The 55,874-nt window shown below is 32.7% G+C and carries 67 protein-coding genes and 10 pseudogenes (2 of these 77 only partly in view); 37 read left to right on the top strand and 40 right to left on the bottom strand.

Annotated elements, in window-relative coordinates; all coding sequences use genetic code 11:
• The 3 genes from AAHN00_RS03835 to AAHN00_RS03845 all read left to right on the top strand — a co-directional run.
• On the top strand, positions 1–223 hold the 3' end of the coding sequence (locus AAHN00_RS03835; protein ID WP_342272186.1) for a Sca4 family protein. The gene continues 1,928 nt to the left of window position 1, outside the view; the window shows 223 of its 2,151 coding nt (coding positions 1,929–2,151); its start codon lies beyond the left edge, outside the window; the stop codon is at positions 221–223.
• Between the two features lie 660 nt (positions 224–883).
• The gene (locus AAHN00_RS03840; RefSeq protein WP_342272187.1) at positions 884–1,186 is read left to right on the top strand and encodes a transposase; all 303 of its coding nucleotides are present in this window, start codon (positions 884–886) and stop codon (positions 1,184–1,186) included.
• Complete coding sequence (locus AAHN00_RS03845) at positions 1,153–1,350, top strand: hypothetical protein (RefSeq protein ID WP_342272188.1); 198 nt, start codon at positions 1,153–1,155, stop codon at positions 1,348–1,350. The genes AAHN00_RS03840 and AAHN00_RS03845 overlap by 34 nt, the downstream gene beginning before the upstream one ends.
• Here the strand turns inward: AAHN00_RS03845 and AAHN00_RS03850 are convergent.
• The 3 genes and pseudogenes from AAHN00_RS03850 to AAHN00_RS03860 all read right to left on the bottom strand — a co-directional run.
• A pseudogene (locus AAHN00_RS03850) lies at positions 1,331–1,501 on the bottom strand (IS6 family transposase); the annotation flags it as partial. The gene AAHN00_RS03845 and the pseudogene AAHN00_RS03850 overlap by 20 nt on opposite strands.
• A gap of 119 nt (positions 1,502–1,620) precedes the next feature.
• Positions 1,621–1,830 carry a hypothetical protein gene (locus tag AAHN00_RS03855; RefSeq protein WP_342272189.1) on the bottom strand — a complete coding sequence of 70 codons (210 nt, stop codon included), beginning with the start codon at positions 1,828–1,830 and terminating at the stop codon, positions 1,621–1,623.
• 103 nt (positions 1,831–1,933) lie between these two features.
• The gene (locus AAHN00_RS03860) at positions 1,934–2,524 is read right to left on the bottom strand and encodes an IS256 family transposase (RefSeq protein WP_410521411.1); all 591 of its coding nucleotides are present in this window, start codon (positions 2,522–2,524) and stop codon (positions 1,934–1,936) included.
• A gap of 41 nt (positions 2,525–2,565) precedes the next feature.
• On the opposite strand from AAHN00_RS03860, the gene AAHN00_RS03865 reads away from it, so the two are divergent.
• Both AAHN00_RS03865 and AAHN00_RS03870 read left to right on the top strand, forming a co-directional pair.
• Positions 2,566–3,273: an IS6 family transposase gene (locus tag AAHN00_RS03865; protein WP_342270905.1), complete on the top strand. Its 708-nt coding sequence runs from the start codon at positions 2,566–2,568 to the stop codon at positions 3,271–3,273.
• A gap of 36 nt (positions 3,274–3,309) precedes the next feature.
• The gene (locus AAHN00_RS03870) at positions 3,310–3,798 is read left to right on the top strand and encodes a transposase (RefSeq protein ID WP_342272190.1); all 489 of its coding nucleotides are present in this window, start codon (positions 3,310–3,312) and stop codon (positions 3,796–3,798) included.
• 523 nt (positions 3,799–4,321) lie between these two features.
• Here AAHN00_RS03870 and AAHN00_RS03875 read toward each other — a convergent pair.
• Both AAHN00_RS03875 and AAHN00_RS03880 read right to left on the bottom strand, forming a co-directional pair.
• A pseudogene (locus AAHN00_RS03875) lies at positions 4,322–4,735 on the bottom strand (IS6 family transposase); the annotation flags it as partial.
• A gap of 355 nt (positions 4,736–5,090) precedes the next feature.
• A pseudogene (locus AAHN00_RS03880) lies at positions 5,091–5,381 on the bottom strand (IS6 family transposase); the annotation flags it as partial.
• 244 nt (positions 5,382–5,625) lie between these two features.
• Between AAHN00_RS03880 and AAHN00_RS03885 the strand changes: the two are divergent.
• A complete protein-coding gene (locus AAHN00_RS03885) occupies positions 5,626–6,534 on the top strand; it encodes an Rpn family recombination-promoting nuclease/putative transposase (RefSeq protein WP_342272191.1) in 909 nt (302 codons plus the stop codon).
• Between the two features lie 367 nt (positions 6,535–6,901).
• Here AAHN00_RS03885 and AAHN00_RS03890 read toward each other — a convergent pair whose 3' ends face one another.
• Together AAHN00_RS03890 and AAHN00_RS03895 are read right to left on the bottom strand one after the other, a co-directional pair.
• On the bottom strand, positions 6,902–7,609 hold the full coding sequence (locus AAHN00_RS03890) for an IS6 family transposase (RefSeq protein ID WP_342270905.1): 708 nt from the start codon (positions 7,607–7,609) through the stop codon (positions 6,902–6,904).
• A 38-nt stretch (positions 7,610–7,647) separates the two neighbouring features.
• The gene (locus AAHN00_RS03895; protein WP_342272192.1) at positions 7,648–8,430 is read right to left on the bottom strand and encodes an IS3 family transposase; all 783 of its coding nucleotides are present in this window, start codon (positions 8,428–8,430) and stop codon (positions 7,648–7,650) included.
• Positions 8,431–8,879: 449 nt separating this feature from the next.
• On the opposite strand from AAHN00_RS03895, the gene AAHN00_RS03900 reads away from it, so the two are divergent.
• From AAHN00_RS03900 to AAHN00_RS03910, 3 genes are all read left to right on the top strand, one after another.
• Positions 8,880–9,962, top strand: coding sequence for an LptF/LptG family permease (locus tag AAHN00_RS03900; protein WP_342272193.1), 1,083 nt, complete (start codon positions 8,880–8,882; stop codon positions 9,960–9,962).
• The gene (locus tag AAHN00_RS03905; RefSeq protein ID WP_342272194.1) at positions 9,959–11,449 is read left to right on the top strand and encodes a UbiD family decarboxylase; all 1,491 of its coding nucleotides are present in this window, start codon (positions 9,959–9,961) and stop codon (positions 11,447–11,449) included. The genes AAHN00_RS03900 and AAHN00_RS03905 overlap by 4 nt, the downstream gene beginning before the upstream one ends.
• 233 nt (positions 11,450–11,682) lie before the next feature.
• Positions 11,683–12,810, top strand: coding sequence for a poly(3-hydroxyalkanoate) synthetase (locus tag AAHN00_RS03910; RefSeq protein ID WP_342272562.1), 1,128 nt, complete (start codon positions 11,683–11,685; stop codon positions 12,808–12,810).
• A gap of 99 nt (positions 12,811–12,909) precedes the next feature.
• On the opposite strand, the gene AAHN00_RS03915 is transcribed toward AAHN00_RS03910, so the two are convergent.
• The gene (locus AAHN00_RS03915) at positions 12,910–13,032 is read right to left on the bottom strand and encodes a hypothetical protein (RefSeq protein WP_342272195.1); all 123 of its coding nucleotides are present in this window, start codon (positions 13,030–13,032) and stop codon (positions 12,910–12,912) included.
• A 16-nt stretch (positions 13,033–13,048) separates the two neighbouring features.
• Here AAHN00_RS03915 and AAHN00_RS03920 point away from each other — a divergent pair, with 16 nt between their 5' ends.
• The gene (locus tag AAHN00_RS03920; protein ID WP_342272196.1) at positions 13,049–13,690 is read left to right on the top strand and encodes an alpha/beta hydrolase; all 642 of its coding nucleotides are present in this window, start codon (positions 13,049–13,051) and stop codon (positions 13,688–13,690) included.
• 288 nt (positions 13,691–13,978) lie between these two features.
• Here the strand turns inward: AAHN00_RS03920 and AAHN00_RS03925 are convergent, their stop codons facing one another.
• Positions 13,979–14,686 carry an IS6 family transposase gene (locus tag AAHN00_RS03925; RefSeq protein ID WP_342270905.1) on the bottom strand — a complete coding sequence of 236 codons (708 nt, stop codon included), beginning with the start codon at positions 14,684–14,686 and terminating at the stop codon, positions 13,979–13,981.
• Between the two features lie 344 nt (positions 14,687–15,030).
• Between AAHN00_RS03925 and AAHN00_RS03930 the strand changes: the two genes are divergently transcribed.
• The 4 genes from AAHN00_RS03930 (at position 15,031) to AAHN00_RS03945 (ending at position 18,354) form a co-directional block, all read left to right on the top strand.
• Positions 15,031–15,738, top strand: a complete 708-nt coding sequence (locus tag AAHN00_RS03930) for an IS6 family transposase (protein WP_342270905.1) — start codon at positions 15,031–15,033, stop codon at positions 15,736–15,738.
• 112 nt (positions 15,739–15,850) lie between these two features.
• Positions 15,851–16,390 carry an invasion associated locus B family protein gene (locus AAHN00_RS03935; RefSeq protein WP_342272197.1) on the top strand — a complete coding sequence of 180 codons (540 nt, stop codon included), beginning with the start codon at positions 15,851–15,853 and terminating at the stop codon, positions 16,388–16,390.
• Between the two features lie 248 nt (positions 16,391–16,638).
• On the top strand, positions 16,639–17,901 hold the full coding sequence (gene glyA, locus AAHN00_RS03940) for a serine hydroxymethyltransferase (RefSeq protein ID WP_342272198.1): 1,263 nt from the start codon (positions 16,639–16,641) through the stop codon (positions 17,899–17,901).
• Between the two features lie 111 nt (positions 17,902–18,012).
• A complete protein-coding gene (locus tag AAHN00_RS03945) occupies positions 18,013–18,354 on the top strand; it encodes a DNA methyltransferase (RefSeq protein WP_342272199.1) in 342 nt (113 codons plus the stop codon).
• A 41-nt stretch (positions 18,355–18,395) separates the two neighbouring features.
• Here the strand turns inward: AAHN00_RS03945 and AAHN00_RS03950 are convergent, their stop codons facing one another.
• From AAHN00_RS03950 to AAHN00_RS03970, 5 genes are all read right to left on the bottom strand, one after another.
• Positions 18,396–19,103: an IS6 family transposase gene (locus AAHN00_RS03950; RefSeq protein WP_342270905.1), complete on the bottom strand. Its 708-nt coding sequence runs from the start codon at positions 19,101–19,103 to the stop codon at positions 18,396–18,398.
• Positions 19,104–19,116: 13 nt separating this feature from the next.
• Complete coding sequence (locus tag AAHN00_RS03955; protein WP_342272200.1) at positions 19,117–19,893, bottom strand: IS256 family transposase; 777 nt, start codon at positions 19,891–19,893, stop codon at positions 19,117–19,119.
• Positions 19,894–20,058: 165 nt separating this feature from the next.
• The gene (gene secB / locus AAHN00_RS03960; RefSeq protein WP_341755936.1) at positions 20,059–20,508 is read right to left on the bottom strand and encodes a protein-export chaperone SecB; all 450 of its coding nucleotides are present in this window, start codon (positions 20,506–20,508) and stop codon (positions 20,059–20,061) included.
• Positions 20,509–20,536: 28 nt separating this feature from the next.
• Positions 20,537–21,103 carry a dCTP deaminase gene (gene dcd / locus AAHN00_RS03965; protein WP_341751713.1) on the bottom strand — a complete coding sequence of 189 codons (567 nt, stop codon included), beginning with the start codon at positions 21,101–21,103 and terminating at the stop codon, positions 20,537–20,539.
• Positions 21,104–21,186: 83 nt separating this feature from the next.
• On the bottom strand, positions 21,187–21,615 hold the full coding sequence (locus tag AAHN00_RS03970; protein ID WP_410521382.1) for an IS6 family transposase: 429 nt from the start codon (positions 21,613–21,615) through the stop codon (positions 21,187–21,189).
• 99 nt (positions 21,616–21,714) lie between these two features.
• Here AAHN00_RS03970 and AAHN00_RS03975 point away from each other — a divergent pair, with 99 nt between their 5' ends.
• Positions 21,715–21,888, top strand: a complete 174-nt coding sequence (locus tag AAHN00_RS03975; protein ID WP_342271197.1) for a hypothetical protein — start codon at positions 21,715–21,717, stop codon at positions 21,886–21,888.
• Here the strand turns inward: AAHN00_RS03975 and AAHN00_RS03980 are convergent.
• The 3 genes and pseudogenes from AAHN00_RS03980 to AAHN00_RS03990 all read right to left on the bottom strand — a co-directional run.
• A pseudogene (locus AAHN00_RS03980) lies at positions 21,868–22,155 on the bottom strand (IS6 family transposase); the annotation flags it as partial. The gene AAHN00_RS03975 and the pseudogene AAHN00_RS03980 sit on opposite strands and share 21 nt — an antisense overlap.
• Positions 22,156–22,193: 38 nt before the next feature.
• On the bottom strand, positions 22,194–23,411 hold the full coding sequence (locus tag AAHN00_RS03985) for an IS256 family transposase (RefSeq protein WP_342272201.1): 1,218 nt from the start codon (positions 23,409–23,411) through the stop codon (positions 22,194–22,196).
• Positions 23,412–23,508: 97 nt separating this feature from the next.
• Positions 23,509–23,736 (bottom strand): hypothetical protein, encoded by a 228-nt coding sequence (locus tag AAHN00_RS03990; RefSeq protein WP_342272202.1) that lies wholly within the window; start codon positions 23,734–23,736, stop codon positions 23,509–23,511.
• Between the two features lie 331 nt (positions 23,737–24,067).
• Between AAHN00_RS03990 and AAHN00_RS03995 the strand changes: the two genes are divergently transcribed.
• A complete protein-coding gene (locus tag AAHN00_RS03995; RefSeq protein WP_342270905.1) occupies positions 24,068–24,775 on the top strand; it encodes an IS6 family transposase in 708 nt (235 codons plus the stop codon).
• 59 nt (positions 24,776–24,834) lie between these two features.
• Here AAHN00_RS03995 and AAHN00_RS04000 read toward each other — a convergent pair.
• Positions 24,835–25,140 (bottom strand): annotated as a pseudogene (locus AAHN00_RS04000) (IS110 family transposase); the annotation flags it as partial.
• Positions 25,141–25,255: 115 nt separating this feature from the next.
• Complete coding sequence (locus AAHN00_RS04005) at positions 25,256–26,020, bottom strand: alpha/beta hydrolase (RefSeq protein WP_342272203.1); 765 nt, start codon at positions 26,018–26,020, stop codon at positions 25,256–25,258.
• 24 nt (positions 26,021–26,044) lie between these two features.
• On the opposite strand from AAHN00_RS04005, the gene AAHN00_RS04010 reads away from it, so the two are divergent.
• The 3 genes from AAHN00_RS04010 to acpS all read left to right on the top strand — a co-directional run bounded on the left by AAHN00_RS04010 (position 26,045) and on the right by acpS (position 28,298).
• The gene (locus AAHN00_RS04010) at positions 26,045–27,211 is read left to right on the top strand and encodes a glycosyltransferase family 4 protein (protein WP_342272204.1); all 1,167 of its coding nucleotides are present in this window, start codon (positions 26,045–26,047) and stop codon (positions 27,209–27,211) included.
• Positions 27,212–27,525: 314 nt separating this feature from the next.
• Positions 27,526–27,918, top strand: a complete 393-nt coding sequence (gene rpoZ, locus AAHN00_RS04015; RefSeq protein WP_342272205.1) for a DNA-directed RNA polymerase subunit omega — start codon at positions 27,526–27,528, stop codon at positions 27,916–27,918.
• Positions 27,915–28,298, top strand: coding sequence for a holo-ACP synthase (gene acpS, locus AAHN00_RS04020; protein WP_342272206.1), 384 nt, complete (start codon positions 27,915–27,917; stop codon positions 28,296–28,298). Before rpoZ ends, acpS begins: the two co-directional genes overlap by 4 nt.
• On the opposite strand, the gene sucD is transcribed toward acpS, so the two are convergent.
• From sucD to AAHN00_RS04060, 8 genes are all read right to left on the bottom strand, one after another.
• A complete protein-coding gene (gene sucD, locus AAHN00_RS04025; RefSeq protein WP_342272207.1) occupies positions 28,295–29,173 on the bottom strand; it encodes a succinate--CoA ligase subunit alpha in 879 nt (292 codons plus the stop codon). The genes acpS and sucD overlap by 4 nt on opposite strands.
• A 28-nt stretch (positions 29,174–29,201) precedes the next feature.
• Positions 29,202–30,362, bottom strand: coding sequence for an ADP-forming succinate--CoA ligase subunit beta (gene sucC / locus AAHN00_RS04030; protein WP_341751719.1), 1,161 nt, complete (start codon positions 30,360–30,362; stop codon positions 29,202–29,204).
• A gap of 225 nt (positions 30,363–30,587) precedes the next feature.
• Positions 30,588–30,809 carry a hypothetical protein gene (locus tag AAHN00_RS04035; protein WP_342272208.1) on the bottom strand — a complete coding sequence of 74 codons (222 nt, stop codon included), beginning with the start codon at positions 30,807–30,809 and terminating at the stop codon, positions 30,588–30,590.
• Between the two features lie 105 nt (positions 30,810–30,914).
• Positions 30,915–31,589 (bottom strand): DUF5394 family protein, encoded by a 675-nt coding sequence (locus AAHN00_RS04040; RefSeq protein ID WP_342272209.1) that lies wholly within the window; start codon positions 31,587–31,589, stop codon positions 30,915–30,917.
• 56 nt (positions 31,590–31,645) lie between these two features.
• The gene (locus AAHN00_RS04045) at positions 31,646–32,038 is read right to left on the bottom strand and encodes a transposase (RefSeq protein WP_342272563.1); all 393 of its coding nucleotides are present in this window, start codon (positions 32,036–32,038) and stop codon (positions 31,646–31,648) included.
• Between the two features lie 274 nt (positions 32,039–32,312).
• On the bottom strand, positions 32,313–32,558 hold the full coding sequence (locus tag AAHN00_RS04050) for a transposase (protein WP_342271037.1): 246 nt from the start codon (positions 32,556–32,558) through the stop codon (positions 32,313–32,315).
• The gene (locus AAHN00_RS04055) at positions 32,552–33,001 is read right to left on the bottom strand and encodes a helix-turn-helix domain-containing protein (RefSeq protein WP_342270962.1); all 450 of its coding nucleotides are present in this window, start codon (positions 32,999–33,001) and stop codon (positions 32,552–32,554) included. The genes AAHN00_RS04050 and AAHN00_RS04055 overlap by 7 nt, the downstream gene beginning before the upstream one ends.
• Positions 33,002–33,083: 82 nt before the next feature.
• Positions 33,084–33,344 (bottom strand): hypothetical protein, encoded by a 261-nt coding sequence (locus AAHN00_RS04060; protein WP_342272210.1) that lies wholly within the window; start codon positions 33,342–33,344, stop codon positions 33,084–33,086.
• 106 nt (positions 33,345–33,450) lie between these two features.
• On the opposite strand from AAHN00_RS04060, the gene AAHN00_RS04065 reads away from it, so the two are divergent.
• A complete protein-coding gene (locus tag AAHN00_RS04065) occupies positions 33,451–33,663 on the top strand; it encodes a hypothetical protein (RefSeq protein ID WP_342272211.1) in 213 nt (70 codons plus the stop codon).
• 111 nt (positions 33,664–33,774) lie between these two features.
• Here the strand turns inward: AAHN00_RS04065 and AAHN00_RS04070 are convergent, their stop codons facing one another.
• Positions 33,775–33,942, bottom strand: a complete 168-nt coding sequence (locus AAHN00_RS04070) for a hypothetical protein (RefSeq protein ID WP_342272212.1) — start codon at positions 33,940–33,942, stop codon at positions 33,775–33,777.
• A gap of 36 nt (positions 33,943–33,978) precedes the next feature.
• Here AAHN00_RS04070 and AAHN00_RS04075 point away from each other — a divergent pair, with 36 nt between their 5' ends.
• Positions 33,979–34,722 carry an IS110 family transposase gene (locus AAHN00_RS04075; RefSeq protein WP_342271581.1) on the top strand — a complete coding sequence of 248 codons (744 nt, stop codon included), beginning with the start codon at positions 33,979–33,981 and terminating at the stop codon, positions 34,720–34,722.
• A gap of 146 nt (positions 34,723–34,868) precedes the next feature.
• On the opposite strand, the gene AAHN00_RS04080 is transcribed toward AAHN00_RS04075, so the two are convergent.
• Both AAHN00_RS04080 and AAHN00_RS04085 read right to left on the bottom strand, forming a co-directional pair.
• Entirely contained in the window at positions 34,869–35,102 is a 234-nt protein-coding gene (locus tag AAHN00_RS04080) for a hypothetical protein (protein WP_342272213.1), read from the bottom strand.
• 275 nt (positions 35,103–35,377) lie between these two features.
• Positions 35,378–36,085: an IS6 family transposase gene (locus AAHN00_RS04085; protein WP_342270905.1), complete on the bottom strand. Its 708-nt coding sequence runs from the start codon at positions 36,083–36,085 to the stop codon at positions 35,378–35,380.
• On the opposite strand from AAHN00_RS04085, the gene AAHN00_RS04090 reads away from it, so the two are divergent.
• The 4 genes and pseudogenes from AAHN00_RS04090 to AAHN00_RS04105 all read left to right on the top strand — a co-directional run bounded on the left by AAHN00_RS04090 (position 36,048) and on the right by AAHN00_RS04105 (position 38,873).
• Complete coding sequence (locus AAHN00_RS04090) at positions 36,048–36,254, top strand: integrase core domain-containing protein (protein ID WP_342272214.1); 207 nt, start codon at positions 36,048–36,050, stop codon at positions 36,252–36,254. The two genes, AAHN00_RS04085 and AAHN00_RS04090, sit on opposite strands and share 38 nt — an antisense overlap.
• Before the next feature lie 63 nt (positions 36,255–36,317).
• Positions 36,318–36,500, top strand: a pseudogene (locus tag AAHN00_RS04095) (band-7 C-terminal domain-containing protein); the annotation flags it as partial.
• 161 nt (positions 36,501–36,661) lie between these two features.
• Positions 36,662–37,264, top strand: a complete 603-nt coding sequence (locus AAHN00_RS04100) for an ATP-dependent Clp protease proteolytic subunit (protein ID WP_341751728.1) — start codon at positions 36,662–36,664, stop codon at positions 37,262–37,264.
• Between the two features lie 1,057 nt (positions 37,265–38,321).
• A complete protein-coding gene (locus AAHN00_RS04105; protein ID WP_342272215.1) occupies positions 38,322–38,873 on the top strand; it encodes a helix-turn-helix transcriptional regulator in 552 nt (183 codons plus the stop codon).
• 27 nt (positions 38,874–38,900) lie between these two features.
• On the opposite strand, the gene phaZ is transcribed toward AAHN00_RS04105, so the two are convergent.
• Complete coding sequence (gene phaZ / locus AAHN00_RS04110) at positions 38,901–40,142, bottom strand: polyhydroxyalkanoate depolymerase (protein ID WP_410521429.1); 1,242 nt, start codon at positions 40,140–40,142, stop codon at positions 38,901–38,903.
• Between the two features lie 81 nt (positions 40,143–40,223).
• Between phaZ and AAHN00_RS04115 the strand changes: the two genes are divergently transcribed.
• Both AAHN00_RS04115 and der read left to right on the top strand, forming a co-directional pair.
• Positions 40,224–40,376: a hypothetical protein gene (locus AAHN00_RS04115; RefSeq protein ID WP_342272217.1), complete on the top strand. Its 153-nt coding sequence runs from the start codon at positions 40,224–40,226 to the stop codon at positions 40,374–40,376.
• A gap of 200 nt (positions 40,377–40,576) precedes the next feature.
• Positions 40,577–41,926 carry a ribosome biogenesis GTPase Der gene (der, locus tag AAHN00_RS04120; RefSeq protein WP_342272564.1) on the top strand — a complete coding sequence of 450 codons (1,350 nt, stop codon included), beginning with the start codon at positions 40,577–40,579 and terminating at the stop codon, positions 41,924–41,926.
• Between the two features lie 21 nt (positions 41,927–41,947).
• Here the strand turns inward: der and AAHN00_RS04125 are convergent, their stop codons facing one another.
• On the bottom strand, positions 41,948–42,751 hold the full coding sequence (locus tag AAHN00_RS04125) for an RMD1 family protein (RefSeq protein WP_342260287.1): 804 nt from the start codon (positions 42,749–42,751) through the stop codon (positions 41,948–41,950).
• 132 nt (positions 42,752–42,883) lie between these two features.
• Here AAHN00_RS04125 and AAHN00_RS04130 point away from each other — a divergent pair, with 132 nt between their 5' ends.
• Complete coding sequence (locus AAHN00_RS04130) at positions 42,884–43,813, top strand: folate-binding protein (protein WP_342272218.1); 930 nt, start codon at positions 42,884–42,886, stop codon at positions 43,811–43,813.
• A 76-nt stretch (positions 43,814–43,889) separates the two neighbouring features.
• On the opposite strand, the gene AAHN00_RS14995 is transcribed toward AAHN00_RS04130, so the two are convergent.
• A complete protein-coding gene (locus AAHN00_RS14995) occupies positions 43,890–44,630 on the bottom strand; it encodes a PDDEXK nuclease domain-containing protein (RefSeq protein ID WP_410521430.1) in 741 nt (246 codons plus the stop codon).
• Between the two features lie 227 nt (positions 44,631–44,857).
• On the opposite strand from AAHN00_RS14995, the gene AAHN00_RS04140 reads away from it, so the two are divergent.
• Genes AAHN00_RS04140 through AAHN00_RS04150 form a run of 3 tightly spaced genes read left to right on the top strand, consistent with a single transcriptional unit; the run spans position 44,858 to position 47,132 of the window.
• Positions 44,858–45,586, top strand: a complete 729-nt coding sequence (locus tag AAHN00_RS04140; protein WP_342272219.1) for an IS982 family transposase — start codon at positions 44,858–44,860, stop codon at positions 45,584–45,586.
• Positions 45,587–45,617: 31 nt separating this feature from the next.
• Entirely contained in the window at positions 45,618–46,880 is a 1,263-nt protein-coding gene (locus tag AAHN00_RS04145) for an IS256 family transposase (RefSeq protein WP_342270914.1), read from the top strand.
• A 36-nt stretch (positions 46,881–46,916) separates the two neighbouring features.
• Positions 46,917–47,132, top strand: coding sequence for a transposase (locus AAHN00_RS04150; RefSeq protein WP_342272565.1), 216 nt, complete (start codon positions 46,917–46,919; stop codon positions 47,130–47,132).
• Positions 47,133–47,382: 250 nt separating this feature from the next.
• Here AAHN00_RS04150 and AAHN00_RS04155 read toward each other — a convergent pair whose 3' ends face one another.
• Positions 47,383–48,087, bottom strand: a complete 705-nt coding sequence (locus AAHN00_RS04155; protein WP_342272220.1) for an IS982 family transposase — start codon at positions 48,085–48,087, stop codon at positions 47,383–47,385.
• Positions 48,088–48,109: 22 nt separating this feature from the next.
• Positions 48,110–49,090, bottom strand: a complete 981-nt coding sequence (locus AAHN00_RS04160) for a transposase (protein ID WP_342271025.1) — start codon at positions 49,088–49,090, stop codon at positions 48,110–48,112.
• A 240-nt stretch (positions 49,091–49,330) separates the two neighbouring features.
• On the opposite strand from AAHN00_RS04160, the gene AAHN00_RS04165 reads away from it, so the two are divergent.
• Positions 49,331–49,519, top strand: coding sequence for a hypothetical protein (locus tag AAHN00_RS04165; protein ID WP_342272144.1), 189 nt, complete (start codon positions 49,331–49,333; stop codon positions 49,517–49,519).
• Between the two features lie 128 nt (positions 49,520–49,647).
• Here AAHN00_RS04165 and AAHN00_RS04170 read toward each other — a convergent pair.
• Positions 49,648–49,842, bottom strand: a pseudogene (locus AAHN00_RS04170) (DUF1016 domain-containing protein); the annotation flags it as partial.
• A 113-nt stretch (positions 49,843–49,955) separates the two neighbouring features.
• Here AAHN00_RS04170 and AAHN00_RS04175 point away from each other — a divergent pair.
• Together AAHN00_RS04175 and AAHN00_RS04180 are read left to right on the top strand one after the other, a co-directional pair.
• Positions 49,956–50,405 carry a helix-turn-helix domain-containing protein gene (locus tag AAHN00_RS04175; RefSeq protein WP_342270962.1) on the top strand — a complete coding sequence of 150 codons (450 nt, stop codon included), beginning with the start codon at positions 49,956–49,958 and terminating at the stop codon, positions 50,403–50,405.
• Complete coding sequence (locus AAHN00_RS04180) at positions 50,399–50,959, top strand: IS630 family transposase (protein ID WP_342270961.1); 561 nt, start codon at positions 50,399–50,401, stop codon at positions 50,957–50,959. Before AAHN00_RS04175 ends, AAHN00_RS04180 begins: the two co-directional genes overlap by 7 nt.
• On the opposite strand, the gene AAHN00_RS04185 is transcribed toward AAHN00_RS04180, so the two are convergent.
• Positions 50,925–51,257, bottom strand: a complete 333-nt coding sequence (locus AAHN00_RS04185; RefSeq protein WP_342272221.1) for a DUF1016 N-terminal domain-containing protein — start codon at positions 51,255–51,257, stop codon at positions 50,925–50,927. The genes AAHN00_RS04180 and AAHN00_RS04185 overlap by 35 nt on opposite strands.
• 159 nt (positions 51,258–51,416) lie before the next feature.
• Here AAHN00_RS04185 and AAHN00_RS04190 point away from each other — a divergent pair.
• Positions 51,417–51,632 (top strand): annotated as a pseudogene (locus tag AAHN00_RS04190) (IS6 family transposase); the annotation flags it as partial.
• 60 nt (positions 51,633–51,692) lie between these two features.
• Here AAHN00_RS04190 and AAHN00_RS04195 read toward each other — a convergent pair.
• Positions 51,693–52,118 (bottom strand): annotated as a pseudogene (locus tag AAHN00_RS04195) (IS6 family transposase); the annotation flags it as partial.
• Positions 52,119–52,220: 102 nt separating this feature from the next.
• Between AAHN00_RS04195 and AAHN00_RS04200 the strand changes: the two are divergent.
• Together AAHN00_RS04200 and AAHN00_RS04205 are read left to right on the top strand one after the other, a co-directional pair.
• On the top strand, positions 52,221–52,418 hold the full coding sequence (locus AAHN00_RS04200; protein ID WP_342272222.1) for a hypothetical protein: 198 nt from the start codon (positions 52,221–52,223) through the stop codon (positions 52,416–52,418).
• A gap of 593 nt (positions 52,419–53,011) precedes the next feature.
• Positions 53,012–53,719, top strand: a complete 708-nt coding sequence (locus AAHN00_RS04205) for an IS6 family transposase (protein WP_342270905.1) — start codon at positions 53,012–53,014, stop codon at positions 53,717–53,719.
• 407 nt (positions 53,720–54,126) lie between these two features.
• On the opposite strand, the gene tgt is transcribed toward AAHN00_RS04205, so the two are convergent.
• On the bottom strand, positions 54,127–55,212 hold the full coding sequence (tgt, locus tag AAHN00_RS04210; RefSeq protein WP_342272223.1) for a tRNA guanosine(34) transglycosylase Tgt: 1,086 nt from the start codon (positions 55,210–55,212) through the stop codon (positions 54,127–54,129).
• 2 nt (positions 55,213–55,214) lie between these two features.
• Positions 55,215–55,874, bottom strand: a pseudogene (locus tag AAHN00_RS04215) (acetyl-CoA C-acyltransferase); it runs 526 nt beyond the window's last position.

A 55,874-nucleotide genomic window follows, 5' to 3' on the forward strand; every position in this document is an offset into this window, starting at 1 on the left:
AGCAAATGTAGCTCAGGTTGAATTGAGAACAGAAGAGAGAAGAACAAGTATAAATGGAACTCCTCAAATGGAATACCAATGGAAAGGAGAACATGTTAATGTTAAAGATGATGTAAATTTACAAAAATTCCTAAAGGATAGAATTGTTGAAATTAATCAAGAATCCAAAAAGCCAGCTCCTGTTTTTAGACCTCGGAATGCAGGGAGTCATGGTTTTCCCTAATTTACTTTAATTTCAGTTTTATGTAAGCAGCAAACAAAATGCTACGCATTATGTAGTCTCCCCGTCAAAAGTCTAGAAGGATAATATATAATATGCTTAGCAGATAAAAATATATAGAGAATCCATAAGAAAAAGCTATAATATTGGCAAAAAACTTAAGGATTATCTGATTAATGCCGATAGAAAATATAACAAAGTTGCAAAGACAAGGACAACTTTTTGGTTACAAACTGACCGAAGAATTAAACCACAATACTCAATAACAACCAGCTGAAGCTGGTGGGTTGATATCTAGACTGGAAGTCGCTATTACTCTAAAGAGATATTACTAATGCCTGTGCTATCTCTCTGATCCTAATTCTTATAAGTTACCCTGCAATACTTTTGTAGCGATATTTAGTGATCCAAACAACATGAAAGCGATGGTAAAATACAGTGTGGCTAGTCTTGTTATAATCTGTCATATATGATATTTTAATATACATAAGAGCAAGCTCTTCATGTATATTAAAATATCATATATTCAAGTTATAGTGAATTGAAATATTAGAACAAGGACTGAAGTCTTTCCCAGCTGAAGCTGGGGGTTTTAACCAAAAAGGTGACTATAAATTATATAAATTAAGATCATTAATAAATTGCTCTAGTTTAGAGGAATGGTTGTCAGCAAATGTTGATATTAAGAAATTTGGTAGGAATCGCAGATGTCACCGCCTGTTACTTGGGGTGACTATGCTGCAAGCGATGTATAACCTGTCAGATGCAGCGACTGAGGAAGAGTTAAGAGAGAACGTATATTGGCAGTATTTTTGTGGTTGGGAATATTTGCAGAAAGATGCTGAAATATCAGAAGCTAGTATCCGTCGGTTTCGTACTATATTAGGAGAAGATGGCTACAATGAGATATTAAAGGAGCTGATAAGAATCGGATGCAAAGCAGGTGTAGTAAAAAAAAAGACTTAGCATCGATAATAGTTGATACTACTGTACAAATTAAGAATATTAAGTATCCCCATGATGTGTACTTGATGGATAAGGCAAGAATAGGGTTTTGTCGCATCTATAAATCATACTACATCAAGATTGTTAAAACTAAGGTTTTGGACATTATGATGCCATTAACATAGCAAAATTCTCAAAAGTAGAAAGATTATCATTAGCTCCAATTATTTGTCTTTTTTGCATCATACGAATATTTTCTATACCGGTAATAGTCATTTCTGCAGAATGAAAACTCTTAAAACCAAGCATTGGCTTTGTACGTTTTTTGATAAACCTAGAGCCTTTCTAATTAAGTGTGTAAATTTTTCATAGGGCTTAAATTCTACCTTCAAATTTTATCAAAAAGTGAGCCATAGCTGCGTTCCAGTTTGGAATCGGCATAACCCATTTCTTGGTCATATAATCAATTGCCAAATACAAGGTCTTAAAAACGGCATTATCATTTGGAAAAACCCGTTTATTGTCCCACTTTGGGAGAAAAACCCCGCACTTGCAGTGCATCGTTTCAACATAAATTTTAAATATCTTATCAAGAAAAGATAAGATAAGATATTTTTTAACAAAATCTTACACTTCACAGATATATTCTTTTTGTGTTGTGACACTTTCTAAATGAGCCATACACAAATAGTTTCTAACTTTTAAGTTAGTACATACATGAGGCATTCATGCCGTAATATTAAGCTCTGCACTTGCAGTGCAGAGTGGTTAACTCTTAGTAACCTTACGTAATTGGCTATTGACAGATTCTGCACTATTAGTTGTGTATATTACTTTCCTTATCGCCTCAGGGTATCCTAGAAAAACCATTAAATTTTCCCAATGAACATACCAAGATTTAGCAATTTGTGGATACTGTTTACTCCATTTAGCTTCAAAAGATTCTAAAGCAAGATGTGCTTCTTCCTCTGTGCTAGCAGTATATATAGGCTTTAAATCAGCCGCTAATTCTTTTCGGTCTTTATATGATACATATTTTAAACTATTTCTAATCTGATGTACAATACATAATTGATGTTCGGTTTTCGGAAAAACTGCTTCTATTGCCTCAGACATACCGGTTAAATTATCACTGCAAGCAATAAGCATGTCTTGCATACCTCTGTTCTTCATCTCAGTAAAATTACCAAGCCAAAATTTCGCTCCTTCATTTTCACTGATCCACAATCCTAAAATATCCTTCCTTCCAGATAAATCAATACCTAATGCTACATATACAGACTTATTGATAATTCGTTTATCTTGACGTACTTTTACTACTAAACAGTCAAAAAAGGTTCTGTCGCATATGTTGGACAATAGAAAAAAGATTGATATAATGATCTAAAAAAGATGTTAAGATGTTTCGTATTACTGCAAGATTATTATCATATTTCAAAGGATTTTGTTCTTCACCAGAAATAATAATGTTATTTGTCTATATGAAATGCCGATTTTCTTTAAGTTATCGAGATTTGGAAGAAATGATGAGTATAAGGGGAGCAAAAATTGATCACTCTACATTACAAAGATGGGTTATAAAATTTGTACCATTGATAGATCAGGTGGTTAGAAAAAGAAAGAAGCCAGTTGGTAGTAGTTGGAGAATGGATGAGACTTATATTAAATTAAACGGTAAATGGGTTTATTTATATAGAGCACTAGATAGTCTTGGTAATACTGTAGACTTTCTGCTACGTAAGCATAGAGACAAGCCTGCAGCACTTGCATTTTTTCGTAAAGCCTTTAGAGAGAATAATTTTCCTGAGAAAGTAGTAATTGATAAAAGCGGTAGTAATACGGCTGCTCTTAATGATTTGAATACAGAAGTTCCTAAAGATTATAAAATTAAGGTTATTCAGACCAAATACCTGAATAATCTTGTAGAACAAGATCATAGGTTTATCAAAAAACGTACAAAGCCAATGCTTGGTTTTAAGAGTTTTCATTCTGCAGAAATGACTATTACCGGTATAGAAAATATTCGTATGATGCAAAAAAGACAAATAATTGGAGCTAATGATAATCTTTCTACTTTTGAGAATTTTGCTATGTTAATGGCATCATAATGTCCAAAACCTTAGTTTTAACAATCTTGATGTAGTATGATTTATAGATGCGACAAAACCCAATTATGTATTGTACATATGGTTCGCAATTCAGTAAAGTATGTGTCATATAAAGATTTAAAAGAGGTCACATCAGATCTAAAACAAATTTATACAGCTAATAATGACGAAATGGCACGTTTAAAACTTCAGCAATTTGGTGTAAAATGGGATAAAAAATATCCGGTAATTTCTGATATTTGGCAACGTAATTGGTCTGGGATAATACCGTTTTTTGCCTTTCCTGAAGAGATCAGAAAGGTAATTTATACTACTAACACTATAGAATCTGTAAATCGTCAAATTAGAAAAATTATCAAAAATAAGGGGGTGTTTCCAGATGATAAGTCAATTCAAAAAATAATATTTTTATCCCTACAAAATGCAGCCAAAAAATGGACCATGCCTATTAAAGATTGGTCTTTAGCTTTAAATCAATTTGAAATACTTTGTGGAGATTTTAAATATGATTTATTGGAAAGTTAACCACTCTGCACTGCAAGTGCAGAGCTTAATATTACGGCATGAATGCCTCATGTATGTACTAACTTAAAAGTTAGAAACTATTTGTGTATGGTTCATTTAAAAAGTGTCACAACACAAAAAGAATATATCTGTGAAGTGTAAGATTTTGTTAAAAAAATATCTTATCTTTTCTTGATAAGATATTTAAAATTTATGTTGAAACGACGCACTGCAAGTGCGGGGTTTTTCTCCCAAAGTGGGACAATAAAAAATGAACTTACACAAATTAAATGATTGACTCGTGTCGTGGCAATCCACATTCATTAGACTATCGCTGTAACACCCCCTTATAAGTCAATATAAATCATTATTTATATTGACTTTAATATCTATTATATCATACTTTTTACTTACAATTGCTTCGTCGTCGCAAAGCGGCTCTTTGCTAATAGATGCCAGGCTGTTTTTCCTATGACTTTTAAATGGTTTTGTCGCATCTATAAATCATACTACATCAAGATTGTTAAAACTAAGGTTTTGGACATTATGATGCCATTAACATAGCAAAATTCTCAAAAGTAGAAAGATTATCATTAGCTCCAATTATTTGTCTTTTTTGCATCATACGAATATTTTCTATACCGGTAATAATCATTTCTGCAGAATGAAAACTCTTAAAACCAAGCATTGGCTTTGTACGTTTTTTGATAAACCTATGATCTTGTTCTACAAGATTATTCAGGTATTTGGTCTGAATAACCTTAATTTTATAATCTTTAGGAACTTCTGTATTCAAATCATTAAGAGCAGCCGTATTACTACCGCTTTTATCAATTACTACTTTCTCAGGAAAATTATTCTCTCTAAAGGCTTTACGAAAAAATGCAAGTGCTGCAGGCTTGTCTCTATGCTTACGTAGCAGAAAGTCTACAGTATTACCAAGACTATCTAGTGCTCTATCTCAATAACAACCAGCTGAAGCTGGTGGGTTGATATCTAGACTGGAAGTCGCTATTACTCTAAAGAGATATTACTAATGCCTGTGCTATCTCTCTGATCCTAATTCTTATAAGTTACCCTGCAATACTTTTGTAGCGATATTTAGTGATCCAAACAACATGAAAGCGATGGTAAAATACAGTGTGGCTAGTCTTGTTATAATCTGTCATATATGATATTTTAATATACATGAAGAGCTTGCTCTTATGTATATTAAAATATCATATATTCAAGTTATAGTGAATTGAAATATTAGAACAAGGACTGAAGTCTTTCCCAGCTGAAGCTGGGGGTTTTAACCAAAAAGGTGACTATAAATAAACCCATTTACCGTTTAATTTAATATAAGTCTCATCCATTCTCCAACTACTACCAACTGGCTTCTTTCTTTTTCTAACCACCTGATCTATCAATGGTACAAATTTTATAACCCATCTTTGTAATGTAGAGTGATCAATTTTTGCTCCCCTTATACTCATCATTTCTTCCAAATCTCGATAACTTAAAGAAAATCGGCATTTCATATAGACAAATAACATTATTATTTCTGGTGAAGAACAAAATCCTTTGAAATATGATAATAATCTTGCAGTAATACGAAACATCTTAACATCTTTTTTAGATCATTATATCAATCTTTTTTCTATTGTCCAACATATGCGACAGAACCCTATTTCATCTATATCTTATCCCGAACTGACGTAAATTGATTTAATGAACGTATTTGAACAGATAAAATGAGATTATTTGGTTATGCTAGAGTATCAACTAGATCGTTTAATATATAGTAGTTTGTGAGTTTTATGTTATAATGAGTAACATGTAAAACTAATTATAATGCTCAAATTTATGTCTATTACTAAGTTTCTCGATCCTAAAAATGATATTGCCTTTCGCCGTATATTTGGTTCTGAGAAGAATAAAGATATTCTTATTCATTTCATTAATGATGTGCTGGAACTTAAAGGTAGTGATAGAATCAAAGAAGTAACATTTTTACCTACTATTCAAGAACCAGAGATTGCTTCAAAGAAGCAAAGCATAGTAGATGTATTATGCAAAGATGAAAATGGAGTGCAGCTTATTATCGAGATGCAAGTATCTCCACAAGAAGGCTTTGAGAAGAGAGCACAGTATTATGCGGCTAAAGCCTATTCACGGCAGTTAAATAAAGGTAAGGAAGAAGGGGCTAGATATATAGATTTAAAGTCGGTAATATTTATTGCTATAAGTGATAATATTATTTTTAAAGATAAAGTGTTATATAAGTCTGATCATATTATTTTGGATAAAGATAGCTATGCCCATGATTTAAAGGATTTTTCCTTTACTTTTATAGAGCTACCAAAGTTTAAAATCACTGATATAAATTTACTGACTAATATTATTGAGAAATGGTGCTATTTTTTTAAGCATGCTGATGAAACTAGAGAATCAGATTTACGTAAGATCATAGGTTCTGATCAAGTGATAGAAAGAGCTTATGAAGAATTAAATCAGTTTAATTGGACGGAAGAAGAATTGCTGACTTATGAGCAAGAGACTAAACGTATTATGGATAATAAGGCATCTGAGGATTACCTGATAAAAACTGCTAAAGCCGAAGGTAAATCTGAAGGTATCCAAATAGGTGAAACTAGAGGTGAAGCTAGATTAGTAAAAACGATGATAAAAAATGGTAGTTCTATTGAAGAAGTCTCTAGAATGACAAAATTATCTATTACTAAAATTAGAGAGTTATTAAAAATAGATACTTAGAGTGACCTCTTTCATAGTTAGAATAATTGTGCTATAAAACCTTCTAGGTTTTTTGCAGTTTTGGTTAGCAATGTACCGAGACTACCTAATGTCGGTACTATTTACGAACAATACTACCTATAATTAAATATTATGAGCTATATCTTTTAATATAAATATCAAAAAGTGTCAACAATATTCTTTTAGGAACTTAAAAAGTTAGAACTTTGCATTAAATGTGGCGGCTCATCGCAGCTACCTTAACACTGGTCCGTGCGACACGAAGTCGCTTAAAAGAGTTGTTATCCCTGTAAATAGGAGGTAACCAGGTTTTGTCGCATCTATAAATCATACTACATCAAGATTGTTAAAACTAAGGTTTTGGACATTATGATGCCATTAACATAGCAAAATTCTCAAAAGTAGAAAGATTATCATTAGCTCCAATTATTTGTCTTTTTTGCATCATACGAATATTTTCTATACCGGTAATAGTCATTTCTGCAGAATGAAAACTCTTAAAACCAAGCATTGGCTTTGTACGTTTTTTGATAAACCTATGATCTTGTTCTACAAGATTATTCAGGTATTTGGTCTGAATAACCTTAATTTTATAATCTTTAGGAACTTCTGTATTCAAATCATTAAGAGCAGCCGTATTACTACCGCTTTTATCAATTACTACTTTCTCAGGAAAATTATTCTCTCTAAAGGCTTTACGAAAAAATGCAAGTGCTGCAGGCTTGTCTCTATGCTTACGTAGCAGAAAGTCTACAGTATTACCAAGACTATCTAGTGCTCTATATAAATAAACCCATTTACCGTTTAATTTAATATAAGTCTCATCCATTCTCCAACTACTACCAACTGGCTTCTTTCTTTTTCTAACCACCTGATCTATCAATGGTACAAATTTTATAACCCATCTTTGTAATGTAGAGTGATCAATTTTTGCTCCCCTTATACTCATCATTTCTTCCAAATCTCGATAACTTAAAGAAAATCGGCATTTCATATAGACAAATAACATTATTATTTCTGGTGAAGAACAAAATCCTTTGAAATATGATAATAATCTTGCAGTAATACGAAACATCTTAACATCTTTTTTAGATCATTATATCAATCTTTTTTCTATTGTCCAACATATGCGACAGAACCCATAAATCCTCCGTTAGTTCTAATATAAGTAATGTCACCACTCCACACTTGATTAACATAAGGTACATGAATAGTTCTATTCGTTCCTGATTTGTGCCAGTACGGCTCAAGCAAATAGCTATAAATTTTATGTTGACCATCCTTCACAGAAGTAGATTGCTTTTTATGAGGATGAATAGCTTCTATACCCATTATTCCCATATATTTAAGCACCCTATCTCTGCCCACATTAAAGCCGTCTTCCAATAATTGTTTGTATATATAACGATAACCATACTCAGGGTTATCCGTATATATTTCATCTATTCTATTTAAAATATCAAGATTATATAAGCTCATTACTTTAGCTTTATAATATACTCCAGATCTGCTTATCTTTAATAGTTCACATTGCCTTGTCTTTGCTAACGTACTCAGCTTGGGGTCGACAAGACTTTTCTTATTTGATAAGTCCAAGCTGTTTAGCTTTCCCACCGCCCAGTCCCTCTCGACTGTAGCCTTACCTAATGCTTTTGCAAGTTCATCGTTTTGATTCTTAAGTTCACTAATCTGCCCTTTGTACTCACTAACAGCTTTTGCTGGCTCAAATGCCAATGACGCATTATCTAAAAATTGTCGTTTCCAGTTTTGCATAGTTTTAGCCGTTACTTCATATTTGACCGATAACTGACCTATTGTTGATTCTTCTTTTAACATCTCTAATACTATTTTAGTTTTTGCTTCTGCACTAAAATTTTTAATTTGTTTTTTACCCATTTGTTTCTCTTTAATTTTATTTATTATTCTATACTTATTGAGAAACAAAAATACCTGCTTCTTTGTCTAATTTTTTCAGTCCATTATAGTTTAACAAGATAGTTAATATAAACTATTTAAATTGATAAAATAGCTTTTTTATATAGAAGTCAAGGTTTAGTTGCAAAGCTACCATGGCTAGCTGATAAAAATAACATAGTGATATTTTAATAGTTACCCTGACTAGCATTACTCCGCTATTAGCGAGGAGGCATTTTAGGTGGCAACGAATGAGTTATATAGAACCTTAATGGGTTATAAAACAATAATTTTTTAAAGCAGAAGGTATAATTGTATTTTTTAACTTAGTGGATAGAAATTTTATAGTATACTACATGGATTTGGTAGATAATAGTACTGTGATAACTCATTCGAGTATACATCTTTGAAAGACTATAAATGATTACAGAATGTTAATATATAAACGTTATATAATAAGAAATATTGTACCATCCTTGGTGATAATTATTTTCTCGATCACTAGCCTTGTATGGATTACTCAGATATTAAAGTTTTTGTATTTAATTGATAAAGGAATAAAAGCTCAGGATTTCTTAAATTTAATTATTTTAGTTATTCCATCTTTGCTATTTATTTTGCTACCTTTTGCAACTATTATCACTATTATTTATACTTATAATGCTTTAAGTGAGAGGCGTCAGATAATTATTCTGCAAAATTTGGGATTAAGTAATATACAACTAGCTAGTCCAGCATTGATTGTAGCTTTGACAGTTACGTTATTTGCTTATTATATTTCGATTAGTTTATTGCCATTATCTTATGCAAAGCTTAAATCAGATCTTAATTTCATGAAAAATAATTATGCATCCACTCTACTAGATGAGAAGACATTTAATACAATTTCTAAAGATATCACAGTTTATTTTGATAAAAAATTGGCTGATGGTACTATGAAAGATTTAATCCTTTTTGATAATCGTAAACATGATAATCATGCAATTTTATTTTCTAGATTGGGGATATTTAAAATATATAATAACTCTTCGTTTTTCCAACTAAAAGATGGAGCGAGGCAGGAATATGACTATAATGGTAATTTAACTAATTTATCATTTGATGTTCTAACAGTAGAATTAGTCAGTAATGATGCTAAAAGATTGGTAAAGGAAGAGTATAGTCGAGAAATCAATGAATATTATATTCATGAATTATTAAAACCCAACAATAATCTATCAAAGCAGAGACAGATTAAATTAGTTGCTGAGGGACACCAAAGATTGATTTGGCCAATATATAATTTTGTACTTGTTTTTCTAACATTGTCGGTTTTTTTAAGACAGCCTTATAATAAAAAATCTAGTCTGAGGCAGATTCTAATTACAGCACTTTCTGCAATAATTATCACATATTTACACTTTGTATTACAAAATCTTGCTTCTAAAGATTCAAATTTTATCTTTGCTTGTTATGCTAACATTATTATCGCTATTATTTTAAGCCTGTATTTATATTTTCGTAAAATTATATGAGTTTTCAAGATTTACCACAATTCCTAAAAATTTTAGAGCAAAATGGTCTCCTAAATCGTATATCTTATCCTGTATCATCTAACCTTGAAATAACAGAAATCAGTAGAAGAGTTTTAATAAAAGATGGTCCTGCTCTTTTGTTTGAAAATGTTATTAGAGATGATGGGACTAAGTCTGATATGCCAGTTTTAACTAATTTATATGCCAGCACGCAGCGGATTGCCTTAGGACTTGGTTTAAAAAATACAGAAGAGTTGAGGAAATTTGGTGAATTGCTAGCTTTTCTTAAAGCACCAGAACTACCTTCTTCCTTTAAAGAAACCTTTGCTATGTGGCCACTCGGCAAAAGAATATTGGCTATGTCACCCAAGATTTTGTCAAAAGCTCCTTGTCAAGAAGTGATAATTAATGATCCTGATGTTAATATATTGCCGATACAAACCTGCTGGCCTCTTGATATTTCACCACTACTTACTTGGTCAATAGTTGTTACAAAAGGACCTAGCTTAGAAAAAATAGATAATTTTAACCTTGGTATATACCGAATGCAAGTAGTAGAGCGTAACAAACTTATTATGCGCTGGCTTAAAATGCGAGGTGGAGCTCAGCAACATAAGCGTTGGCAATCAGCAAAGATTGATCCTTTCCCTGCTGCAGTGGTTATTGGGGCAAGTCCTGCCGTGACTATGGCTGCTGTTATGCCGCTACCCGATAATATGTCTGAGTATAATTTTGCTGGATTATTAAGAGGTAAGTCAATTGAACTGGTAAATTGCGTCAGTATAGATATGAAAGTGCCAGCTCATAGTGAAATTGTTATTGAAGGGCATGTAAGTTTTGATGAGTATCTACCAGAAGGACCATTTGGCGATCATACAGGTTACTATAATGACGTTGAATATTTTCCAGTATTTAATGTTAAGACTATTACCATGAAAAGACAACCTATATATTTAAGTACTTATACTGGTAAAGCCCCAGATGAGCCATCTATACTTGGTGAAGCATTAAATGCAATGTTTATTCCGATAATTCAACAGCAATTTCCAGAGATCGTTGATTTTTGGTTACCACCTGAAAGTTGTTCTTACAGAGTTGCTGTGGTATCTATTCGTAAGGCTTATGCAGGTCATGCAAAAAGAATAATGATGGGGATTTGGTCATTTTTAAGACAATTCATGTATACAAAATTTATTATTGTGGTAGATGATGATATAGATATTCGTGACTGGAAGGAAGTGGTTTGGGCAATATCTACTAGGGTAGATCCTTCTAGGGATACTACTTTTATCGATAATTCACCAATAGATTATCTTGATTTTGCCTCACCTGTGTCTAGCCTTGGTAGTAAAATGGGAATAGATGCAACTAATAAAATAGTCCCAGAAACTAATAGAGTTTGGGGTAAGAAAATAGAAATGACTAGTGAAGTTGTTAAAAAGATTGACAAAATTTGGGATATGCTTGGTATATCCGCAAAAACTTGAAATAATTTTTTCTTAAAACACTTAGTGTTAGAAATTTATAGTATATATACTGCTTGTAAATGAAGAGTTGGTAGACGATAGTATAACTTCAAGAAGAGCTAGGCAGTAGCAAAGTTGAGCGGCGTAGCGTACATGAGTAACTAGGCAGTTTCGATCTTTGGTCGCGGGAACGCCAATTCTTGAAGTTCTACCTGAGTATACTCAAATGACTTGAAGAATTGGAATTGGATATAGTGGATAATATTTCTAGTGATGAAATAATCAAAAATATAAAAAAAGTTAGTAATAAATACCAAGAGATAATACTTTGTCTTATGCAGGGCAGGGGGAACATGATCCCTGCATCTCTTATTGATATGGATAAAAATAGAGTTATATTATCAAGCTTAAGTGAACAATTTATAAAAAATCCTGAAAAATTTTGGCAACTAAATATTCAGTATGTTGAGAAATTTCAGAATCTTGTCATAAATTCAGTAGAGAAATTTGTAGGGAAATCAACCACTCCTCTTTTTTCACCAAATAGTAAAGATAGAAGGTTTAAGGATTTAGCTTGGCAGGATAATGCGTATTTTGATTTTGTTAAGCAGTTCTATTTAATGTCTTCAGAATGGTTACAGGATAATATCGAACAATATGAACTAGCACCTGACCTTAAACAACATTTGGCATTTATGACGCATCAATTTATTAATGCCTTCTCTCCGTCAAATTTTGCTTTTGGTAACCCGATAGTTCTTAGTAAAATTTTGGAAACAGGTGGTCAGAATCTTGTTCAAGGCTTAGAAAACTTTCTTGCAGATATAAGAAATTCTAGTGATATATTAAATATAAAAACTACCGATAATAATGCTTTTTTACTTGGCAAAAATATAGCTACTACTAAAGGAAAAATTGTTTTTCAGAATCAATTAATACAGTTAATATGTTATGAACCTAAGCAAAAAACACGGGCGATACCATTACTTATAATTCCACCCTGTATTAATAAATACTATATACTTGATCTATCTGAACATAATTCAATGGTAGCATTTCTTGTCGAACATAATTTTCAAGTATATATGGTCTCTTGGGTTAATCCCGATGAAACTCTAGCTGATAAAAGTTTTGAGGACTATGTAAAAGAAGGAGTTTTAGAAGCTTGTGAATATATAATGCGGTTTGGATATAACCATATTAATGCTATTGGTTATTGTATTGGTGGAACTTTTCTTGCAACTGCTGTTGCTTATCTGAAGGCAAATAATTTAAATTATATTAATAGTGTCAGCTTTATTGTCCCACTTTGGGAGAAAAACCCCGCACTTGCAGTGCGTCGTTTCAACATAAATTTTAAATATCTTATCAAGAAAAGATAAGATAAGATATTTTTTTAACAAAATCTTACACTTCACAGATATATTCTTTTTGTGTTGTGACACTTTTTAAATGAACCATACACAAATAGTTTCTAACTTTTAAGTTAGTACATACATGAGGCATTCATGCCGTAATATTAAGCTCTGCACTTGCAGTGCAGAGTGGTTAACTACTACCCTTTTAGACTTTAAAAATCCTGGGGAAGTAAGTATTTTTGTCAATGAGTCATCGATTGCCATGATCGAACAAGAAATGAATTCTAAAGGATATTTTGATGGTCGTTATTTGTCGAATAGCTTTAGTTTGCTAAGAGCTAATGATTTAGTATGGTCGTTTTTTGTTAATAACTATCTGCTTGGTCAAACTCCAATGCCATTTGACTTATTATATTGGAATGCTGATCCAACGAATTTACCAACTAATATGTATAGCTACTACTTACGTAATATGTATCTAAATAATTTATTAAAAGAACCGAGTAACTTATCATTATTTGGTACGCCAATTGATTTGAGCAAGATTGACTGTAATTCTTTTTTCCTTGCTGCAAATGACGATCATATAGCTCCGTGGCGATCGGTGTATGAAGGATTAAAACTATTAAAAGGTAACAAAACCTTTTGTCTTACAAGTTCTGGACATGTTGCAGGGGTGGTTAATCCTCCTGCAATGTCTAAATATAATTATAAAACTAATAAAGACTTAACCTTGACTAGTGAATCATGGTTTATTAATGCTGACGAGCATCAAGGATCATGGTGGTCTTACTGGCTTACTTGGTTAGAAGATAATAGTGGTGAGTTAATAAAATCGATAGATTATGATAGGTTAAAATCCATCGAACTTGCCCCCGGCAAATATGCTCATAAAAGAATATAACCTCTAACTTTTTTACCTAATCTCAACTTGATAGAGCTAAATAAAGTGAGCCGATGAAAATATAGAATCAATTAATGTGAGCCAAGAAATTTTGAGAGTCAATTAAATCAAGCTAGACTGTATTTTTAAAGTTAGTTAATTTAAGCCGCTTGTTGCCGATGAAAGCAAGCCAGTGTCATTTCAAAATCAGGTCGTCACAATTAAGGAAGCTGCTTTAAGTATTTATAGGGTTTTGTCGCATCTATAAATCATACTACATCAAGATTGTTAAAACTAAGGTTTTGGACATTATGATGCCATTAACATAGCAAAATTCTCAAAAGTAGAAAGATTATCATTAGCTCCAATTATTTGTCTTTTTTGCATCATACGAATATTTTCTATACCGGTAATAGTCATTTCTGCAGAATGAAAACTCTTAAAACCAAGCATTGGCTTTGTACGTTTTTTGATAAACCTATGATCTTGTTCTACAAGATTATTCAGGTATTTGGTCTGAATAACCTTAATTTTATAATCTTTAGGAACTTCTGTATTCAAATCATTAAGAGCAGCCGTATTACTACCGCTTTTATCAATTACTACTTTCTCAGGAAAATTATTCTCTCTAAAGGCTTTACGAAAAAATGCAAGTGCTGCAGGCTTGTCTCTATGCTTACGTAGCAGAAAGTCTACAGTATTACCAAGACTATCTAGTGCTCTATATAAATAAACCCATTTACCGTTTAATTTAATATAAGTCTCATCCATTCTCCAACTACTACCAACTGGCTTCTTTCTTTTTCTAACCACCTGATCTATCAATGGTACAAATTTTATAACCCATCTTTGTAATGTAGAGTGATCAATTTTTGCTCCCCTTATACTCATCATTTCTTCCAAATCTCGATAACTTAAAGAAAATCGGCATTTCATATAGACAAATAACATTATTATTTCTGGTGAAGAACAAAATCCTTTGAAATATGATAATAATCTTGCAGTAATACGAAACATCTTAACATCTTTTTTAGATCATTATATCAATCTTTTTTCTATTGTCCAACATATGCGACAGAACCTAACTTGTTACATCGTATTAAGGTTAGAATATATCATAATATTTAACCCCACTAAGCATTTTATATAATTAAAGTTAATAATAATACAAGGGGCTATAGCTAACCTAAAAATATTTGAGTTATGAAAATGATTTTAACAGATTGACAAATATATTAAATTTAGATATCCTCTAGTCCTTAAATTCTAGTAGGCGAAGAAATATTAAGGACTAAGGGTTCTGTCGCATATGTTGGACAATAGAAAAAAGATTGATATAATGATCTAAAAAAGATGTTAAGATGTTTCGTATTACTGCAAGATTATTATCATATTTCAAAGGATTTTGTTCTTCACCAGAAATAATAATGTTATTTGTCTATATGAAATGCCGATTTTCTTTAAGTTATCGAGATTTGGAAGAAATGATGAGTATAAGGGGAGCAAAAATTGATCACTCTACATTACAAAGATGGGTTATAAAATTTGTACCATTGATAGATCAGGTGGTTAGAAAAAGAAAGAAGCCAGTTGGTAGTAGTTGGAGAATGGATGAGACTTATATTAAATTAAACGGTAAATGGGTTTATTTATATAGAGCACTAGATAGTCTTGGTAATACTGTAGACTTTCTGCTACGTAAGCATAGAGACAAGCCTGCAGCACTTGCATTTTTTCGTAAAGCCTTTAGAGAGAATAATTTTCCTGAGAAAGTAGTAATTGATAAAAGCGGTAGTAATACGGCTGCTCTTAATGATTTGAATACAGAAGTTCCTAAAGATTATAAAATTAAGGTTATTCAGACCAAATACCTGAATAATCTTGTAGAACAAGATCATAGGTTTATCAAAAAACGTACAAAGCCAATGCTTGGTTTTAAGAGTTTTCATTCTGCAGAAATGACTATTACCGGTATAGAAAATATTCGTATGATGCAAAAAAGACAAATAATTGGAGCTAATGATAATCTTTCTACTTTTGAGAATTTTGCTATGTTAATGGCATCATAATGTCCAAAACCTTAGTTTTAACAATCTTGATGTAGTATAATTTATAGATGCGACAAAACCATCTGTCATTGTCCACTAATAATATTAAATAATTAATTAAATAAGTAGAATTATGACAAATTGTATTAAAAAATCATTGTTTGTTACAGCTGGTCTTGCTGTAATAGGTTTGGGACTATTTTTGGGTAATCCTAGTAGAGTTGATGCTGCGGTTAAAGAGGGGCAAAAATTTTCAGATTGGGTAGTTAACTGCACCACAGATGCTGAAAAAAAACAGGTCTGTTTTTTAAGTCAAGCAATTAACTCTACTAATAAAGATGGTAAACAACAAGTGTTAGCTGTGTATCAAATAGGTTATTTGGGTAGTGGTAAGGCAAGAAGTTTAAAAATGATACAAGTAGTTCCTGCTGATGTTTCTGTTGCTCCAGGTACGTCAATTATTAGTTCCCAAAAATTAGTTGCTCCAGGTAAGTACGTTACTTGTACAAAAGATTCTTGTCAGGCTGTTGCTGAAATATCAGATAAAGATCTTAAAGATATTTTATCAAAAGATGCTAATCCTAGCGTGGGGATAATGAATTCAGCTGGTCAACAAGTAAATTTTCCACTTTCTACGAAAGGTCTTGAAGAAGGCTTGAAAGCGTTAAAATAAATTAAGTTATAGCTAAACCGAAAAGGTTTTAGCCTAAACACCGTCTATTAGCGAGAAGACCGTAGGTCGACGAAGCAATCTATATGACAAGCTTCATGGATTGACACGCTCACGTACGTTCGCTCGCTAATAGACATATATATCTATAATTTTATAAAATGCACTCGCAAAACCGCTTCAAGAATGTATTTCCCTTATATTAAAGCCAATTCGGAATAAAAATTAGTTACTTCTTATAGGTTAGCTCAATGACTATTTGTCCTAATAAATTATCTGAAACAGATAAAGATATACACCAAATTATCAATGGTGAAAAAAGGCGTCAGCACGATTTTATCGAATTGATTGCCTCTGAGAATTTTGTAAGCCCGGCAGTATTGGAAGCGCAAGGCTCAATTCTGACCAATAAATACGCTGAAGGATATCCAGGAAAACGCTATTATAATGGTTGTGAAGAGGCTGATAAAGCTGAGCTTTTAGCGATAGAACGAGTAAAAAAACTATTTAATTGTAACTATGCTAACGTTCAGCCTCATTCCGGCTCTCAGGCCAATCAGGTAGTATTGTTAGCTCTGTTAAAGCCACATGATACTATACTTGGTATGTCACTAGATACTGGAGGGCATTTGACTCATGGTGCTCCGCCTAACTTGTCTGGCAAATGGTTTAACTCTGTGTTCTATTCGGTAAATAAAGAAACTTATTTAATTGATTATCAGCAAATAGAGCAATTAGCAATGCAGCATAAACCTAAATTGATTATAGCTGGCTATTCTGCTTATTCACGCCAATTAGATTTTGCTAAATTTAGGGAGATTGCTGATAGAGTAGGGGCGTATTTACTAGCAGATATTGCTCATATTGCTGGATTAGTTGCTGTAGGTGAGCATCCAAGTCCTTTGCCTTATGCTCATGTCGTGACTTCTACTACTCATAAAACTCTGCGTGGTCCACGTGGTGGTATTATTCTTTCAAACGATGAGGAATTGGGTAAAAAGATAAATTCTGCTTTATTTCCTGGGCTGCAAGGTGGACCGTTAATGCATATTGTTGCAGCAAAAGCAGTAGGCTTTTTGGAAGCCTTAACACCAGATTATCATCTTTATATAAAACAGGTTATGAGTAATGCAAAAGCTCTTGCTAACAGTTTGATGGCAAGAGGTTATGATATTTTAACTAATGGTACTGATAATCATATAGTATTAGTGGACCTACGAAAATATGGTATAACTGGTAAGATGGCCGCAGATTCACTTGAAAGAGCAGGGATAACCTGTAATAAAAATTCTATACCTTTTGATACAACTTCACCGTTCATCACTTCTGGTATTAGGCTCGGTACTCCAGCATGCACCACTAGAGGATTTAAAGAAAAGGAGTTTATAGAAGTTGGCGAGATGATTTGCAACGTATTAGATGGGTTGAAAGCTATGCAAGATAATAGTGATTGTGAGCAAAAAACTTTTCAACAAGTTAAAAAATTAGTAGATAATTTCCCGGTTCATGTTTAAACTAAAAGTTATTAAGCTAATGAATTCTCATATAAATACGAAAGATTTGTTGAATTTCTAAGTGATTTATCTAATACTAAACTAACTTATAAAACTTTAATTTTCTAGAATATGGCACAAGAAGCAATTAGAATATCTGAAATACAGGAAAAGACTCATAGCTTTAGTGAAGTTGTAAATAAGTTGTCTTATCAAAAACATAATATCTTGAAAAATAGTTTTGATTTGAATAATCAAGCAACTCTATTTGAAGGTGATTGCATGAAGTTATTAAAACAAATTCCAGATAATAGTATAAACTTAATAATAACATCCCCACCATATAATATAGGTAAGGAATACGAAAAAAAATCAGATATTAATGAATATTATAATTGGCAAAAAAAAGTCATCAATGAGTGTTATAGAGTGCTAAAAGATGATGGACATATTTGGGTTTTGTCGCATCTATAAATCATACTACATCAAGATTGTTAAAACTAAGGTTTTGGACATTATGATGCCATTAACATAGCAAAATTCTCAAAAGTAGAAAGATTATCATTAGCTCCAATTATTTGTCTTTTTTGCATCATACGAATATTTTCTATACCGGTAATAGTCATTTCTGCAGAATGAAAACTCTTAAAACCAAGCATTGGCTTTGTACGTTTTTTGATAAACCTATGATCTTGTTCTACAAGATTATTCAGGTATTTGGTCTGAATAACCTTAATTTTATAATCTTTAGGAACTTCTGTATTCAAATCATTAAGAGCAGCCGTATTACTACCGCTTTTATCAATTACTACTTTCTCAGGAAAATTATTCTCTCTAAAGGCTTTACGAAAAAATGCAAGTGCTGCAGGCTTGTCTCTATGCTTACGTAGCAGAAAGTCTACAGTATTACCAAGACTATCTAGTGCTCTATATAAATAAACCCATTTACCGTTTAATTTAATATAAGTCTCATCCATTCTCCAACTACTACCAACTGGCTTCTTTCTTTTTCTAACCACCTGATCTATCAATGGTACAAATTTTATAACCCATCTTTGTAATGTAGAGTGATCAATTTTTGCTCCCCTTATACTCATCATTTCTTCCAAATCTCGATAACTTAAAGAAAATCGGCATTTCATATAGACAAATAACATTATTATTTCTGGTGAAGAACAAAATCCTTTGAAATATGATAATAATCTTGCAGTAATACGAAACATCTTAACATCTTTTTTAGATCATTATATCAATCTTTTTTCTATTGTCCAACATATGCGACAGAACCACATAAATTTGTTCAATTCCTCGATTCTTTAACTCAGTAACTACTTGCATCCAAAATTTAGCACCTTCATTTTTGCCTATCCAAATGCCAAGTAACTCCTTTTTCCCTTCTATATTTACAGCAAGTGCTAAATATACTGCTTTATTTATTACTATGTGATTGTCTCTAGATTTTACATAGATACAGTCCAAGTATAATATTGGATACACCCTATCTAAACAACGATTTTGCCACCTAGTTACTTCTTCTATCACCCCATCTGTTATGGTGGATATCAAGTCACCAGATACATCAGTTTGATATATTTCTTCTAAATGCCCTCGGATCTCGCTGACTGTCATACCGCGACCATAAAGGGATATCACTTTCTCATCAAATCCATTAAATCTCCTCAGCCCTTTTGGTATTAATTGAGGATTATACTCTCCTTCCCGATCTCTTGGTACTTCTACTGTCAGCTTACGACCATCCCCATCAATTACTGTCTTCTCATAGCTACCATTACGACGATTATTATCTACTTTTGGCATCTTGCTATGTTTTGAATATCCTAATTCATGATCCAACTCACTTGCTAATATTTTCTCAACTATTTGCTTCTTTAGCTGTTGAAATAAACCATCTCGACCAAATAACTCCGATGGATCTGCTTTTGATAATAATTCTTCTACTAGCTGATTACTGATGTCTAATGTATCTTTATCTGTATCTAATTTTTTAGCCATAATTCCTCCTTGCTTGCTTAAGTTACTTTTTTTACAGTAATCTCTTACTGCTTTCTTTGCAACTTACACAAACTATAGGACAGACTCCACGACACTCATGTGGTCTTACTAATAGACGTCTTGTACTTTTCTACAATTTTTAAATGCTATATGTAAGGTGAATGGTTAATTATCATTTTCTTGCATTTTTTTATGATATAAAGCACCAAAATCAATCGGGTCAATCATCAATGGTTGGAAACCACCATCCTGAGTGACATCAGCAATAATTTTTCTAGCAAATGGGAAAATCATTGCTGGACAATGAATTGCTAGTATTATTTGGTGTTGATCTTCCTCTATATTAATTAAATTAAAAACCCCTGCATATTTTAAGTCCACTATAAATAGTCTATGATTTTCACTCATTGCTTTAGCTTCTATACTTAATTCTACCTCATAAAAATTCTCTTCAGGTAAATTAGAAATATTGAGGTCTAGGAATAAGTCAATTTGTGGATTACGTTCCAAAGATACTAAAGATCTCGGAGCGTCTGGATTTTCAAAAGATAAATCCTTTATGTATTGTGCATTAACAGCGATATGAGGCATTTCTTTTTGGTTAGTATCTTTCATAATAATATAGTCCTTTACATTTTAAATTTTAAGTTATTGGAAGGGTAACACCTTTTTGTTTCATATATTTCCCATAACGATCGGCATAAGATATATTACAAGTTTGTTCACCTTTTAAAAACAAAAATTGACATGCTCCTTCATTAGCATAAATTCTTGCTGGCAGTGGGGTAGTATTGGAAAACTCTAATGTTACATGCCCTTCCCATTCCGGTTCTAACGGCGTTACGTTAACAATTATACCACATCTTGCATAGGTTGATTTACCAACACAGATAACTAGCACATCTCTTGGAATTTTAAAATACTCAATTGTTCTTGCTAAGGCAAAACTGTTTGGCGGGATAATACAAACATCAACCTCTCTGTCTACTAAACTATATTCATCAAAATTTTTTGGATCAACTATTGCCGAATTAATATTAGTAAATATTTTAAATTCCTTCGAGACTCTTGCATCATAACCGTATGAAGATAAACCATAAGAAATAATTCTCTCTGAATTATTCAATCTAACCTGCGTATCAGTAAAAGGTGCAATCATATCGTGTTCTATACACATTTTTCTTATCCAATTATCAGACATAATGGTCATATATAATTACACATACTATGTTTGGTTTTGTCGCATCTATAAATCATACTACATCAAGATTGTTAAAACTAAGGTTTTGGACATTATGATGCCATTAACATAGCAAAATTCTCAAAAGTAGAAAGATTATCATTAGCTCCAATTATTTGTCTTTTTTGCATCATACGAATATTTTCTATACCGGTAATAGTCATTTCTGCAGAATGAAAACTCTTAAAACCAAGCATTGGCTTTGTACGTTTTTTGATAAACCTATGATCTTGTTCTACAAGATTATTCAGGTATTTGGTCTGAATAACCTTAATTTTATAATCTTTAGGAACTTCTGTATTCAAATCATTAAGAGCAGCCGTATTACTACCGCTTTTATCAATTACTACTTTCTCAGGAAAATTATTCTCTCTAAAGGCTTTACGAAAAAATGCAAGTGCTGCAGGCTTGTCTCTATGCTTACGTAGCAGAAAGTCTACAGTATTACCAAGACTATCTAGTGCTCTATATAAGTTAACCACTCTGCACTGCAAGTGCAGAGCTTAATATTACGGCATGAATGCCTCATGTATGTACTAACTTAAAAGTTAGAAACTATTTGTGTATGGCTCATTTAGAAAGTGTCACAACACAAAAAGAATATATCTGTGAAGTGTAAGATTTTGTTAAAAAATATCTGTATGATTCATTCTTATCTTTTCTTGATAAGATATTTAAAATTTATGTTGAAACGACGCACTGCAAGTGCGGGGTTTTTCTCCCAAAGTGGGACAATAAACCCATTTACCGTTTAATTTAATATAAGTCTCATCCATTCTCCAACTACTACCAACTGGCTTCTTTCTTTTTCTAACCACCTGATCTATCAATGGTACAAATTTTATAACCCATCTTTGTAATGTAGAGTGATCAATTTTTGCTCCCCTTATACTCATCATTTCTTCCAAATCTCGATAACTTAAAGAAAATCGGCATTTCATATAGACAAATAACATTATTATTTCTGGTGAAGAACAAAATCCTTTGAAATATGATAATAATCTTGCAGTAATACGAAACATCTTAACATCTTTTTTAGATCATTATATCAATCTTTTTTCTATTGTCCAACATATGCGACAGAACCCCAATCTTTAATAGGCATGGTCCATTTTTTGGCTGCATTTTGTAGGGATAAAAATATTATTTTTTGAATTGACTTATCATCTGGAAACACCCCCTTATTTTTGATAATTTTTCTAATTTGACGATTTACAGATTCTATAGTGTTAGTAGTATAAATTACCTTTCTGATCTCTTCAGGAAAGGCAAAAAACGGTATTATCCCAGACCAATTACGTTGCCAAATATCAGAAATTACCGGATATTTTTTATCCCATTTTACACCAAATTGCTGAAGTTTTAAACGTGCCATTTCGTCATTATTAGCTGTATAAATTTGTTTTAGATCTGATGTGACCTCTTTTAAATCTTTATATGACACATACTTTACTGAATTGCGAACCATATGTACAATACATAATTGTACTATAGTACTCGGGAATACACTGCTTATAGCTTCTGGAAAGCCCTTTAAACCATCCACACAAGCAACATAAATTTGTTCAATTCCTCGATTCTTTAACTCAGTAACTACTTGCATCCAAAATTTAGCACCTTCATTTTTGCCTATCCAAATGCCAAGTAACTCCTTTTTCCCTTCTATATTTACAGCAAGTGCTAAATATACTGCTTTATTTATTACTATGTGATTGTCTCTAGATTTTACATAGATACAGTCCAAGTATAATATTGGATACACCCTATCTAAACAACGATTTTGCCACCTAGTTACTTCTTCTATCACCCCATCTGTTATGGTGGATATCAAGTCACCAGATACATCAGTTTGATATATTTCTTCTAAATGCCCTCGGATCTCGCTGACTGTCATACCGCGACCATAAAGGGATATCACTTTCTCATCAAATCCATTAAATCTCCTCAGCCCTTTTGGTATTAATTGAGGATTATACTCTCCTTCCCGATCTCTTGGTACTTCTACTGTCAGCTTACGACCATCCCCATCAATTACTGTCTTCTCATAGCTACCATTACGACGATTATTATCTACTTTTGGCATCTTGCTATGTTTTGAATATCCTAATTCATGATCCAACTCACTTGCTAATATTTTCTCAACTATTTGCTTCTTTAGCTGTTGAAATAAACCATCTCGACCAAATAACTCCGATGGATCTGCTTTTGATAATAATTCTTCTACTAGCTGATTACTGATGTCTAATGTATCTTTATCTGTATCTAATTTTTTAGCCATAATTCCTCCTTGCTTGCTTAAGTTACTTTTTTTACAGTAATCTCTTACTGCTTTCTTTGCAACTTACACAAACTATAGGACAGACTCGATTTATTGTCTATAAGCCGGATACATGACTGCATTCGATTTTTTTGCTGTTATATATTATTTTTTTCTTGCATTGTTGGGTAGGTCCATACATAATTAAATCATAATTATAAATTTCAGCTATTTCTATTCCTTCTGTACCAAACTCCACCACCTCACAAATAATTCCTTCTGAAGCTAACGTTAATTCAATAGAACTAGCTATATCACTATTATCTTCTACTAACAGTACCCTCATGATATTTCTCCCATTAACTTTTTTATAATTATTAATTTATTATTCTTTATTACACATCTATGTTCTCACTTTATCTCTATAAGAGCAAATAATTTTATCAAAATAATATCCAAGTAACGCGAATTTGGGATAAGAATTTGTCAATTCTTATCCCAAATTCAGTGAAATTATCGAAACAATCAGATTTGAGACAGCTCTGCATCTGATTGTTTTGATAATTTTATAGTTAACTTACCTTACACATAACCCCCATGGCAATTTAAAAGGGTTCTGTCGCATATGTTGGACAATAGAAAAAAGATTGATATAATGATCTAAAAAAGATGTTAAGATGTTTCGTATTACTGCAAGATTATTATCATATTTCAAAGGATTTTGTTCTTCACCAGAAATAATAATGTTATTTGTCTATATGAAATGCCGATTTTCTTTAAGTTATCGAGATTTGGAAGAAATGATGAGTATAAGGGGAGCAAAAATTGATCACTCTACATTACAAAGATGGGTTATAAAATTTGTACCATTGATAGATCAGGTGGTTAGAAAAAGAAAGAAGCCAGTTGGTAGTAGTTGGAGAATGGATGAGACTTATATTAAATTAAACGGTAAATGGGTTTATTTATATAGAGCACTAGATAGTCTTGGTAATACTGTAGACTTTCTGCTACGTAAGCATAGAGACAAGCCTGCAGCACTTGCATTTTTTCGTAAAGCCTTTAGAGAGAATAATTTTCCTGAGAAAGTAGTAATTGATAAAAGCGGTAGTAATACGGCTGCTCTTAATGATTTGAATACAGAAGTTCCTAAAGATTATAAAATTAAGGTTATTCAGACCAAATACCTGAATAATCTTGTAGAACAAGATCATAGGTTTATCAAAAAACGTACAAAGCCAATGCTTGGTTTTAAGAGTTTTCATTCTGCAGAAATGACTATTACCGGTATAGAAAATATTCGTATGATGCAAAAAAGACAAATAATTGGAGCTAATGATAATCTTTCTACTTTTGAGAATTTTGCTATGTTAATGGCATCATAATGTCCAAAACCTTAGTTTTAACAATCTTGATGTAGTATGATTTATAGATGCGACAAAACCCTTGCTACTGCCTCACATATTCCTTCTGCATCAGCTTGATCATTTTTATTGGTTTTGACATAAGGCTTAACAAACTGTGGTGCCATTAGTTTTACATTATGACCTAATTTTATTAATTCTCTTGCCCAATAGCTAGCTCCACCGCAAGCTTCCATGCCTACTAGACATTTTGGTACGTTAGCCATAAAAGTTAAAACCTGTTCTCTCATTAATTTCTTCTTTAATATTGTCTTGCCATTTTTATCTACACCGTGAATTTGAAAAATTCTTTTTGCAATATCTATACCAATTGTGGTAACTTCCATATGGACCTCCTTATTGTTGTTTAGGATTCATTTCCTATCCTAGAAGATTAGCATACGCTTCTCATTCTGTATATAGGGTAGGTCCATACCATTATTTTAGCAAATATATGTTTATTCATCGTTTTAATGATAAGTTTATTATTTCTTCCAAAGAATTAGCTATTATAGCTAATTCTGATTCTCGTACAAGAGTATGAACTCCATCTTTTATCAATTTTATCACTACCATATCACTAGTAATTTTTTCTGCAAGGTTATTTGAGATGGTATAAGGTACGTCCTCATCTAGCATCCCGTGAATTAAATGTATAGCTCCCTTAAGATTAATACTATTTGAATTTAGTAACAAGTGATTTCTAGCTTCGAGTATTAATTGATAACTTATTGGATATTTATCGTTGCAATTACGCCCACTAATCTCAAGGTATTTTTGTTGTTGCATTTGTGTTTTTTGCATTTCAGTTAAGTTTTGCCAAATAGTTTCTGTAAAATCTAGGGCAGGAGCAATACAAACAAGACCACAAACTTTATTAGGAAATTTTATAGCAGCAAGAAGGGCTAACCAACCACCCATACTTGAGCCTATGATAATAGCTGGTTGCACTACAAGTTTATTTAAAACTAATTCAACCCCTGTAAGCCAAGATCCAATCGTTTCATCTAGAAATCTACCTGATGATTCTCCATGACCAAAATTATCAAATGTGATAAAATTATAATCACGTTTTTTACAGTAATTCTCAAGAAATATAGCCTTTTTACCATTCATACCCGACATCAAGCCATGCAAAAAAATTACCGATGGCATATTTTTTTTGCTACTTTTGTGATGATTGTAAGTGATAAATCTTTTCTTTTCTGTATTATATATTTTATGCATTTAAATTAATTATGTAAAAGATTAATGATTTCATCAGATTCACCCAAACGATATCATAAACCCACCATTTTGCAAGTAGTTCCAGCTTTATTCTCTGGTGGAGTAGAGCGAGGAACAATTGAAGTGGCTAAAATGTTAAAAAAAGTTGATTATAATGTTATTGTAGTCTCATCTGGTGGTTCATTGGTTGAAGAATTAGTGGCAGCAGGAGTGCCACATATTTCTATGAATAGTGCTACTAAAAATCCTTTGACAATATGGAAAAACGCAAGAATGCTGTCAGAAATAATTAAGGAATATAATGTAGATATAGTGCATGCAAGATCTAGAGCTCCAGCTTGGAGTTGTTATATGGCGGCAAAGGCTACGGGCGCTAAATTCTTAACAACATTCCACGGAATTTACAACATCTCAAATCCTTTCAAACATTTTTATAATAGCGTCATGGTCAAAGGCGAAAAGATCATAGCTGTGTCTAATTTTGTAAAACACCATATATTAATTAATTATCAAATCCTAGAAGATCAAATTGTTGTAATATATCGAGGGGTAGATTATAGTTATTTTGATCCAAAAAATGGAACCGAAGAAAAGTTACTAAAACATAAAAAGAAATACGGTATATCTAACAATACTCCTATAATATTGTTACCATCAAGAATGACCAGTTGGAAGGGGCATCTTACCCTTGTTGAAGCACTTGGCAAATTAAAACATCTAGATTTCTACTGTCTAATGGTTGGAGATTTATCCAAACATCCCAATTTTACCAATCGAGTAAAATCTCTTATAAACTTATTGAAGCTACAAAGTAAAATTCAAATTTTTGGTAATGAAGCTGATATGCTTAGCCTTTACGGTGTTTCAGATATAGTAATATCTACTTCAATTGAGCCAGAAGCATTTGGTCGCACTATAACTGAAGGACAATCAATGGAAAAGCTAGTAATTGCTACAAATATAGGTGGAGCTATTGAAACAATATTAGATAAAAAAACTGGATTTCATGTCAAACCAAACGATGCTGTTGATTTAGCAGAAAAAATCGAACATTGCTTATCTATACTCAAAACCAATGAAGGTAACAAAATACAACAAGCAGCAAGAAAAGCAGTCATCGATAATTTTTCCCTTGATTTAATGCTTAGTAAAACCTTATATCTATATAAAGAAATGCTCAAAAAAACATAATAGACTTACTGCATAAATCAAAGATAGTTGGTGATTTTGTCGTCGAAACTCGCCTCCACTCCTCACGTACGTCTGTGTACGTGAAGGTAGCCGGCTTCGTTTTTCCTAAAAACCCCTCAACTATCTTTGATTTATGCAGCAAGTCTAATATTTCCCCCTGTTCTTTTTAGTGTCTTTACATCTTTCCACCTGTATCTATGATTTTTAAACTACCCTAGAGAGGCAATGAAAATTCTATTCTTGAAATCTACTAATTATACTTTATACTGATCCGTTATTGTATATATATCTTATAAAATTAAAAAGAGAGTATTATGGCTAGGATAACGATTGAAGATTGTGTTGGAAAAATTCATGATAGGTTTAAGCTTGTAGCTTTAGCTGCTCAAAGAGCAAATGATATAAATGCTGGTAGTAAAATGACTATTAATAACGTGAAAGGCGATAAGGCAACTGTACTGGCATTACGTGAAATAGCTGCTGGCCATATAACGATTCCAGCCCTAAAGGCACAATTATTAAAACGTCTTCGAACAAAAAGCAGAATCGATCCTATTGATGAAGAAAATACTGATGCTTCCCTTGATACTGCTGTGGAAGAGTTTGATTATTTACCAAACGCCTCAGATCTTTGTGTTACTGAAGACTACTCTGATTTAGATGATCAAATATTTGATGATAATGCTAGTGATGATGAACAAAAATGATTATTGGTGTTGGTACAGATATAGTACAAATTCCAAGAATAGAAAGGATATTAAACCTATATGACCAGCGTTTTGTAAACATAATTCTTTCTAAAACGGAAATACAAAAGCTAACTTCTCTAAGCAAAGACCAATATGGTTGTTTTTTGGCAAAAAGGTTTGCTGCGAAAGAGGCAGTTAGCAAAGCCCTTGGTATCGGAATTGGGCGGGGTTTACGATTTAAAGACATCTCTATACTAAATGATGCCTTAGGGAAGCCCTTTGTCCAAATTTGTCATCCTGAAAATGCAAACAAATTTGGACAAATCAAAATTCACTTGTCCATTTCAGACGATTACCCAATTTCTGTAGCTTTTGCAGTTATTACCTCTAAGGTTTAGAGCTTCTTTAATAGTTCAAACATAGTTTTACCAATATCAGCTGGCGATCTAGTGATAGTAACACCTGCACTTTGCAATGCCTCCAACTTATCTTCAGCTGAACCCTGTCCATTAGAAATAATTGCACCAGCATGTCCCATTCTTTTACCTTCAGGGGCAGTAACACCAGCAATGAAAGTAACTATTGGTTTTTTAATCTTTGAGCTTTTTATTAATTCAGCAGCCTTTTCCTCAGCATCCCCTCCTATTTCACCAATCATAATAATCGATTCTGTTTCATCATCTTGTAAAAACATTTCAATACAATCAACAAAATCGGTGCCATTAACTGGATCTCCGCCAATACCAATACAGGTAGATTGACCAAGACCAACAGCTGTAGTCTGTGCTACTGCTTCATAAGTCAAAGTACCGGACCGGGATATAATTCCTACCCTACCTCTCTTATGAATATAACCAGGCATTATGCCGATTTTGCATTCATCAGGAGTAATAATGCCAGGACAATTTGGCCCAATTAATCTAGTTTTTGATCCGATTAATGCCCTTTTGACCTTTATCATATCAAGTATCGGTATTCCCTCTGTAATACACACTACCAAACTAATTCCTGCATCTATAGCTTCCAAAATTGAATCAGCAGCAAAAGGCGGTGGAACATAAATAACGCTGGCAGTAGCCTTAGTTTTTGCAACTGCCTCATGTACTGTATTATATACAGGTATATCTAGATGAGTATTTCCACCTTTTCCAGGAGTTACCCCTCCTACCATTTTAGTACCATAACTGATTGCCTGCTCAGAATGAAAAGTCCCTTGAGAGCCAGTAAAACCTTGGCAAATTACTTTTGTATTTTTATCAACTAATATTGACATATATGCATTTTCCGTATTTTTATATGAATTATTTTACTGCATCAACGATCTTAACAGCAGCATCACCTAAATCATTTGCAGCAATTATTTTTAAACCAGAATTTGCTAAAATATTTTTACCTAATTCAAAATTGGTTCCAGCTAAACGTACAACCAGTGGAACTGTAATGCCAATCTCTTTCACTGCAGCAATAATGCCTTCGGCTATTATATCACAACGCATTATACCACCAAAAATATTAACCAAAACCCCTTGTACATGTGAATCTGATAAAATTATTTTTAGTGCTTCCGTTACTTTCTCACGATCAGCCCCACCACCAACATCTAAAAAGTTTGCCGGTTCAGCACCATAAAGCTTGATAATATCCATTGTAGCCATAGCTAGCCCAGCCCCATTCACCATACAACCAATAGTACCATCCATCTTAACATAACTAAGACCAAGGCTAGCTGCTTTTATTTCAAGAGCATCTTCTTCATCATCATCCCGCATATTTAAAATATCAGGATGTTTAAATAATCCATTATCATCAAAGTTAATCTTGGCATCAAGTGCCAATAAACTACCATCAGCTTTTGTTATTAATGGATTAATTTCAATTTGGTTAGCATCAGTTGCTATAAAAGCTCGATAAGTTGATTCAACAATTTTCATCATTTGTTTTGCCTGCTCATTCTTAAAACCAAGCTTGTATGCCATTCTACGACAATGAAATGGCTGTATGCCTGTTGCAGGATCAACTGATACTTTAATAATTTTCTCTGGAGTATTATGAGCAACTTCTTCTATATCTACCCCACCTTCAGTAGAAGCTATAAAAGTTACCTTGCTATTACTACGATCAAAAACGACACTAAAATAATATTCTTTTAAAATATCACACCCAGATTCAACATAGAGATAGCGAACCTTTTGCCCAATAGCTGACGTCTGATGAGTTACTAAGTTAATGCCAAACATTGCGTGTGCTGCTTTCTTTGCCTCTTCTTTAGTTCTTACAACTTTTACACCCCCAGCTTTTCCCCTACCACCTGCGTGGATTTGGGCTTTAACCACATATATTTCTGCTTCTAAACCATCAATTAGCCTGTCGATATCTTCTTTTTGCAATATTACAACTCCTGTAGAAGTAGGTATACCATATTGCCTCAAAATCATCTTTGCTTGGTATTCATGAATATTCATTTTTATAATTCTTTAAATAATTTAATCCTAGGCTCTTATACTACAAATGTTGCCAATTTGTAAAGCTTCATTTACTACTTGTTAGACGTTAGTAGTCTTGAGGATATCTAAAATTCACCAATGTTATCCCTGCAAAAGCATAAACTAATAGATATATTCATCTTACTCTACTTTTTGCTTACGATTTTTGTCTCCTAGATATATATACTCCACTTAAGATTATTATTATTGCCCCAATAATCCCCTTGTAATTAATGCACAATATCGCTGTGATACTATTAATTGACCACGAGACCTAATAACTTTTGGTAAAAAAAAGATAGCACAAAGAAAGAATTGTAAAAATACAACTATAGAAATAGGTATACTACTATTAAGAGATTTTACTATACTAGCTTTCATTGCTCCAAGTCCAAATGAACTTAAGATATATAATGTTGCTTTCATAGTGGTTCTACTTCATCACTCCTATTTAATTGACAACTGGGGTTATACAAATAATCCTACTTCAATTGGAGCATAAAACAATCCATAATGGGTAACTCGCATTAATCAATAAATTGTCCTGCCACTACCTTTAAAATTCTGATGAGCCTTATCTAATTTTTTGATAAATTCTGGAGAATAAGATTTAAGATCATTTTTCGATCCACCCTCATATTTTTTTGCTAGATCTATCCCCCCTCTAATCATATTATAAGCAAAATTTTCTTCCTTTGTTTCTCCAGCTATTCTTTTAGGGTTCATGAACTTATAAACTTGGTATAAAGCAAAATTTTTCACTAAACGTTTTGCTTCCAATCTAGATTGATTACTTATGCCTTGTAGCTTATCTTTTGATTTTATCAAACCTCGGTTAGCTTCTTTTACCAATTGTGAATGTTGTTGCATTAAGTAACTACTTACTTCAGCAACATTCTTACTAACAAGCTTCTCATCAATTTTAACACCTAATTTTCCTAATTTCTTGTGTGGAATTTTACCTAAATATTTTTTTATTAATAGGATGATCTGTGTCTGTAATTTTGTTAGATCCATTGTTTGCTCGTTAAGACAAGCCAATATTTGTTCTATTTCCTGTTCGAAAGCATCGTTTTTACTTAACTCATTGAAAATTTCCATCGCCTCATCAGATCCAAGTTCATTATCAGTGATGCCTACTAATGCATCTTTAATTTGGTCTGCCAATTTTCTAGAGTCCCTTGGTTTTTTGTCATCTGTTTCCATTTATTAGTCCTCTGTTTACAAAGTCTATTCTTGAGTAGTAATACCAATTGCAATAATTAACACGGTGTATTTATCCAGTCTCTATACATAATTGATTTTACTAAATCTACATTATGAGCAAGTTGATTCCAAGCGTAACAAGCCATAGTGACGATATCTTCATATACACCATAACATTGGTTAGACAAGTAATGATTCTTGATCCATTCCCAAACTTGTTCCATTGCATTAAGTTCCGGTGCATAGGGCGGAAGCGGTATCACAGTGATATTGCTTGGCACAGTTAGTTTTTTGGCTGTGTGCCAACCTGCATTATCCGTTAGTAAAGCTATATGTCGGTTGCCTTGAATACTGCGAGAAAGGTCTTCTAAGAATTTATAGTCACCTTTTTGGTTAAAACCCCCAGCTTCAGCTGGGAAAGACTTCAGTCCTTGTTCTAATATTTCAATTCACTATAACTTGAATATATGATATTTTAATATACATAAGAGCAAGCTCTTCATGTATATTAAAATATCATATATGACAGATTATAACAAGACTAGCCACACTGTATTTTACCATCGCTTTCATGTTGTTTGGATCACTAAATATCGCTACAAAAGTATTGCAGGGTAACTTATAAGAATTAGGATCAGAGAGATAGCACAGGCATTAGTAATATCTCTTTAGAGTAATAGCGACTTCCAGTCTAGATATCAACCCACCAGCTTCAGCTGGTTGTTATTGAGTCATTGCCTGTGTGTTTGCATATGGTAAAATTAATGCAAAAGCTTCTCCTGTATCATGGCAAGCAGCTCCATAAATATATGTTGAAATGAATTGCTGTTGCCGAACTTTACGGGGTCTAGTGCCACGCTTAGCCCATATACGAGTTAAGCTACCTTGTTGCCCAACTCGAGTTTCATCCTGAGACCATATATCAACTTTACATCTATCGATATTTTTTGGTAATAATTCTGTTAACATATCTGGAAAGTTTTTTTATATGTATTTTGAGTCTCTTGATTTGACTTTGGATGCATTGAACGAGAAGTAATCCAGCTAAAACCAAGGCGGTGCATAGTATTGTAGACTGTTTTTAACGCACATTTAGCACCATATTCCTCAAGTAACATGATATGTAGTTCCTTTCCAGTTATATACCCACCAGTTTTACTTTCACTGAGCGTATTGATTTTATCAAAAAGAGCAGACTCTTGTATAGTGTTAATCTTCCTAGGGGCACCGCTTCTTTGTGATTCAAATAATCCTTCAAAACCATGATTCCTAAATCTTCTGAGCCATGATTGCACAGTTTTCCAGTGTGACTTCACTATTGCAGATATGGCTTTAAAAGATTTGCCTAATTGAAGGTGATACATCGCCAATAAACGTATACGATTTCGACCATGCGGCTCATGTTTCATCATTTTTATAAAATCATGACCTTCAAAACCTTGCGGTAATATTAACCTAGCTATTTGATTACCTTTTATCAGTTAAAAACCCATTTTATAACACTGCGTTAATTATTGCAATTGGTATAAAATGTCCTCTATAAGTTCGGTGCAACGTGACTCCCCGATGTTTTTCAATTATACTTCGGCACAGTAAGGCTGAGTCGATAGATTTTTGTTTTTTAGTAAATTTATGTTCTTTTTCAAGACATAACTCACTTATATTAATATTTTGCCAAACAACTCCATCAAAAATTTTTGCTTTAATATAACCACTTGACTTTAAGTTATCATAATCTCCTTTGTTAAGACTCAATGCATCATCATTTAGTTAACCACTCTGCACTGCAAGTGCAGAGCTTAATATTACGGCATGAATGCCTAATGTATGTACTAACTTAAAAGTTAGAAACTATTTGTGTATGGCTCATTTAGAAAGTGTCACAACACAAAAAAATATATCTGTGAAGTGTAAGATTTTGTTAAAAAATATCCTATCTTTTCTTGATAAGATATTTAAAATTTATGTTGAAACGACGCACTGCAAGTGCGGGGTTTTTCTCCCAAAGTGGGACAATAAAAGCTTAACATCCCCAACATTTGGGACTGGTATAGGATCAACATATTTAATATAGACTTTACCAGTTAATTCTATCTTGCTAGGTATCATAATTCTCTATCTATATTAAATTAAGCTTCTGTTATACTGCTCGTAAATGAAGAGTTGATAGACGATAGAATCAAAATCATAATCCTTTATTGTCCCACTTTGGGAGAAAAACCCCGCACTTGCAGTGCGTCGTTTCAACATAAATTTTAAATATCTTATCAAGAAAAGATAGGATATTTTTTAACAAAATCTTACACTTCACAGATATATTTTTTTGTGTTGTGACACTTTCTAAATGAGCCATACACAAATAGTTTCTAACTTTTAAGTTAGTACATACATGAGGCATTCATGCCGTAATATTAAGCTCTGCACTTGCAGTGCAGAGTGGTTAACTCATAGGGTAAGACAGAGATTGGTAAAAAATCGTACTGCACTTGCTAATGAGATTAGAGGGCTATTATATGAATTTGGTTTTACTATTCCGCAAGGAATCAATAAGATTATAACAAAATTAACTGAGATTTTAGACGAAGGGGATTTAAGTCAGCTAAGCTACCAAACATTTAGTGAGTTAAAAGAAGAATTTGTAGAAAATGATAAAAAAATAAAAGAGCTAGAACAACGATTAAAAATCATAGCTAGCCAGTATAGTAATCACCAACAACTAATGATGATACCAGGTATAGGTTTAATAACTGCCACAGCCTTAATAGCCTCAATAGGTAATGCTAGTTGTTTTGAAAATGGTAGGCAATTATCAGCATGGTTGGGATTAGTGCCAAGGCAACACTCTAGTGGTGGCAAAAATAAGTTGCTTGGTATTAGTAAAAGAGGTGATATCTATTTACGTACTTTGTTAATTCAAGGGGCAAGATCCATTCTGAATAGCAAGATAAGATTTACCACGGAAGAACAAAAATCTAAAAAAGATTATAGCAAGTTTACTGAGTGGATGTTTAATTTATCTGAGAGAAACGGTCATAATAAAACAGTTGTCGCGGTAGCTAATAAGCTAGCAAGGGTGGTATTTGCATTACTTAGTTCAGGTGATGATTATACCGAGAGTAAAGTTTGTAGTTAAAAAACTACTCCAAATAATTGATGAAATGACATTATAGGTAATAGAAGTTTAACAAATTCCAATCCGGAATATGCGAAGAATGATAATATTGATGGTAAATAAGACGAACCTTAGCTTACAAAAAAACTGATTTAGCTAAGGGCTATTTATAAGTCGATAAAATAATAAGTATAAGTTTGTAAGCCAGCGAATTCCATCAGGGCTATAGGATAAATTGCTTGATTTATTGTCCCACTTTGGGAGAAAAACCCCGCACTTGCAGTGCGTCGTTTCAACATAAATTTTAAATATCTTATCAAGAAAAGATAAGAATGAATCATACAGATATTTTTTAACAAAATCTTACACTTCACAGATATATTCTTTTTGTGTTGTGACACTTTCTAAATGAGCCATATACAAATAGTTTCTAACTTTTAAGTTAGTACATACATTAGGCATTCATGCCGTAATATTAAGCTCTGCACTTGCAGTGCAGAGTGGTTAACTGAGTCAATCATTTAATTTGTGTAAGTTCATTTTTTATTTTCCAATAAATCATATTTAAAATCTCCACAAAGTATTTCAAATTGATTTAAAGCTAAAGACCAATCTTGGTTTTGTCGCATCTATAAATCATACTACATCAAGATTGTTAAAACTAAGGTTTTGGACATTATGATGCCATTAACATAGCAAAATTCTCAAAAGTAGAAAGATTATCATTAGCTCCAATTATTTGTCTTTTTTGCATCATACGAATATTTTCTATACCGGTAATAGTCATTTCTGCAGAATGAAAACTCTTAAAACCAAGCATTGGCTTTGTACGTTTTTTGATAAACCTATGATCTTGTTCTACAAGATTATTCAGGTATTTGGTCTGAATAACCTTAATTTTATAATCTTTAGGAACTTCTGTATTCAAATCATTAAGAGCAGCCGTATTACTACCGCTTTTATCAATTACTACTTTCTCAGGAAAATTATTCTCTCTAAAGGCTTTACGAAAAAATGCAAGTGCTGCAGGCTTGTCTCTATGCTTACGTAGCAGAAAGTCTACAGTATTACCAAGACTATCTAGTGCTCTATATAAATAAACCCATTTACCGTTTAATTTAATATAAGTCTCATCCATTCTCCAACTACTACCAACTGGCTTCTTTCTTTTTCTAACCACCTGATCTATCAATGGTACAAATTTTATAACCCATCTTTGTAATGTAGAGTGATCAATTTTTGCTCCCCTTATACTCATCATTTCTTCCAAATCTCGATAACTTAAAGAAAATCGGCATTTCATATAGACAAATAACATTATTATTTCTGGTGAAGAACAAAATCCTTTGAAATATGATAATAATCTTGCAGTAATACGAAACATCTTAACATCTTTTTTAGATCATTATATCAATCTTTTTTCTATTGTCCAACATATGCGACAGAACCTTGATAAATACATGGATAAATATAACAATCAAAGATTCCATTCAAGTATTGGTTATAAAAAACCGATGAACGTGTATCTTGATTACTTACAAAATGCAGCTTAAAAATTATGTAAAATGGGAAACAAAATTAGTGAAAAATTTGTCTTGAAAAATCAGTCCAGTTTCTATATAAATGCTTTTGGTGAGTTAGCCAAAGATAGCAATACAGTAATTCTTCCGGCAAATCTTTCTGAACCAGGAAGTTTTATAACTCAAGCTTTAAGCATTTTTGATCAGCTAAAATCAGTGAGCAATAAGAAATTGTCTAAGGAATCTTCTATGACGAAACAAACGAGTGCTAGTGAGTAATTACTTATTTAACTTGAATTCGACATAAAAATAATTATTATTCTAAGCATTTTCGAATGTCAACCCTAACAGGGACTATATTGATAACAAGTTATATCGAACTCAGGTTACAATAATCAGGTTACAATAATCAGGTTACAATAAATTTAGGAGAAAATTTAATGACGTACGTGCCTATAGTAGTTGAACAAACCCCTAGAGGGGAAAGAGCCTATGATATATATTCTAGGTTGTTAAAAGAACGTATCGTTTTTGTTTGTGGTCAAATTGAAGATTATATGGCAAATGTAGTGGTTGCACAATTACTATTCTTAGAGGCAGAAAATCCAGAAAAAGATATTTTCATGTATATTAATTCTCCTGGTGGTGTTGTGACTTCTGGTTTGGCAATTTACGATACTATGCAATATATTAAGCCTAAGATTTCTACGCTTTGTATAGGACAGGCTTGCTCTGCAGGGTCTTTGTTGCTTACGGCTGGTGAGAAAGGTATGCGTTATTCCTTGCCACATAGTCGTATAATGATCCATCAACTGTCAGGTGGTTACCAAGGGCAAGCTACAGATATAGAAATTCATGCTAAAGAAACCATGAAATTAAAAAGAATGCTCAATAACTTGTATGTCAAACATACAGGGCAAGAACTAGATTCTATTGAAAAAAGTATGGAACGTGATAATTTCATGGATCCCGAAGTAGCTAAATCATTTGGACTAGTTGATGAAATTATCACCGATAGAGCAAAAATCTTAGTAAGAAAATAGTTTAAAAGGCTGTTAGATGTTATGGATTCCGCACCGAAATGTAGGGGCAGGGGGCAGGATTATTTTTGTTTCTTGGTTTATGACATAGTATTAGACCTAGCAAATACTTTAAACTCATCAAGTAGTATTTTAAGATGCAGATTTATATCTTCTAACTGAAAGGTAGCATACAATATGTGATGTTCTTTCTTAACTGTACTATTAGCTAGCTCTGTGGTCTTTTGATGTAGAGCTGCTATTTCATTTTGTGCTTTGATGTAGACGTTAGAGAAATCCTTGCAAATAAGCTCGATCTCGCTATAGGTTAATCTGATGTTATTAAGCCATTTGATCGAGAGGAGGATTAAGAGTATCTGTCCGATGATTATGCTGAATGCTAAAATAGCCAAGGTCAATATTTGGTAATTCATATGTTACTTCCTTTGTTGCCTAGGATTGTGCTTGTTCGCTATAGCCTTTCGCTAGATAAGGTTGGCTGATTGATTGCTGCTATAGGACTGTGAAAATAAAGGGGGTTGATTTGGCTAAGAAATTTGTATATAATCATAGTATACCTCAATAAAAGGGTTGTTATTTAAATAGTATTTGATGCTATTTGATTAATTCTACTAGTAAGTACTTTTGAGCCTGTGAAACTTTTCGGTACTTACCAGTTGACTGTAATATTCAATATAATACTTGAGCTTTATTTAAGGATAGAGCTGAAGTATTATATTGGCTTTTTTAGTTTGAGATTTATAGCTAACCCGATTAGCATTACTCCGTCATTGCGAGACCACGTAGTGGTCGTGGCAATCTAGAAAAATTAAATTGGATTGCTTCGTCGCTACTAAAGTAGCTTCTCGCAATGACGCCAATTTATATGGCTAAATACTAATCGGATAGCTAAACCAAAATGTGTATTTTGGTTTTAAAAAAATAGTCAGTAGTTACTGACCTCTTTTTTTTGGTCTCATCCTATTTTTGGGAGTTTATTATAGTTATTTGGGGTTGTCAAGAAAAATGTGTCAACAGTTGATATATTTTTTATTTTTACTTAATCCATGAATTCTTAGATATGACTCTTGTTAAAGAAATACAAAAATTTTTAGGATTAAAATTTGAAATACTCAAATTGAAAAGAAGAGATTTCTCTGAGGGTAGTGGGATTCCTTATAATAATATTACTAGTATTATGAATGGATTAAGGTCTAATCCCCAAATGCATACTATACTGAAAATAGCTAACTACTTTGACTGTTCTATAGATGAAGTTGTTGGCAGAAGTGAATATATTCCATTATTACAAGTAAAAGGAAGATTTAAGGATTTATCACTAGATGATATTAATAATAACTTAAAAAAATTCTTAAAAGATAAAGTTGTTAAGCAAGATATAAATTTTTATATTTTAGGAAAAGAAATTGGATTTAATTATTCAATTCATAATTTTATTAACGGAAGCCGAGAACAAAAAAATTTAAATAGTCAAATTATAGTAGCCCTAGCCGATTATTTCCAAGTATCCCTAGATGAAATGGTTGGTAGAATTTCTCCTACTAAAGATACTGACAATACTAAATTTTCTGAACAAAACTTTAATAGTGATCCTGATCTGAATAATTTATAGCTAACCTGTGATTTTTAAATTACCATGTCATTTTTGGCAACTATATATAAAATCCTTAATTATCGGTACGATAAACTGTTTGAATTTGCTACCACTAAATAAGCCGTAATGCCCAACTCCCTTTTGTAAATGATATTTTTTCATTGTCATAGGAATACCGGAACACAAATCTAATGCAGCTTTACTTTGTCCAACCCCAGCTATATCGTCATTCTCGCCTTCGATACCTAGTAAAGCACAATTTGTTATATTTTTTAAATGAACTTTACGATTTTTTGAGACAAATTCATCTTTGGCAAGAGCAAAATCTTTAAATACTTCTTGTATTGTTTGGAGATAGAATTCTGATGTTATATCCATAGTGGCTAAATATTCATCATAAAATTTTATGGTATGATTAGCTTTTTCAAGGTTGCCATCTAGCAAATTTTGTAGTAAATCCAAATGCGAATTAATATGCCGAGGAATATTTAAACTGATAAAACCCATAAGTTGTAAAAACCCTAGATAGACATTTCTTCCGTAACCAGGATAGTTAAAGGGGACGGATGTAATCATCATTTGGCAAAACCATTGCATGCTTTTATGGATTGCAAACAAGTCAACATCTGTAGGATTAAGCCTTGCATCAATAGGTCCACCTATCAGAATCATTGACCGCGGCACATTTACATCATTATTTGCAGACATTATACTAATGGCAGCTAGAAGGGGGACTGTTGGTTGGCATACTGCCATAGTGTGCAGATTTGGTCCTAGAAACGTCATAAACTCAATTAAGTAGTCTATAAAATCATCTAAGTTAAATTTACCAAGTTGATTAGGTATAGTGCTTGCATCAAGCCAATCTGTAATATATACATCTGCATAGGGGAGCATTTCAGTTACAGTGTCCCTAAGTAAGGTAGCATGGTGTCCTGACATTGGAGCAATTATTAATAACTTTGGCATTTCTTGCTTAATACCAATTTTGCTAAAATGCTTTAATTGACAAAATGTTTTAGTAGCAACTGTTTTTTCTTTAACAACATAAGACGTACCATCAATAATACATTCATTAATGTTAAATTCTGGCTTCTTGTATGTTCTAGTCATCCTTTCAGCAAGTGTCAAATATGCTAACATAACGTGAGTATAGCCGCTATCTTTTACAGGATTATTACTATTTTTAAACCACTGCTCTAAAATTTCTATATTTGCTCGCATTGGAATAAGCATAGTTTTAAAGCCTTCTAGTGCATAGTTAACCACTCTGCACTGCAAGTGCAGAGCTTAATATTACGGCATGAATGCCTCATGTATGTACTAACTTAAAAGTTAGAAACTATTTGTGTATGGCTCATTTAGAAAGTGTCACAACACAAAAAGAATATATCTGTGAAGTGTAAGATTTTGTTAAAAAATATCTTATCTTTTCTTGATAAGATATTTAAAATTTATGTTGAAACGACGCACTGCAAGTGCGGGGTTTTTCTCCCAAAGTGGGACAATAAAGATTATTAGAACTGCCATTATGCATAATATTTGTCCTTTAGAAGTCTGTTTATGCTTTAATTTTATATAATTAAGTGTTAATAATATACTCAAATACTGCAATATTCAAATGATTTACCCCAATTTGGGATAAGAATTGATAAATTCTTATCCTGAATTTGCGTATTTGAGTATTAGTGCTAATGAATTATTATGATAATATAAAGGTGATGCATAAAAAAATTGTGGCGATTATTGGTAGACCCAATGTAGGGAAGTCTACGCTCTTTAATCGTTTGGCTATCAGAAAAAAGGCTATCGTACATGATCTCCCGGGGGTAACACGTGATCGAAAATATGCTGATGCTCAAATTGGACCATTCGATTTTACGGTAATTGATACTCCTGGTTTAGAAGAAGTGGAAGGTGCGAAATTAGAATATAGAATGATGCAGCAGACTGTAGAAGCCATTCTAGAAGCAGATTTACTATGCCTTATGGTGGATGGCAAAAATGGTGTATTACCGGAAGATAAGTTTTTTGCTAATTTTATCAGAAAATATGATAAAAAATCTGTGTTGATTGTCAATAAATGTGAAGGACGGTTTGATTTTGCTAAAGAATACTACAAGCTTGGTTTTGATAATGTAGTGCCAATTTCTGCAGAACATGGTGTTGGTATGGCAGATTTACACGATGCAATAACTGAAAAATTAGGAGATGAGGAACTAGAGGAAGAATTAATCGACCCAATAAAGGCTAACTATATACAAATAGTGGTGAGTGGTAGACCAAATGCAGGAAAATCTACTTTTATTAATAGTATTATTAATAATGAAAGATTGTTAACAGGACCTGAAGCCGGTATAACAAGGGAATCTATAGAAATTGATTGGCTATATAATGATAATAAATTTAAATTAATTGATACGGCTGGTCTAAGAAAAAAGGGAGCTATTAACAAGTCCTTAGAAAAATTATCAGCTTCTGATACTATTAATAGTATTAAATTTGCTAATACTGTTATTCTGATGGTTGATGCACAAATGAATTTGGAGCAACAAGATCTAAATATTGCTAGTTATGTTATAGAGCAAGGCAGAAGCCTGCTTATAGTAGTTAATAAGTGGGATTTAATTGAAGGGAAAAATAGAGATAAATTTAAGGAAGAATTTTTTTATAAGATGGAAACCAATCTACCACAAGTTAAGGGAGTATCGATAATATTCATATCAGCCTTAAAAAAGCAGAATATTAATATGGTATTAGATGAGGCTATAAAAGTTTATACTTTATGGAATAAAAAAATTGCTACTAGTAAACTGAATAATTGGTTAGGTTTTGCACTCGAGCAACATCCGCTGCCCTTACAAAAAGGTGGTAGACGTGTTAGAATTAAATATATGACCCAAACAAAAACTCGCCCACCAACTTTTAAATTATTCTCTAATAATCCTGAGAAAATCACGGATAGTTATACTAGATACCTTGTAAACAACTTGCGGGAAGCTTTTAATTTACCCGGTGTGCCAATAAGATTTACTTATACTAAAACTGAGAATCCATATGTAAAGTCATAGGTCTAATGTAAGTAGAGTCAATTAAATTTTATTCAGAAGATAACCAATTATTTTGAAAAAGAGTTTATCATGAATAAGGGATAGTACTACTTCTATGGTAATTAATATTATAATGATCCATTCAAGTCTAGTTGAGTGTTTATAGTTTAAGTCATTTGACAAAATATTGTAGAGTTCATGGATCATGTTCAGGCGATGGTTAAGAATATTCTGACGAATTTGAATATCTTGAAACTCTGCAGTCATTAAGTATAAAGGTTCATAACTAGGACGACGCCAAAAAAATTCAGGAGTATCTAGTATATCGCTGTGTAAATTAATGGAATATCGTTCGTTAAATAATATGCCAATTTGTTGAGATATTTCCTTTTTTGAAAGTGATACACTGCCAGTGCTGGCTAGTTCTTGTTGAATTGGCGTTGTTTTTACAATTAAATTACTTACTGATTTTTCTAGTACACTAAGCTTAACTGACTGAGCTAAAGCATGCGATATAGATAATTTTATAAAAGTTGATTTATCTGCTAGAATGATTTGGTTTTTTTCTTCATCTATAAAGGTTTTACCTGTAGTTTTATCATAATCAAAATAGATAAAGTCAGACATTATCTCGTCAGTTTGATTAGCTTGCAGAGCTACTATATCGTCTAGAATCATTTTCTCTTGGCTTTCTTCAGCTCCCCATATAGTAACACAGCCAAATGGGAAAAAGAAAACATCTATAGGGTCTAAGTTTTTTACTTGTTCTTTTTGAATATATAGTACATCATCAAAGTGTTTAGGTTCAAGACCAATCTTATTGAGATTTATTACTAAGTCATTCATCTTATATTCAGAAGTCGTACAGTAGGAAGCACATCTCATATAATAAATAATTTATAGCAAACAACTATTGCATCAGTATAATATAGTATTATAAAACTTATAAAGTCAATTAAAATATCATAGTTGGTAATTATGCATGAAATATTAACAAATAGAGCAATTATTGAAGTTGTGGGTGATGATGCGATGAATTTTTTGCATAATTTGACAACTAATGATATAAAAAATAATAATTATTGTTATAGTTATGCTCTAAATAATCAAGGAAGGTATTTATTTGATTTCTTTGTATTAAAACTATCATCAACAAGGTTTTTTATTGATATAAATGTTAATCAGTCTGATTTATTTAAAAATCACTTAGTGCACTATAAATTACGTGCTAAAATTGAAGTGAATGACTTAACTAACATCTATCAGGTTATTTACTCAAAACAACAGCTGGAATTTAATGGATACAAAGACCCTCGTTATGATCAACTCGGTTTTCGTTCCATTGTTAGTAAAGATGTACCAATAACTACAGGAACAGCAGGGCTATACCTGCAAGATAAATATAATTTTGCCATAGTTGATGGGTATGAGGATCTAATTTTCAACAGATCCATTCCGGTCGAATATGGCTGTGAGGAATTAAACGCTGTAAGTTACACTAAGGGTTGCTATATTGGACAGGAAGTTATTTCAAGAACAAAATACCAAGGAGTAGTAAGGAAAAAAATATTTAAATTATACTCTCCTTCCCCTTCGAATTGGCTCCGTAAAACTGTGGGGGATTCGCGTGCTCACGTACTAGATGTACGCTCCGCTCACTCACCCTTTGTTTTACGTTCCAATTCCAAGGGGAAGGAGAGTATATCTGCTACTACAGACAGTTTAGATATATCAAAAGATGATGAAATTATGGCAAATAATACAAAGATTGGAGTGATATGTTCAAGCTATAAGAATAATGCCATAGCTTTAATTAGAGTAGACGACTATCATGTATCGCAAAACACAGTTATTACTGTAAAAAACCAAACTGTTTCTTTGTGTGTTCCACCTTGGCGTTACAGATAACTATTTTGTTATTGCGAGGAGTCACTTTTGACAGTTGTACTCCTCGAACCTAAACGGGTTAGCTATAACTTGGTCATTACTTGGTTACTTTTTTGATTATTATGGTAGAGTGTTGTCGTGTTTTGCCTAATTCAGGTAATTGTGGCTGTACTGGAGTTAAACCTAATTTCTCATAACCACCACATATTCTCACAATGTTCTCCAACTCTTCTAATGCTGTACTACTTGCATCTGCTGTTTTCTCTCGTTGATATTCTGTTGCATGGGTATCATAATGTTTTCCTACAAACTGACTTGCTAGATCAGGATATAGCTCAGCAAGTTTGTGCAATGATTTTCTTTCTTGGGCTAGTAAGTTAGGTAATGATTGTAATTTAGCAGTTGTCCGCTCAAGAGTCTCATAATCAAAATACTCAGACAATCCAACTTCCAGCTCTTCAATGGTTGCTAGGGCAGTTTTTATATTTTCTGGCAAGCTTTCAGTCAACTTATATTCAGCAAGACCAATTGGCTTAGTCATGTCCCGTAGTGCATATTCGGCTTTGATTTGTTCTCCTTTATCCTTACAAAGAATTAAGCCTATAGATGGATTATCAGTTGAATGTTTTAATTGTTCATCAACAGCTGATAAGTAAAAATTTAATTGTCCTACATCACGAGGAGAAAATTTACCTGCCTTGAGCTCAATAATTATAAAGGCTCTAAGATGCAAATGATAGAATAACAGATCAATATAATAATCTTCATAGTCACCTTTTTGGTTAAAACCCCCAGCTTCAGCTGGGAAAGACTTCAGTCCTTGTTCTAATATTTCAATTCACTATAACTTGAATATATGATATTTTAATATAACCTGAGTTTGACGTAAGCACCAAACAAAATGCTAAGCATTATGTAATAACATAAACAAACTGTTGGTGGTGAGCTATGGTAAAAATAAAACCTTCTTTTAAACTAGTGTGTTAGGAGAAAGAATATTTGAAAAGTAAGAAGGGAGGGATTATAAAGTTCTCGAATAATAACAACAAAATTGGAGAATATATTATGATCCCTCTTACGGAGATTTTCTGCTTAATTGATGATTTTTGCAAGCATTTTGATACGGAGCAAAATAAATATATATTACCAAATCCTAACCGTAAGCGTAAAGTAGTTTGCAGTATAGGACTCTCAGAGATTATTACTATTATAGTAATGTTTCACTTGAGTCACTACCGTACCTTTAAAGATTTTTATTTATGCTGCCTATGTCAAAGTTATAGAAAGGAATTTCCAAAACTTGTGAGCTATAGTCGTTTTATTCAGTTAATGCCAATGAGCTTCATGCCCATGGTGTTACTGCTAAAAAGCCTATCAGGAAAACAAACTGGTCAATATTATATCGACTCTACTAAACTTCCTGCTTGCCATAATTTAAGAATTAATAGACATAAAGTATTCAAAGACATAGCAAAAAGAGGTAAGACTTCCACTGGGTGGTTCTTTGGTTGTAAGCTACATATTGTCATTAACAGTTGCGGAGAGATTATGAGTTTTTCTTTAACTCCAGGAAATGTTGATGATAGAGCAGTGGTGGAAAATTTAGTAGATAAATTACAAGGCTGGCTTTTTGGTGATCGTGGGTATATCAGTAAAAAACTCACTCAATCCCTTGCTAATCAAGGTTTAGAACTAATAACAAAAATTAAAAGTAATATGAAAGAAAAAATAATAGATCGAGTCTGTCCTATAGTTTGTGTAAGTTGCAAAGAAAGCAGTAAGAGATTACTGTAAAAAAAGTAACTTAAGCAAGCAAGGAGGAATTATGGCTAAAAAATTAGATACAGATAAAGATACATTAGACATCAGTAATCAGCTAGTAGAAGAATTATTATCAAAAGCAGATCCATCGGAGTTATTTGGTCGAGATGGTTTATTTCAACAGCTAAAGAAGCAAATAGTTGAGAAAATATTAGCAAGTGAGTTGGATCATGAATTAGGATATTCAAAACATAGCAAGATGCCAAAAGTAGATAATAATCGTCGTAATGGTAGCTATGAGAAGACAGTAATTGATGGGGATGGTCGTAAGCTGACAGTAGAAGTACCAAGAGATCGGGAAGGAGAGTATAATCCTCAATTAATACCAAAAGGGCTGAGGAGATTTAATGGATTTGATGAGAAAGTGATATCCCTTTATGGTCGCGGTATGACAGTCAGCGAGATCCGAGGGCATTTAGAAGAAATATATCAAACTGATGTATCTGGTGACTTGATATCCACCATAACAGATGGGGTGATAGAAGAAGTAACTAGGTGGCAAAATCGTTGTTTAGATAGGGTGTATCCAATATTATACTTGGACTGTATCTATGTAAAATCTAGAGACAATCACATAGTAATAAATAAAGCAGTATATTTAGCACTTGCTGTAAATATAGAAGGGAAAAAGGAGTTACTTGGCATTTGGATAGGCAAAAATGAAGGTGCTAAATTTTGGATGCAAGTAGTTACTGAGTTAAAGAATCGAGGAATTGAACAAATTTATGTTGCTTGTGTGGATGGTTTAAAGGGCTTTCCAGAAGCTATAAGCAGTGTATTCCCGAGTACTATAGTACAATTATGTATTGTACATATGGTTCGCAATTCAGTAAAGTATGTGTCATATAAAGATTTAAAAGAGGTCACATCAGATCTAAAACAAATTTATACAGCTAATAATGACGAAATGGCACGTTTAAAACTTCAGCAATTTGGTGTAAAATGGGATAAAAAATATCCGGTAATTTCTGATATTTGGCAACGTAATTGGTCTGGGATAATACCGTTTTTTGCCTTTCCTGAAGAGATCAGAAAGGTAATTTATACTACTAACACTATAGAATCTGTAAATCGTCAAATTAGAAAAATTATCAAAAATAAGGGGGTGTTTCCAGATGATAAGTCAATTCAAAAAATAATATTTTTATCCCTACAAAATGCAGCCAAAAAATGGACCATGCCTATTAAAGATTGGTCTTTAGCTTTAAATCAATTTGAAATACTTTGTGGAGATTTTAAATATGATTTATTGGAAAATAAAAAATGAACTTACACAAATTAAATGATTGACTCAATAGATCCTATTAAAAAGCGGTTTTTAAATAAAAGGTATATTATTGAAACCATTAACGATCAACTAAAAAACCTTTGTCATATAGACCATACAAGGCACAGATCTGTTATGAATTTTCAAACTAACGTATTAGCTGGACTGCTTGCCTATGTTTTTAAGCCTAATAAAATTTCTGTAGCTTTTGGAAAATTAAACAATCTCAACCTTCCTCTTACATCAAACTGAGGTTAATATACATGAAGAGCTTGCTCTTATGTATATTAAAATATCATATATGACAGATTATAACAAGACTAGCCACACTGTATTTTACCATCGCTTTCATGTTGTTTGGATCACTAAATATCGCTACAAAAGTATTGCAAGGTAACTTATAAGAATTAGGATCAGAGAGATAGCACAGGCATTAGTAATATCTCTTTAGAGTAATAGCGACTTCCAGTCTAGATATCAACCCACCAGCTTCAGCTGGTTGTTATTGAGTTTTCTTTAATGAGTAAGCAACAAGAGTAGATAATATATGGACAAAGGCATTTATTGGTGATATATGTCTAGTATGTTCAAGGTTCATTTTATTTTTTAGATAATCAAAAACTGTTTCAATTAAGTTACGCTTTCGAAGTAAGATTTTTTCTTTCAAATCCATTAATTTATTTTCCATATTCTTCTTAATTCCATGAATCATTTTTAAGCCTCTTTCATATAAATTTAAGAACAAATTTTGCTTAATATAACCTTTATCAGCTGCTATAATTCCAGTTAATCTTTTTGTTAACTCCGCTACTGGAACCCTATCATCTACATTGCCTTTGGTCACTTTTAATGGCATAAACTCCCCTTTATTATTGATTATTACATGTAATTTAAAACCATAAAAATACCCCATAGAGGATTTACTATGTTTGGCTAATCCTTTAAAAACTTTATTGCTATAACGCCTTTTATTGTGACAAGCTTTAATCGTTGTGGAGTCAATAAAATAAATACCTGTTTCCTCACCAAACAACAAATGAATCAACATATTTAGCGGTATGAATAATCGTGCCATTAATTCAACAAATCTATTATAACTCAAGGCTTTGGGAAAATCATCCTTATGCATGCACTCTATGTAACTTTTATAGAAAAATTTAAAATTCTTAGCATAGGATGTATGAAACATAATTATTATTGTTAACATTTCACTTACAGGAGTTTCGCAGTTAGCAAAATTGCGAATCAGCTAAAAGGCATCTAATGTTGTTCTGAATTGATGTTTTTATAACTTCCCAAGTTTGTTGATATAAAGTAATTTTTTCATTTATCCTCCTTTTGTTCATATCGAGCCAAGCAAATACAGCAAGGCAAATATGATTTCTCTGAGCTCGACCCGTGCGTGCCTGACAGCGTTCAATACCACAAGTTTGTTTTAATTCTCGATGATAAACTTCTATAGACCACCGTGCCTTAACAATTTTTTCTATTTGTTCACGTGTTGGATTTTCTAAGTTAGTTGTTATGTAATCAATGCGACCATTTTTTGCCACAAACTTAAATACCGTAACCCAACCGTATCCACGTAGGTGAATTTTTAGTCCCTCATCAGGAATCTCTAAACTTTCTAAGCTAACATTATGATTAACTTTTCTATTTTTTCTTAGGTTACTAACCCATGTCCAACCTAAATTACGTATATGTTTCAAATTCTCCAAACCGCTATACCACGCATCCATTACTACTGCATCAGGATTGATCCCTCTTTCCTTAGCTAAAGTAAGCATATCACAAAAATGCTCATTCTTTGTTTTTCCATCAGTTTCTTTATCATATATTCTATAATCTACAGGGGTAGATTGATCAGTTTTAGCATTGTAATGCAGTAAGTTGACCATCCCTATACCAGGTATAACATCATGTACAGCTCCAGAATATTGATAATGTACAAGCTCAATTTTCTTACTGTATTGCTTTGACAATAACGTGTCATCTCCCACTAATAAACAAGAAGCTTCCCTATCAATATATTTTGACACTTCTCTGTAGATCCCGCTAGGGCGGAAATCCTTACTATTTAACCATCGACTTGCACTATCATGAGATAGGTTTATTGGACTTACTTCAGATAATGCTTTACCACTATATCTTACGCTACTTGCTTGTAAAAATGATTTATATAAGTCTTTGCTACATTTTGATCTTGCCATGCTTAACTAAAACTCTTTCTTGCTAGATTAACATATTTTTTGCTAAGTGCGAAACTCCTGACTTAGACTCATGCTACAACAGCGATTTCTTTGCTTATTTGATGGTAATAACTTTCTCTGTTCATACTCCAAGTTAACCACTCTGCACTGCAAGTGCAGAGCTTAATATTACGGCATGAATGCCTCATGTATGTACTAACTTAAAAGTTAGAAACTATTTGTGTATGGCTCATTTAGAAAGTGTCACAACACAAAAAGAATATATCTGTGAAGTGTAAGATTTTGTTAAAAAATATCTGTATGATTCATTCTTATCTTTTCTTGATAAGATATTTAAAATTTATGTTGAAACGACGCACTGCAAGTGCGGGGTTTTTCTCCCAAAGTGGGACAATAAATTTTACAAAAATCATCTATAAAACTATATAATTCTGTGATATCTTTTCTCATGCCTGTAGTTTGTTTTTTTGTTTAAAAATATAAATACTGCAGGCACTCCTTTTTGACAATCCTTTTATCTATTACTATTTCATCTATATCTTATCCCGAACTGACGTAACTTCTCTTTCATGTGCTTCATTGCCTATGCTAAGGAAGTCAAAAATATATGGATCTTTTAGAGTATGATGGGCTAAATCTGACTGCGGAGATGGTAATTTATTTTTAAAATTTGTTATAGCTTGACTCTGACGTTTATGTAGAGCTAATTCAATTTGCATAACCATTACATTTCTTGACCAACCATATGTAATACCAATTGCAATAATTAACGCAGTGTTATAAAATGGGTTTTTAACTGATAAAAGGTAATCAAATAGCTAGGTTAATATTACCGCAAGGTTTTGAAGGTCATGATTTTATAAAAATGATGAAACATGAGCCGCATGGTCGAAATCGTATACGTTTATTGGCGATGTATCACCTTCAATTAGGCAAATCTTTTAAAGCCATATCTGCAATAGTGAAGTCACACTGGAAAACTGTGCAATCATGGCTCAGAAGATTTAGGAATCATGGTTTTGAAGGATTATTTGAATCACAAAGAAGCGGTGCCCCTAGGAAGATTAACACTATACAAGAGTCTGCTCTTTTTGATAAAATCAATACGCTCAGTGAAAGTAAAACTGGTGGGTATATAACTGGAAAGGAGTTACATATCATGTTACTTGAGGAATATGGTGCTAAATGTGCGTTAAAAACAGTCTACAATACTATGCACCGCCTTGGTTTTAGCTGGATTACTTCTCGTTCAATGCATCCAAAGTCAAATCAAGAGACTCAAAATACATATAAAAAAACTTTCCAGATATGTTAACAGAATTATTACCAAAAAATATCGATAGATGTAAAGTTGATATATGGTCTCAGGATGAAACTCGAGTTGGGCAACAAGGTAGCTTAACTCGTATATGGGCTAAGCGTGGCACTAGACCCCGTAAAGTTCGGCAACAGCAATTCATTTCAACATATATTTATGGAGCTGCTTGCCATGATACAGGAGAAGCTTTTGCATTAATTTTACCATATGCAAACACACAGGCAATGAATAAATTCTTAGAAGACCTTTCTCGCAGTATTCAAGGCAACCGACATATAGCTTTACTAACGGATAATGCAGGTTGGCACACAGCCAAAAAACTAACTGTGCCAAGCAATATCACTTTGATACCGCTTCCGCCCTATGCACCGGAACTTAATGCAATGGAACAAGTTTGGGAATGGATCAAGAATCATTACTTGTCTAACCAATGTTATGGTGTATATGAAGATATCGTCACTATGGCTTGTTACGCTTGGAATCAACTTGCTCATAATGTAGATTTAGTAAAATCAATTATGTATAGAGACTGGATAAATACACCGTGTTAATTATTGCAATTGGTATAATAGAGTGCTTAATATAAAAAAGACGAATCTCTTTATCTATTATCTTATCTAGTAAAGTAATATTATGATACCATGTTAATTGTGCAAGTACCTCTTGCACAAATGTAGGTTCAGGATATTCTTTAGCAAATTGTCGCATATATTTAAGGTTTCTAGTGCTAAATCCTTTCATTTCAGGAAAAGCAGATATTAAATCACGACTAAGTTTGTCAATTATTTTAGTTCCCCAGGCATGTTGCTCTTGACGAGTCAAAATCGGTTCTGTCGCATCTATTGCCAAGTATGATGATATGTGGTATATGGAGCTAAAAAATAGCATTATGGTATTCCAAATATCGCCAAAACTTTTGAAGTATTTTAAAGGATTTTGCTCTGGTTCTGTCGCATATGTTGGACAATAGAAAAAAGATTGATATAATGATCTAAAAAAGATGTTAAGATGTTTCGTATTACTGCAAGATTATTATCATATTTCAAAGGATTTTGTTCTTCACCAGAAATAATAATGTTATTTGTCTATATGAAATGCCGATTTTCTTTAAGTTATCGAGATTTGGAAGAAATGATGAGTATAAGGGGAGCAAAAATTGATCACTCTACATTACAAAGATGGGTTATAAAATTTGTACCATTGATAGATCAGGTGGTTAGAAAGGGTTTTGTCGCATCTATAAATCATACTACATCAAGATTGTTAAAACTAAGGTTTTGGACATTATGATGCCATTAACATAGCAAAATTCTCAAAAGTAGAAAGATTATCATTAGCTCCAATTATTTGTCTTTTTTGCATCATACGAATATTTTCTATACCGGTAATAGTCATTTCTGCAGAATGAAAACTCTTAAAACCAAGCATTGGCTTTGTACGTTTTTTGATAAACCTATGATCTTGTTCTACAAGATTATTCAGGTATTTGGTCTGAATAACCTTAATTTTATAATCTTTAGGAACTTCTGTATTCAAATCATTAAGAGCAGCCGTATTACTACCGCTTTTATCAATTACTACTTTCTCAGGAAAATTATTCTCTCTAAAGGCTTTACGAAAAAATGCAAGTGCTGCAGGCTTGTCTCTATGCTTACGTAGCAGAAAGTCTACAGTATTACCAAGACTATCTAGTGCTCTATATAAGTTAACCACTCTGCACTGCAAGTGCAGAGCTTAATATTACGGCATGAATGCCTCATGTATGTACTAACTTAAAAGTTAGAAACTATTTGTGTATGGCTCATTTAGAAAGTGTCACAACACAAAAAGAATATATCTGTGAAGTGTAAGATTTTGTTAAAAAATATCTTATCTTTTCTTGATAAGATATTTAAAATTTATGTTGAAACGACGCACTGCAAGTGCGGGGTTTTTCTCCCAAAGTGGGACAATAAACCATCCTCTTTAAGTAATGTTGATATATCTGTATCATTATTTATTACTCAATAACAACCAGCTGAAGCTGGTGGGTTGATATCTAGACTGGAAGTCGCTATTAGTCTAAAGAGATATTACTAATGCCTGTGCTGTCTCTCTGATCCTAATTCTTATAAGTTACCCTGCAATACTTTTGTAGCGATATTTAGTGATCCAAACAACATGAAAGCGATGGTAAAATACAGTGTGGCTAGTCTTGTTATAATCTGTCATATATGATATTTTAATATACATAAGAGCTTGCTCTTATGTATATTAAAATATCATATATTCAAGTTATAGTGAATTGAAATATTAGAACAAGGACTGAAGTCTTTCCCAGCTGAAGCTGGGGGTTTTAACCAAAAAGGTGACTATAAATCTATCGCTTGATTCATTGCTTCATTTTGTTTTTGGTGCATTATAATTTCTCCTTTTGTTATATTATATTTTTATATAACCTTTGAAAAATTTACACACTTATTTGTACAGAGCCCCATACATAGCTAAAGGTATTACTTCTCCATTTTCTACATAATTACCGACTTGCCAACAAATATGGGTTCTGTCGCATATGTTGGACAATAGAAAAAAGATTGATATAATGATCTAAAAAAGATGTTAAGATGTTTCGTATTACTGCAAGATTATTATCATATTTCAAAGGATTTTGTTCTTCACCAGAAATAATAATGTTATTTGTCTATATGAAATGCCGATTTTCTTTAAGTTATCGAGATTTGGAAGAAATGATGAGTATAAGGGGAGCAAAAATTGATCACTCTACATTACAAAGATGGGTTATAAAATTTGTACCATTGATAGATCAGGTGGTTAGAAAAAGAAAGAAGCCAGTTGGTAGTAGTTGGAGAATGGATGAGACTTATATTAAATTAAACGGTAAATGGGTTTATTTATATAGAGCACTAGATAGTCTTGGTAATACTGTAGACTTTCTGCTACGTAAGCATAGAGACAAGCCTGCAGCACTTGCATTTTTTCGTAAAGCCTTTAGAGAGAATAATTTTCCTGAGAAAGTAGTAATTGATAAAAGCGGTAGTAATACGGCTGCTCTTAATGATTTGAATACAGAAGTTCCTAAAGATTATAAAATTAAGGTTATTCAGACCAAATACCTGAATAATCTTGTAGAACAAGATCATAGGTTTATCAAAAAACGTACAAAGCCAATGCTTGGTTTTAAGAGTTTTCATTCTGCAGAAATGACTATTACCGGTATAGAAAATATTCGTATGATGCAAAAAAGACAAATAATTGGAGCTAATGATAATCTTTCTACTTTTGAGAATTTTGCTATGTTAATGGCATCATAATGTCCAAAACCTTAGTTTTAACAATCTTGATGTAGTATGATTTATAGATGCGACAAAACCGGTTTATTAGCATATTTTAACATTTTCTTATGGATTTCTTTATTATTTTCTGCCATTAAACCCTATTATCTATAAGACTTATAGAGTTTTGCCGGACAGACTAGATAGCTACTCGCTAATAGACATTTAGGAGCTTATAACAATATACTAGATGAAAATCAACAATTGCGTTGTCGTTGTCCAAGACCTGCGGTACTCACGTACTAATGTACGCTGTGCTCCTCGGCTTGGACACTTCTAGCACTTGTTGATTTTGATCTTCGGTCTACCAACTCTTCATTTACGAGCAGTATATCAAGAACTTATCCGGGTTAGCTATACCGTTTTAACAAAATTATCCCTCAGAACTAATTGATAAAATCAAAGTCTTTCCCTTGTTGAATATATTGTCTTATTCTTGACATTAATTCTTGGAAATACACCAAATTATGCCACGTCATAAGTACCGCCCCTAGAATCTCTTTTACCTTTACCAAATGATGTAAGTAAGCTTTATTATAATTTTTACATGCTGGGCATGGACAATCATATTCTAGCGGTTCATGATCGCTACTATATTTACTATTGCGAATATTTACTATACCATATTTGGTAAAAGCTTGACCATTCCGACCCGAGCGGGTTGGAATAACGCAATCAAACATATCTACTCCCCTTGCAACCGCACCAATAATATCATCTGGTTTACCAACCCCCATAAGATATCTTGGCTTATATTTAGGTAACAAATCCGGAGCATAGTCTAACACATTGAACATTAGTTCTTGCCCCTCACCTACTGCTAGACCTCCGATAGCATACCCTTCAAAATCTAATTCTACCAAATTTTGTGCTGACTGAACACGTAACTCCTGATATATACTCCCCTGTACAATACCAAATTGACCATAACCTTCTCTTTGAACGAAGGATTTTCTTGACCTCTCTCCCCATCTAGATGTCAATTCCATAGATGATTTTGCTTGCTCAAATGTTGCAGGATATGGGGTACATTCATCAAACGCCATAGTAATAGTGCTATCAAGAAGATATTGTATCTCAGTTGCACGTTCGGGAGTTAACATATGCTTACTACCATCAATATGAGAGTTAAAAATTACACCTTCTTCGGTAATTTTACATAATTTCGATAGGGACATGACCTGAAAACCACCTGAGTCAGTAAGTACAGGCTTTGACCAGTTCATAAATTTACGCAAGCCGCCAAGCTTAGCAATTCTTTCAGCAGTTGGCTGCAGCATTAAGTGATAAGTATTACCAAGTACTATATCAGCTCCGGTAGACTCCACTGCTTCGGGTAACATGCCTTTTACCGTACCTTTCGTACCGACTGGCATAAAAGCTGGGGTACGTATCTGACCGTGCCTAGTAGTAATAACACCAGCTCTTGCTTTTTTATGTTGAAACTTTAAGTCAAATGAAAATTTTTGCATTATTAATTTACCTTTTCAATACACATAGCTATCCCCATCCCCCCACCTATACAAAGTGTTGCTAGCCCTTTTTTCGCATTAATTTTTTGCATTTGATGAATTAATGTTACCAAGATTCTTGCCCCACTTGCTCCTATTGGATGACCAAGAGCAATAGCCCCTCCGTTCATATTGACTTTATTAATATCCCAATTCATCTGTTGATTTACATAAATAGCTTGAGCGGCAAAAGCTTCATTAGCTTCTATTATGTCCAAATCTTCTACTTTCCAACCAGCTTTGTCCAAAGCCTTCTTCGATGCTGGTACTGGACCTGTTCCCATAATATTTGGTTCTACCCCTACTTCAGCATATGATACAATTCTAACAAGAGGTTTTAGATTATATCTCTTTAATGCTTCTTCAGATACTACCATTAAACAAGCTGCTCCATCATGAATAGAAGAAGCATTACCAGCTGTTACAGTACCTTCTTTGTCAAAAGCTGGACGTAGTTTAGCTAAAACTTCTAATTTAATATCAGCTCTAATTCCCGCATCTTGATCAAATATTAATGTAGCTTTTTGCATCTTAACTTCTACTGGTAAGATCTCGTCTTTAAAACGAGCTTCTGCTTGTGCTTTACGTGCTTTTTGGTGTGATTTTAGTGCAAACTCATCTTG

It is taken from the genome of Candidatus Tisiphia endosymbiont of Parasteatoda lunata, from assembly GCF_964030955.1.
Classification (GTDB): Bacteria; Pseudomonadota; Alphaproteobacteria; order Rickettsiales; family Rickettsiaceae; genus Tisiphia.

Excerpts from the sequence above, each read along its gene's own strand:
- AAHN00_RS03845 (WP_342272188.1), top strand. The coding sequence starts at position 1,153 with ATGCAAAGCAGGTGTAGTAAAAAAAAAGACTTAGCATCGATAATAGTT.
- AAHN00_RS03865 (WP_342270905.1), top strand. The coding sequence starts at position 2,566 with ATGTTTCGTATTACTGCAAGATTATTATCATATTTCAAAGGATTTTGT.
- AAHN00_RS03870 (WP_342272190.1), top strand. The coding sequence starts at position 3,310 with ATGATTTATAGATGCGACAAAACCCAATTATGTATTGTACATATGGTT.
- AAHN00_RS03885 (WP_342272191.1), top strand. The coding sequence starts at position 5,626 with ATGTCTATTACTAAGTTTCTCGATCCTAAAAATGATATTGCCTTTCGC.
- AAHN00_RS03890 (WP_342270905.1), bottom strand. The coding sequence starts at position 7,609 with ATGTTTCGTATTACTGCAAGATTATTATCATATTTCAAAGGATTTTGT.
- AAHN00_RS03895 (WP_342272192.1), bottom strand. The coding sequence starts at position 8,430 with ATGGGTAAAAAACAAATTAAAAATTTTAGTGCAGAAGCAAAAACTAAA.
- AAHN00_RS03900 (WP_342272193.1), top strand. The coding sequence starts at position 8,880 with ATGTTAATATATAAACGTTATATAATAAGAAATATTGTACCATCCTTG.
- AAHN00_RS03905 (WP_342272194.1), top strand. The coding sequence starts at position 9,959 with ATGAGTTTTCAAGATTTACCACAATTCCTAAAAATTTTAGAGCAAAAT.
- AAHN00_RS03920 (WP_342272196.1), top strand. The coding sequence starts at position 13,049 with ATGATCGAACAAGAAATGAATTCTAAAGGATATTTTGATGGTCGTTAT.
- AAHN00_RS03925 (WP_342270905.1), bottom strand. The coding sequence starts at position 14,686 with ATGTTTCGTATTACTGCAAGATTATTATCATATTTCAAAGGATTTTGT.
- AAHN00_RS03930 (WP_342270905.1), top strand. The coding sequence starts at position 15,031 with ATGTTTCGTATTACTGCAAGATTATTATCATATTTCAAAGGATTTTGT.
- AAHN00_RS03935 (WP_342272197.1), top strand. The coding sequence starts at position 15,851 with ATGACAAATTGTATTAAAAAATCATTGTTTGTTACAGCTGGTCTTGCT.
- glyA (WP_342272198.1), top strand. The coding sequence starts at position 16,639 with ATGACTATTTGTCCTAATAAATTATCTGAAACAGATAAAGATATACAC.
- AAHN00_RS03945 (WP_342272199.1), top strand. The coding sequence starts at position 18,013 with ATGGCACAAGAAGCAATTAGAATATCTGAAATACAGGAAAAGACTCAT.
- AAHN00_RS03950 (WP_342270905.1), bottom strand. The coding sequence starts at position 19,103 with ATGTTTCGTATTACTGCAAGATTATTATCATATTTCAAAGGATTTTGT.
- AAHN00_RS03955 (WP_342272200.1), bottom strand. The coding sequence starts at position 19,893 with ATGGCTAAAAAATTAGATACAGATAAAGATACATTAGACATCAGTAAT.
- secB (WP_341755936.1), bottom strand. The coding sequence starts at position 20,508 with ATGAAAGATACTAACCAAAAAGAAATGCCTCATATCGCTGTTAATGCA.
- dcd (WP_341751713.1), bottom strand. The coding sequence starts at position 21,103 with ATGACCATTATGTCTGATAATTGGATAAGAAAAATGTGTATAGAACAC.
- AAHN00_RS03985 (WP_342272201.1), bottom strand. The coding sequence starts at position 23,411 with ATGGCTAAAAAATTAGATACAGATAAAGATACATTAGACATCAGTAAT.
- AAHN00_RS03990 (WP_342272202.1), bottom strand. The coding sequence starts at position 23,736 with ATGAGGGTACTGTTAGTAGAAGATAATAGTGATATAGCTAGTTCTATT.
- AAHN00_RS03995 (WP_342270905.1), top strand. The coding sequence starts at position 24,068 with ATGTTTCGTATTACTGCAAGATTATTATCATATTTCAAAGGATTTTGT.
- AAHN00_RS04005 (WP_342272203.1), bottom strand. The coding sequence starts at position 26,020 with ATGCATAAAATATATAATACAGAAAAGAAAAGATTTATCACTTACAAT.
- AAHN00_RS04010 (WP_342272204.1), top strand. The coding sequence starts at position 26,045 with ATGATTTCATCAGATTCACCCAAACGATATCATAAACCCACCATTTTG.
- rpoZ (WP_342272205.1), top strand. The coding sequence starts at position 27,526 with ATGGCTAGGATAACGATTGAAGATTGTGTTGGAAAAATTCATGATAGG.
- acpS (WP_342272206.1), top strand. The coding sequence starts at position 27,915 with ATGATTATTGGTGTTGGTACAGATATAGTACAAATTCCAAGAATAGAA.
- sucD (WP_342272207.1), bottom strand. The coding sequence starts at position 29,173 with ATGTCAATATTAGTTGATAAAAATACAAAAGTAATTTGCCAAGGTTTT.
- sucC (WP_341751719.1), bottom strand. The coding sequence starts at position 30,362 with ATGAATATTCATGAATACCAAGCAAAGATGATTTTGAGGCAATATGGT.
- AAHN00_RS04035 (WP_342272208.1), bottom strand. The coding sequence starts at position 30,809 with ATGAAAGCAACATTATATATCTTAAGTTCATTTGGACTTGGAGCAATG.
- AAHN00_RS04040 (WP_342272209.1), bottom strand. The coding sequence starts at position 31,589 with ATGGAAACAGATGACAAAAAACCAAGGGACTCTAGAAAATTGGCAGAC.
- AAHN00_RS04050 (WP_342271037.1), bottom strand. The coding sequence starts at position 32,558 with ATGTTAACAGAATTATTACCAAAAAATATCGATAGATGTAAAGTTGAT.
- AAHN00_RS04055 (WP_342270962.1), bottom strand. The coding sequence starts at position 33,001 with ATGATGAAACATGAGCCGCATGGTCGAAATCGTATACGTTTATTGGCG.
- AAHN00_RS04065 (WP_342272211.1), top strand. The coding sequence starts at position 33,451 with ATGGCTCATTTAGAAAGTGTCACAACACAAAAAAATATATCTGTGAAG.
- AAHN00_RS04070 (WP_342272212.1), bottom strand. The coding sequence starts at position 33,942 with ATGGCTCATTTAGAAAGTGTCACAACACAAAAAAATATATCTGTGAAG.
- AAHN00_RS04075 (WP_342271581.1), top strand. The coding sequence starts at position 33,979 with ATGAGGCATTCATGCCGTAATATTAAGCTCTGCACTTGCAGTGCAGAG.
- AAHN00_RS04085 (WP_342270905.1), bottom strand. The coding sequence starts at position 36,085 with ATGTTTCGTATTACTGCAAGATTATTATCATATTTCAAAGGATTTTGT.
- AAHN00_RS04100 (WP_341751728.1), top strand. The coding sequence starts at position 36,662 with ATGACGTACGTGCCTATAGTAGTTGAACAAACCCCTAGAGGGGAAAGA.
- AAHN00_RS04105 (WP_342272215.1), top strand. The coding sequence starts at position 38,322 with ATGACTCTTGTTAAAGAAATACAAAAATTTTTAGGATTAAAATTTGAA.
- der (WP_342272564.1), top strand. The coding sequence starts at position 40,577 with ATGCATAAAAAAATTGTGGCGATTATTGGTAGACCCAATGTAGGGAAG.
- AAHN00_RS04125 (WP_342260287.1), bottom strand. The coding sequence starts at position 42,751 with ATGAATGACTTAGTAATAAATCTCAATAAGATTGGTCTTGAACCTAAA.
- AAHN00_RS04130 (WP_342272218.1), top strand. The coding sequence starts at position 42,884 with ATGCATGAAATATTAACAAATAGAGCAATTATTGAAGTTGTGGGTGAT.
- AAHN00_RS04140 (WP_342272219.1), top strand. The coding sequence starts at position 44,858 with ATGATCCCTCTTACGGAGATTTTCTGCTTAATTGATGATTTTTGCAAG.
- AAHN00_RS04145 (WP_342270914.1), top strand. The coding sequence starts at position 45,618 with ATGGCTAAAAAATTAGATACAGATAAAGATACATTAGACATCAGTAAT.
- AAHN00_RS04155 (WP_342272220.1), bottom strand. The coding sequence starts at position 48,087 with ATGTTAACAATAATAATTATGTTTCATACATCCTATGCTAAGAATTTT.
- AAHN00_RS04160 (WP_342271025.1), bottom strand. The coding sequence starts at position 49,090 with ATGGCAAGATCAAAATGTAGCAAAGACTTATATAAATCATTTTTACAA.
- AAHN00_RS04175 (WP_342270962.1), top strand. The coding sequence starts at position 49,956 with ATGATGAAACATGAGCCGCATGGTCGAAATCGTATACGTTTATTGGCG.
- AAHN00_RS04180 (WP_342270961.1), top strand. The coding sequence starts at position 50,399 with ATGTTAACAGAATTATTACCAAAAAATATCGATAGATGTAAAGTTGAT.
- AAHN00_RS04205 (WP_342270905.1), top strand. The coding sequence starts at position 53,012 with ATGTTTCGTATTACTGCAAGATTATTATCATATTTCAAAGGATTTTGT.
- tgt (WP_342272223.1), bottom strand. The coding sequence starts at position 55,212 with ATGCAAAAATTTTCATTTGACTTAAAGTTTCAACATAAAAAAGCAAGA.